56 protein-coding genes and 1 other RNA gene (2 of these 57 cut by a window edge) are annotated in these 55,798 nt (G+C 61.0%); 21 read left to right on the forward strand and 36 right to left on the reverse strand.

Annotation, left to right across the window (positions count from 1 at the left end; all coding sequences use genetic code 11):
• Positions 1-727, reverse strand: the 5' portion of a protein-coding gene (locus LCU97_RS13670) for a phospholipase BipL (protein WP_232776803.1). Its footprint begins 221 nt before the window's first position; the window shows 727 of its 948 coding nt (coding positions 1-727); the start codon lies at positions 725-727; its stop codon lies beyond the left edge, outside the window.
• 107 nt (positions 728-834) lie between these two features.
• Between LCU97_RS13670 and LCU97_RS13675 the strand changes: the two genes are divergently transcribed.
• From LCU97_RS13675 to LCU97_RS13685, 3 genes are all read left to right on the forward strand, one after another.
• The gene (locus LCU97_RS13675) at positions 835-1,422 is read left to right on the forward strand and encodes a DUF6436 domain-containing protein (RefSeq protein WP_232776804.1); all 588 of its coding nucleotides are present in this window, start codon (positions 835-837) and stop codon (positions 1,420-1,422) included.
• Positions 1,423-1,508: 86 nt separating this feature from the next.
• Entirely contained in the window at positions 1,509-3,914 is a 2,406-nt protein-coding gene (locus tag LCU97_RS13680; protein WP_232776805.1) for a penicillin acylase family protein, read from the forward strand.
• A gap of 101 nt (positions 3,915-4,015) precedes the next feature.
• Complete coding sequence (locus LCU97_RS13685; protein WP_003206631.1) at positions 4,016-4,357, forward strand: carboxymuconolactone decarboxylase family protein; 342 nt, start codon at positions 4,016-4,018, stop codon at positions 4,355-4,357.
• Between the two features lie 60 nt (positions 4,358-4,417).
• On the opposite strand, the gene LCU97_RS13690 is transcribed toward LCU97_RS13685, so the two are convergent.
• From LCU97_RS13690 to LCU97_RS13720, 7 genes are all read right to left on the reverse strand, one after another.
• Entirely contained in the window at positions 4,418-5,305 is an 888-nt protein-coding gene (locus LCU97_RS13690) for an ABC transporter permease subunit (protein WP_053148334.1), read from the reverse strand.
• Complete coding sequence (locus tag LCU97_RS13695; protein WP_053148336.1) at positions 5,302-6,222, reverse strand: ABC transporter permease subunit; 921 nt, start codon at positions 6,220-6,222, stop codon at positions 5,302-5,304. The genes LCU97_RS13690 and LCU97_RS13695 overlap by 4 nt, the downstream gene beginning before the upstream one ends.
• Positions 6,219-7,361 carry an ABC transporter ATP-binding protein gene (locus LCU97_RS13700; RefSeq protein ID WP_053148338.1) on the reverse strand — a complete coding sequence of 381 codons (1,143 nt, stop codon included), beginning with the start codon at positions 7,359-7,361 and terminating at the stop codon, positions 6,219-6,221. The genes LCU97_RS13695 and LCU97_RS13700 overlap by 4 nt, the downstream gene beginning before the upstream one ends.
• A 66-nt stretch (positions 7,362-7,427) precedes the next feature.
• The gene (locus LCU97_RS13705; protein ID WP_053148340.1) at positions 7,428-8,525 is read right to left on the reverse strand and encodes a polyamine ABC transporter substrate-binding protein; all 1,098 of its coding nucleotides are present in this window, start codon (positions 8,523-8,525) and stop codon (positions 7,428-7,430) included.
• Between the two features lie 184 nt (positions 8,526-8,709).
• Positions 8,710-9,807 carry a polyamine ABC transporter substrate-binding protein gene (locus LCU97_RS13710; protein WP_053148343.1) on the reverse strand — a complete coding sequence of 366 codons (1,098 nt, stop codon included), beginning with the start codon at positions 9,805-9,807 and terminating at the stop codon, positions 8,710-8,712.
• A gap of 180 nt (positions 9,808-9,987) precedes the next feature.
• Positions 9,988-11,352, reverse strand: a complete 1,365-nt coding sequence (locus tag LCU97_RS13715) for an aspartate aminotransferase family protein (RefSeq protein WP_053148345.1) — start codon at positions 11,350-11,352, stop codon at positions 9,988-9,990.
• Positions 11,353-11,408: 56 nt separating this feature from the next.
• The gene (locus tag LCU97_RS13720) at positions 11,409-12,767 is read right to left on the reverse strand and encodes a glutamine synthetase family protein (protein ID WP_053148347.1); all 1,359 of its coding nucleotides are present in this window, start codon (positions 12,765-12,767) and stop codon (positions 11,409-11,411) included.
• 604 nt (positions 12,768-13,371) lie between these two features.
• On the opposite strand from LCU97_RS13720, the gene LCU97_RS13725 reads away from it, so the two are divergent.
• Both LCU97_RS13725 and LCU97_RS13730 read left to right on the forward strand, forming a co-directional pair.
• Entirely contained in the window at positions 13,372-14,748 is a 1,377-nt protein-coding gene (locus LCU97_RS13725) for a glutamine synthetase family protein (RefSeq protein WP_053148350.1), read from the forward strand.
• A 227-nt stretch (positions 14,749-14,975) separates the two neighbouring features.
• Complete coding sequence (locus LCU97_RS13730; RefSeq protein WP_053148353.1) at positions 14,976-15,611, forward strand: TetR/AcrR family transcriptional regulator; 636 nt, start codon at positions 14,976-14,978, stop codon at positions 15,609-15,611.
• A gap of 85 nt (positions 15,612-15,696) precedes the next feature.
• Here LCU97_RS13730 and LCU97_RS13735 read toward each other — a convergent pair whose 3' ends face one another.
• From LCU97_RS13735 to argE, 11 genes are all read right to left on the reverse strand, one after another.
• The gene (locus tag LCU97_RS13735) at positions 15,697-15,912 is read right to left on the reverse strand and encodes a TOBE domain-containing protein (protein WP_053148357.1); all 216 of its coding nucleotides are present in this window, start codon (positions 15,910-15,912) and stop codon (positions 15,697-15,699) included.
• Between the two features lie 26 nt (positions 15,913-15,938).
• The gene (gene ssuB, locus LCU97_RS13740; RefSeq protein WP_053148360.1) at positions 15,939-16,745 is read right to left on the reverse strand and encodes an aliphatic sulfonates ABC transporter ATP-binding protein; all 807 of its coding nucleotides are present in this window, start codon (positions 16,743-16,745) and stop codon (positions 15,939-15,941) included.
• Positions 16,742-17,524, reverse strand: coding sequence for an aliphatic sulfonate ABC transporter permease SsuC (ssuC, locus tag LCU97_RS13745; RefSeq protein WP_232776807.1), 783 nt, complete (start codon positions 17,522-17,524; stop codon positions 16,742-16,744). The genes ssuB and ssuC overlap by 4 nt, the downstream gene beginning before the upstream one ends.
• Positions 17,525-17,531: 7 nt before the next feature.
• Complete coding sequence (gene ssuD, locus LCU97_RS13750) at positions 17,532-18,680, reverse strand: FMNH2-dependent alkanesulfonate monooxygenase (RefSeq protein WP_053148367.1); 1,149 nt, start codon at positions 18,678-18,680, stop codon at positions 17,532-17,534.
• A 26-nt stretch (positions 18,681-18,706) separates the two neighbouring features.
• Complete coding sequence (locus LCU97_RS13755) at positions 18,707-19,672, reverse strand: sulfonate ABC transporter substrate-binding protein (protein ID WP_232776808.1); 966 nt, start codon at positions 19,670-19,672, stop codon at positions 18,707-18,709.
• A 91-nt stretch (positions 19,673-19,763) separates the two neighbouring features.
• Positions 19,764-20,357 carry an NADPH-dependent FMN reductase gene (ssuE, locus tag LCU97_RS13760; RefSeq protein ID WP_053148372.1) on the reverse strand — a complete coding sequence of 198 codons (594 nt, stop codon included), beginning with the start codon at positions 20,355-20,357 and terminating at the stop codon, positions 19,764-19,766.
• Positions 20,358-20,584: 227 nt separating this feature from the next.
• On the reverse strand, positions 20,585-21,223 hold the full coding sequence (locus tag LCU97_RS13765; RefSeq protein ID WP_232776810.1) for a peroxiredoxin: 639 nt from the start codon (positions 21,221-21,223) through the stop codon (positions 20,585-20,587).
• A gap of 289 nt (positions 21,224-21,512) precedes the next feature.
• Positions 21,513-22,835, reverse strand: a complete 1,323-nt coding sequence (locus tag LCU97_RS13770) for an OprD family porin (protein ID WP_053148378.1) — start codon at positions 22,833-22,835, stop codon at positions 21,513-21,515.
• Positions 22,836-22,969: 134 nt separating this feature from the next.
• A complete protein-coding gene (locus tag LCU97_RS13775; RefSeq protein WP_232776811.1) occupies positions 22,970-23,269 on the reverse strand; it encodes a hypothetical protein in 300 nt (99 codons plus the stop codon).
• 40 nt (positions 23,270-23,309) lie between these two features.
• On the reverse strand, positions 23,310-24,608 hold the full coding sequence (argA, locus tag LCU97_RS13780) for an amino-acid N-acetyltransferase (protein ID WP_232776813.1): 1,299 nt from the start codon (positions 24,606-24,608) through the stop codon (positions 23,310-23,312).
• A gap of 132 nt (positions 24,609-24,740) precedes the next feature.
• Positions 24,741-25,898, reverse strand: coding sequence for an acetylornithine deacetylase (gene argE / locus LCU97_RS13785; protein ID WP_232776815.1), 1,158 nt, complete (start codon positions 25,896-25,898; stop codon positions 24,741-24,743).
• A 158-nt stretch (positions 25,899-26,056) separates the two neighbouring features.
• On the opposite strand from argE, the gene LCU97_RS13790 reads away from it, so the two are divergent.
• On the forward strand, positions 26,057-27,424 hold the full coding sequence (locus LCU97_RS13790) for a CYTH domain-containing protein (protein WP_232776817.1): 1,368 nt from the start codon (positions 26,057-26,059) through the stop codon (positions 27,422-27,424).
• 126 nt (positions 27,425-27,550) lie between these two features.
• On the opposite strand, the gene LCU97_RS13795 is transcribed toward LCU97_RS13790, so the two are convergent.
• The gene (locus LCU97_RS13795; RefSeq protein ID WP_232776819.1) at positions 27,551-28,021 is read right to left on the reverse strand and encodes an Lrp/AsnC family transcriptional regulator; all 471 of its coding nucleotides are present in this window, start codon (positions 28,019-28,021) and stop codon (positions 27,551-27,553) included.
• A gap of 126 nt (positions 28,022-28,147) precedes the next feature.
• Between LCU97_RS13795 and LCU97_RS13800 the strand changes: the two genes are divergently transcribed.
• From LCU97_RS13800 to LCU97_RS13810, 3 genes are all read left to right on the forward strand, one after another.
• Positions 28,148-28,486: a hypothetical protein gene (locus LCU97_RS13800; RefSeq protein ID WP_053148403.1), complete on the forward strand. Its 339-nt coding sequence runs from the start codon at positions 28,148-28,150 to the stop codon at positions 28,484-28,486.
• A gap of 144 nt (positions 28,487-28,630) precedes the next feature.
• Complete coding sequence (locus LCU97_RS13805; protein ID WP_053148406.1) at positions 28,631-30,415, forward strand: GspE/PulE family protein; 1,785 nt, start codon at positions 28,631-28,633, stop codon at positions 30,413-30,415.
• 85 nt (positions 30,416-30,500) lie between these two features.
• Positions 30,501-30,821: a DUF2388 domain-containing protein gene (locus tag LCU97_RS13810; protein ID WP_172679600.1), complete on the forward strand. Its 321-nt coding sequence runs from the start codon at positions 30,501-30,503 to the stop codon at positions 30,819-30,821.
• A gap of 161 nt (positions 30,822-30,982) precedes the next feature.
• On the opposite strand, the gene gcvH is transcribed toward LCU97_RS13810, so the two are convergent.
• The 8 genes from gcvH to LCU97_RS13850 form a co-directional block, all read right to left on the reverse strand.
• Positions 30,983-31,369, reverse strand: a complete 387-nt coding sequence (gene gcvH, locus LCU97_RS13815) for a glycine cleavage system protein GcvH (protein ID WP_053148414.1) — start codon at positions 31,367-31,369, stop codon at positions 30,983-30,985.
• Positions 31,370-31,417: 48 nt separating this feature from the next.
• On the reverse strand, positions 31,418-32,500 hold the full coding sequence (gene gcvT / locus LCU97_RS13820) for a glycine cleavage system aminomethyltransferase GcvT (RefSeq protein WP_053148416.1): 1,083 nt from the start codon (positions 32,498-32,500) through the stop codon (positions 31,418-31,420).
• 160 nt (positions 32,501-32,660) lie between these two features.
• Positions 32,661-34,268 (reverse strand): ABC transporter permease, encoded by a 1,608-nt coding sequence (locus LCU97_RS13825; RefSeq protein ID WP_232776822.1) that lies wholly within the window; start codon positions 34,266-34,268, stop codon positions 32,661-32,663.
• Positions 34,269-34,384: 116 nt separating this feature from the next.
• Positions 34,385-35,389 carry an extracellular solute-binding protein gene (locus LCU97_RS13830; RefSeq protein WP_232776825.1) on the reverse strand — a complete coding sequence of 335 codons (1,005 nt, stop codon included), beginning with the start codon at positions 35,387-35,389 and terminating at the stop codon, positions 34,385-34,387.
• Positions 35,390-35,512: 123 nt separating this feature from the next.
• A complete protein-coding gene (locus tag LCU97_RS13835) occupies positions 35,513-36,730 on the reverse strand; it encodes a 2-octaprenyl-3-methyl-6-methoxy-1,4-benzoquinol hydroxylase (protein WP_172679601.1) in 1,218 nt (405 codons plus the stop codon).
• A gap of 67 nt (positions 36,731-36,797) precedes the next feature.
• Entirely contained in the window at positions 36,798-37,985 is a 1,188-nt protein-coding gene (ubiH, locus tag LCU97_RS13840) for a 2-octaprenyl-6-methoxyphenyl hydroxylase (RefSeq protein ID WP_232776828.1), read from the reverse strand.
• A complete protein-coding gene (pepP, locus tag LCU97_RS13845) occupies positions 37,982-39,316 on the reverse strand; it encodes a Xaa-Pro aminopeptidase (RefSeq protein ID WP_232776831.1) in 1,335 nt (444 codons plus the stop codon). Before pepP ends, ubiH begins: the two co-directional genes overlap by 4 nt.
• Before the next feature lie 24 nt (positions 39,317-39,340).
• The gene (locus LCU97_RS13850) at positions 39,341-39,895 is read right to left on the reverse strand and encodes a YecA/YgfB family protein (protein ID WP_047702515.1); all 555 of its coding nucleotides are present in this window, start codon (positions 39,893-39,895) and stop codon (positions 39,341-39,343) included.
• A gap of 127 nt (positions 39,896-40,022) precedes the next feature.
• On the opposite strand from LCU97_RS13850, the gene LCU97_RS13855 reads away from it, so the two are divergent.
• The 4 genes from LCU97_RS13855 (at position 40,023) to LCU97_RS13870 (ending at position 41,475) form a co-directional block, all read left to right on the forward strand.
• Complete coding sequence (locus LCU97_RS13855; protein WP_017845111.1) at positions 40,023-40,232, forward strand: TIGR02449 family protein; 210 nt, start codon at positions 40,023-40,025, stop codon at positions 40,230-40,232.
• The gene (locus LCU97_RS13860) at positions 40,229-40,546 is read left to right on the forward strand and encodes a cell division protein ZapA (RefSeq protein WP_053148432.1); all 318 of its coding nucleotides are present in this window, start codon (positions 40,229-40,231) and stop codon (positions 40,544-40,546) included. The genes LCU97_RS13855 and LCU97_RS13860 overlap by 4 nt, the downstream gene beginning before the upstream one ends.
• Before the next feature lie 30 nt (positions 40,547-40,576).
• A non-coding RNA gene (ssrS, locus tag LCU97_RS13865) (6S RNA) lies at positions 40,577-40,756 on the forward strand.
• Positions 40,757-40,869: 113 nt separating this feature from the next.
• The gene (locus tag LCU97_RS13870) at positions 40,870-41,475 is read left to right on the forward strand and encodes a 5-formyltetrahydrofolate cyclo-ligase (protein ID WP_053149663.1); all 606 of its coding nucleotides are present in this window, start codon (positions 40,870-40,872) and stop codon (positions 41,473-41,475) included.
• 35 nt (positions 41,476-41,510) lie between these two features.
• On the opposite strand, the gene LCU97_RS13875 is transcribed toward LCU97_RS13870, so the two are convergent.
• On the reverse strand, positions 41,511-41,657 hold the full coding sequence (locus tag LCU97_RS13875) for a hypothetical protein (RefSeq protein WP_092179885.1): 147 nt from the start codon (positions 41,655-41,657) through the stop codon (positions 41,511-41,513).
• 194 nt (positions 41,658-41,851) lie between these two features.
• On the opposite strand from LCU97_RS13875, the gene LCU97_RS13880 reads away from it, so the two are divergent.
• Positions 41,852-42,304 (forward strand): EVE domain-containing protein, encoded by a 453-nt coding sequence (locus LCU97_RS13880; protein ID WP_053148435.1) that lies wholly within the window; start codon positions 41,852-41,854, stop codon positions 42,302-42,304.
• A gap of 124 nt (positions 42,305-42,428) precedes the next feature.
• On the opposite strand, the gene LCU97_RS13885 is transcribed toward LCU97_RS13880, so the two are convergent.
• Positions 42,429-42,845 carry a flagellar basal body-associated protein FliL gene (locus LCU97_RS13885; RefSeq protein WP_053149666.1) on the reverse strand — a complete coding sequence of 139 codons (417 nt, stop codon included), beginning with the start codon at positions 42,843-42,845 and terminating at the stop codon, positions 42,429-42,431.
• A 150-nt stretch (positions 42,846-42,995) separates the two neighbouring features.
• On the opposite strand from LCU97_RS13885, the gene LCU97_RS13890 reads away from it, so the two are divergent.
• Together LCU97_RS13890 and glpT are read left to right on the forward strand one after the other, a co-directional pair.
• Positions 42,996-43,973 carry an NADPH:quinone oxidoreductase family protein gene (locus LCU97_RS13890; protein ID WP_232776834.1) on the forward strand — a complete coding sequence of 326 codons (978 nt, stop codon included), beginning with the start codon at positions 42,996-42,998 and terminating at the stop codon, positions 43,971-43,973.
• Between the two features lie 201 nt (positions 43,974-44,174).
• Positions 44,175-45,524: a glycerol-3-phosphate transporter gene (gene glpT, locus LCU97_RS13895; protein WP_053148441.1), complete on the forward strand. Its 1,350-nt coding sequence runs from the start codon at positions 44,175-44,177 to the stop codon at positions 45,522-45,524.
• Here the strand turns inward: glpT and LCU97_RS13900 are convergent.
• The 6 genes from LCU97_RS13900 to LCU97_RS13925 form a co-directional block, all read right to left on the reverse strand.
• Positions 45,500-46,168 carry a gamma-glutamylcyclotransferase gene (locus tag LCU97_RS13900; RefSeq protein WP_053148444.1) on the reverse strand — a complete coding sequence of 223 codons (669 nt, stop codon included), beginning with the start codon at positions 46,166-46,168 and terminating at the stop codon, positions 45,500-45,502. The two genes, glpT and LCU97_RS13900, sit on opposite strands and share 25 nt — an antisense overlap.
• A gap of 218 nt (positions 46,169-46,386) precedes the next feature.
• Positions 46,387-47,355, reverse strand: a complete 969-nt coding sequence (locus LCU97_RS13905; RefSeq protein WP_053148447.1) for a CDP-6-deoxy-delta-3,4-glucoseen reductase — start codon at positions 47,353-47,355, stop codon at positions 46,387-46,389.
• Complete coding sequence (ubiD, locus tag LCU97_RS13910) at positions 47,355-48,821, reverse strand: 4-hydroxy-3-polyprenylbenzoate decarboxylase (protein WP_053148450.1); 1,467 nt, start codon at positions 48,819-48,821, stop codon at positions 47,355-47,357. The genes LCU97_RS13905 and ubiD overlap by 1 nt, the downstream gene beginning before the upstream one ends.
• Before the next feature lie 125 nt (positions 48,822-48,946).
• On the reverse strand, positions 48,947-50,206 hold the full coding sequence (rho, locus tag LCU97_RS13915; RefSeq protein WP_053148453.1) for a transcription termination factor Rho: 1,260 nt from the start codon (positions 50,204-50,206) through the stop codon (positions 48,947-48,949).
• A gap of 239 nt (positions 50,207-50,445) precedes the next feature.
• Positions 50,446-50,775, reverse strand: a complete 330-nt coding sequence (gene trxA, locus LCU97_RS13920; protein ID WP_232776836.1) for a thioredoxin TrxA — start codon at positions 50,773-50,775, stop codon at positions 50,446-50,448.
• Positions 50,776-50,897: 122 nt separating this feature from the next.
• Positions 50,898-51,605 carry a FadR/GntR family transcriptional regulator gene (locus tag LCU97_RS13925; protein ID WP_232776839.1) on the reverse strand — a complete coding sequence of 236 codons (708 nt, stop codon included), beginning with the start codon at positions 51,603-51,605 and terminating at the stop codon, positions 50,898-50,900.
• 254 nt (positions 51,606-51,859) lie between these two features.
• Between LCU97_RS13925 and LCU97_RS13930 the strand changes: the two genes are divergently transcribed.
• The 5 genes from LCU97_RS13930 to ppx all read left to right on the forward strand — a co-directional run.
• Positions 51,860-52,645: a transporter substrate-binding domain-containing protein gene (locus LCU97_RS13930; protein WP_053148459.1), complete on the forward strand. Its 786-nt coding sequence runs from the start codon at positions 51,860-51,862 to the stop codon at positions 52,643-52,645.
• A 21-nt stretch (positions 52,646-52,666) separates the two neighbouring features.
• Positions 52,667-53,335: an amino acid ABC transporter permease gene (locus LCU97_RS13935; RefSeq protein WP_053148462.1), complete on the forward strand. Its 669-nt coding sequence runs from the start codon at positions 52,667-52,669 to the stop codon at positions 53,333-53,335.
• Entirely contained in the window at positions 53,332-53,982 is a 651-nt protein-coding gene (locus LCU97_RS13940) for an amino acid ABC transporter permease (protein WP_053148465.1), read from the forward strand. The genes LCU97_RS13935 and LCU97_RS13940 overlap by 4 nt, the downstream gene beginning before the upstream one ends.
• Positions 53,969-54,706, forward strand: a complete 738-nt coding sequence (locus LCU97_RS13945) for an amino acid ABC transporter ATP-binding protein (protein WP_053148468.1) — start codon at positions 53,969-53,971, stop codon at positions 54,704-54,706. The genes LCU97_RS13940 and LCU97_RS13945 overlap by 14 nt, the downstream gene beginning before the upstream one ends.
• A gap of 89 nt (positions 54,707-54,795) precedes the next feature.
• A protein-coding gene (ppx, locus tag LCU97_RS13950; protein WP_053148471.1) for an exopolyphosphatase crosses the window boundary here: on the forward strand, positions 54,796-55,798 show its 5' portion. The gene runs 500 nt beyond the window's last position; 1,003 of the gene's 1,503 nt are visible here — the first part of the coding sequence; its start codon is at positions 54,796-54,798; its stop codon lies off the right edge, out of view.

Below are 55,798 nucleotides of genomic sequence, written 5' to 3' on the forward strand. Positions count from 1 at the left end.
CGATACGCTTGATCCATTGCGCCAGCGCTCCCACCCACGCGGTGGGCAAACGCAGCGGTTGCAACGGGTCGGCCTGCAGGAACGGCAGGAAACCGGGGTCGGTGGAGTTCTCGCTGAAGCGCCGGGCAATACCGTTCACGAAAGGCTTGAGCAGGTAGTAACTCAGGCGCGACCAACCCCATGCCCGTGGCCGCACCAGGGGTGACAGCAAAATGACCTGCCCCTGGGCCGGGCTCTGGGCGCCGTGGTTGAGCACATGATCGACCACAATCGCCCCGCCTGTACTTTGCCCACACAGGTGCCAGGGGTGCGGCAGCCCTAGCGTCACGGCCTCGGCCAACAGCCCCTGCAACGTAGCCTGGTATTCGGCGAAATCGCCGATACTGGCGCGTTCGCCGCTCGACAGCCCGTGCCCCGGCAAGTCGCATGCGATGACCGCGAATTTCTGTTCCAGGGCCCACTCGATCAAGTGCCGGTACAGTCCCATATGATCGTAGTAGCCATGAAATACAAATACCGTCGCCACGGCTTTTTCCGGCCACCAGACTTGCCCGACCAACTCATACCCGTCGACTTCAAAGCGCCCCAGCCCCTTGCGCACGCTGCGCTGGGGAAAATCCAATCCATAAAAATGCTGGTAGGCCTGCGCCTGCTCGGACAGCGGCTGCCACTGGGCCAGGGATGGCAGGCTGGTACGCAGGTGATCGGGGTCGAAAGTGGCAGGCATCAATATTTCCAGGCAGCGCGCATCGCGCAAAACGGACTTTGTCAGCCTGCGATATTCATCTGTCGCGCCAGCCATGGCAAGCTACCCGCCCCCAGAGGATCGACTCCATGCGCCCGTCCCACCGCACGACCCTATTTGCCAGCCTGCTCGTCCTCGGGTGCGCCGCCGTTTTATGGGTGGCCTATGACTGGTTCCAGGGTCGTTTCCTGCGCGCGTTCAGCCAACATACAGCGGTCTTCTCCGGCGATCCCTTGCGCCTGCCCGCGGAATTGGCCGGCCCGGGCGCGATCCGCCTGGTGCATTTCTGGGATCTGGCATGTCCGTGCAACGTCGGCAACCAGCAGCATCTTTCCGAACTGGTCGATAAATACGTACCGCAAGGTGTCGAGTTCTATGCGGTGCAAAAGACCGGCAGCCAAGGTCAGTTGCCCACCACCCTGAACCGCCTCAAGCCCCTCGCTGCGCTCCCCGGTTCAGACCGGATTCCCGCCAGCCCGGCCGTGGCAATCTGGGATCGCAGCGGCCAACTGGCGTACTTCGGCCCCTACAGTGAAGGGCTGACCTGCAACTCGAACAACAGCTTTATCGAGCCCATTCTCGAGGCGTTGAGCGTCGGCCGAGCGGTCAGCGCTACCCATACGCTGGCAGTGGGTTGTTATTGCCCGTGGGGAGAGGACACTTCCGCCAAACCCTAGACAATCCCTTGCGACGAACGATGCACCGACAGGCAGCGGCATGTTAAACAGGAAGAAAACAGCGCGTCATCGGCAAAGGAAGCTTCATGAAACGCAGCCTCATCGCACTTCTCTCGCTCGTCGTCACCGCCATCATCGTCGCGGGCGGCTACCTCTACAGCAAGCAACCGACCCGCCAGGGCACCGTGCAACTGGCAGGGTTGCACGGCACGGTCACGGTGCGCTACGACGAGCGGGGCGTGCCGCATATCCGTGCCGGGAACGAAACCGATATGTACCGCGCCCTTGGCTACGTCCATGCCCAGGACCGGCTGTTCCAGATGGAGATCATGCGCCGGCTCGCCCGTGGCGAACTGGCCGAGGTGCTGGGGCCGAAACTGCTCGATACCGACAAGCTGATGCGCAGCCTGCGCATTCGCGAGCGCGCCGCGACTTACGTGGCCGAACAGGATCGGCAAGCCCCGGCGTGGCTGGCAATGCAGGCTTACCTGGATGGTATCAACCTCTACCAGGACAGCCACACCCGGCCGTTGGAATTCGATGTATTGGGTATTCCCAAGCGTCCCTTCACGGCTGAAGACACCGTGAGCATCACCGGCTACATGGCCTACAGTTTTGCCGCGGCCTTTCGTACCGAACCGCTGTTGACCTACGTGCGCGATCAACTGGGCCCCGAATACCTGAACATCTTCGACCTTGAATGGCAGCCCCAAGGGGGGCTGACCGAGGCACGCAAGAGCGACCTGCCGTTGACCGCAAAAGACTGGAAAGACCTCAACGCCCTGGCGCACCTGAGCGAGCAGGCCTTCGCCGATAATGGCCTGCCGCAGTTCGAAGGCAGCAATGCCTGGGCGGTATCCGGTAGCCGCACTCATGGCGGCAAGCCGTTGCTGGCGGGCGACCCGCATATCCGCTTTTCGGCGCCCTCGGTGTGGTACGAGGCGCACCTGTCGGCGCCAGGTTTCGAGCTCTATGGGCATTACCAAGCGCTGATGCCCTTTGCAACGCTGGGCATGAACAAGGATTTCGGCTGGAGCGTCACCATGTTCCAGAACGACGATCTGGACCTGATCGCCGAGAAGGTCAACCCGGACAATCCCGAGCAGGTCTGGTATCACGGCCAATGGGTGGACATGACCCGCAGCGAACAGCAGATCGCGGTCAAAGGCCAGGCACCGGTGACGCTAGTGCTGCGCCAGTCGCCCCATGGCCCGATCGTCAACGACGCCCTTGGTGCGCATGCCGGCAAGACCCCGGTCGCCATGTGGTGGGGTTTGCTGGAAAGCCGCAATCCGATCCTCGAGGCGTTTTACCAGCTCAATCGCGCCGATACCCTCGCCAAGGCCCGTGGCGCCTCAGCCAAGATCCACGCGCCCGGGCTGAACGTCGTGTGGGCCAATGCCAAGGGCGACATCGGCTGGTGGGCCGCGGCGCAACTGCCCAAGCGACCGGCTGGCGTAAAGCCTGGCTTCATTCTCGATGGCAGCAGCCCCGAGGCGGACAAAGAGGGTTTCTACCCGTTCAGCAGCAACCCGCAGGAAGAGAACCCGGACCGGGGCTACATTGTCTCGGCGAATTTCCAACCAGTGACAGTCAGCGGCATGGAAATCCCCGGGTATTACAACCTCGCCGACCGCGGTCAGCAACTCAACCAGCAGCTGGGCGACAAGCAGGCAAAGTGGGACATCGAGACCACGCGCAAACTGCAATTGGGCACCACCACCGCCTACGGACCTCGGCTGCTCGCGCCGCTGCTGCCGGTATTGCGAGAGGTGGCCAGCGACCCGCGGGAACGCAAATTCGTCGAACAACTGGCTCAATGGCAGGGTGATTATCCGGTGGACTCCGTCAGCGCCACACTGTTCAACCAGTTCCTGTTCAACCTGGCCGACGCCGCCCTGCACGATGAACTGGGGGACGGGTTCTTCGACACCGCGCTGTCGACCCGGGTGATCGATGCCGCCCTTCCACGCCTGGCGGCTTCCCAGGATTCACCCTGGTGGGACGACCGCTCGACACTGGGCACGGAGACCCGCACCGACATCGTTAAAATCGCCTGGACCAGAAGCCTGGCGCACCTGAAGGCGACCCTCGGTGACGATCCCATGCAATGGCAGTGGGGCAAGGCCCACACCCTGACCCACGGCCATCCACTGGGCATGCAAAAACCGCTGGACCGGATTTTCAATGTCGGCCCCTTTGCCGCGCCGGGCACCCATGAGGTGCCCAACAACCTCTCGGCGAAAATCGGCCCCGCCCCGTGGCCGGTGACCTATGGCCCGTCAACCCGGCGCATTATCGACTTCGCCGACCCCAGCCACAGCGTCACCATCAACCCTGTCGGCCAGAGTGGTGTGCCGTTCGATAAGCATTACGAGGATCAGGCCGAGGCGTACATCGAAGGCGTGTATCACCAGGCGCACCTGGCCGAGGAAGAAGTGACGGCAAACACCCGCGAAACCTTGAAGCTACTGCCGGCCAGGACGCCATGAGTCGGGTGCCGTGCATTTCGTCATGAAAACGGCTTGATCGCCATGGATGGTCAAGACTACAAGGGCTCGATGCCCTGCCCCCAACTACAGGAGTCAACGCGATGTTCAACAACTGGTCCGAACTGCTGCCCACGATCAAAAGCGCCTTCGGCGCGCTGGGCAAAAGCAACCCGAAAATGGTCAAGGCCTACATGGCCCTGGATGAAGCTGCCGCCGAAAACGACGTGCTCGACGCCAAGACCCGCGAATTGATTTCCATCGCCGTGGCGATCACGACCCGCTGTGATGGCTGCATCGGTGTACACACCGACGCGGCCATCAAGGCCGGTGCTACCCGCGAGGAAATCGCCGCCACCCTGGCCACTGCGGTTTCGCTGAACGCTGGCGCGGCGTACATCTATTCGTTGCGGGCCCTCGAGGCTCATGACGCGTTGAAGAAATGAAACGGGCGATTCCCTTGCTATCGCGAGCAGGCTCGCTCCCGCAGGGGAGCTGCCTGGTCTCTAGGCCGATACGGTCTCCGGCCGGCGCACCTGCGGTTGTTTCCAGGAGTCGGCAGCGCTTTCCTCGATGGCTTGCTGAATGGCCCGCCGACGGTTTTCCTCAGCCCGACGGCTGAAGTACCAGACCAGGAACGTCACCAGCGACACGGCCAGCAGGATCAGGCTCGCCACGGCGTTGATCTCCGGCTTGACGCCCAGGCGCACCGCCGAGAACACCTCCATCGGCAACGTGGTGGAACCGGGGCCGGAGACGAAGCTTGCCAGTACCAGGTCATCCAGGGATAACGCGAAGGACATCATGCCCCCCGCCGCCAGCGACGGTGCGATCATCGGGATGGTGATCAGGATGAACACCTTCCATGGCCGCGCACCGAGATCCATGGCGGCCTCTTCAATGGACAGGTCCAACTCACGCAGGCGCGAGGAGACCACCACGGCCACGTAGGCGGCGCAAAACGTCGTGTGAGCGATCCAGATCGTGACGATGCCGCGCTCCTGGGGCCAGCCGATCATCTGCGCCATGGCGACGAACAGCAGCAATAGCGACAGACCGGTGATCACTTCCGGCATCACCAGCGGCGCGGTGACCAGGCCACCGAACAGCGTCCGCCCCTTGAAGCGGGTGATGCGGGTCAGCACGAAAGCCGCCAACGTGCCCAGAGCCACAGCCGCCACCGCCGTATAGCAGGCGATTTCCAGCGAACGCACCACCGACCCCATCAGTTGGGTGTTGTCCAGCAGGCCGACGTACCACTTGATCGACCAGCCGCCCCACACCGTCACTAGCTTCGAGGCGTTGAACGAGAAGATCACCAGGATCACCATCGGCGCGTAGATGAACAACAATCCCAACACCAGCATCAGGCTGGAAAAACGAAAGCGTTTCATTCCTTGCCCTCCATTTCCTTGGCCTGACTGCGGTTGAACAGGATGATGGGCACGATCAGGATCGCCAGCATCACCACCGCCAGGGCGGATGCCACCGGCCAGTCACGGTTGTTGAAGAATTCCTGCCACAGCACTTTGCCGATCATCAGGGTTTCCGGGCCGCCCAGCAGTTCCGGGATGACGAATTCGCCCACCACCGGGATGAACACCAGCATGCAGCCGGCGATGATGCCGTTCTTGGACAGCGGCACGGTGATTTTCCAGAAGCTGTTGAAGGTGCTGGAGCCCAGGTCGGACGCCGCCTCCAGCAAGCTGGGGTCGTGTTTGACCAGGTTGGCGTATAACGGCAGGATCATGAATGGCAGGTACGAATAGACCACGCCGATGTACACCGCCAGGTTGGTGTTGAGGATCTGCAAGGGCTCGCTGATCCACCCCATGCTCATCAGGAAGCCGTTGAGCAAACCGTTGTTGCTGAGGATGCCCATCCACGCATAGACGCGGATCAGGATCGCGGTCCAGGTCGGCATCATGATCAGCAGCACCAGCACCGTCTGCGTTTCCTTGCGGGCGTTGGCGATGCCGTAGGCCATCGGATAACCGATCAACAGGCACAGGGCGGTGCTGATCAGGGCCATTTTCAGCGACCCCAGGTAGGCGGCGATGTACAGCTCATCCTCGCTGAGCATCGCGTAGTTCGCGATGTTGAGCAGTATCTGCAGCTTCTGGTCGACGTAGCTATAGATCTCGGTGTACGGCGGAATCGCGACGTCGGCTTCAGCGAAGCTGATCTTCAGGACGATGAAGAACGGCAGCATGAAGAACAGGAACAGCCAGATGAAGGGCACCCCGATGACCAGTTGACGGCCACCGGGCGTTATTCGGGCGAGTCGACGCTTGAGTTTGCGCATGTTCATGAGCGAAGCACCACGCCGCTGTCGTCTTCCCACCAGACGAACACCTGGTCGCCCCAGGTCGGCCGCTGGCCGCGGCGTTCGGCGTTGGCGACGAAGGATTGCACCAGCTTGCCGCTCGGCAACTCGACGTAGAACACCGAATGACCGCCCAGGTAGGCGATGTCATGGACCTTGCCACTGGACCAGTTGTGCTCGCAGGTCGGTTGCTCGGCGGTCACCAGCAGTTTTTCCGGGCGGATGGCGTAGGTCACAGACTTGTCCTGCACCGACGTACTGATGCCGTGGCCCACGTAGATATTGCGATCCAGGTCCTTGCAGGTCAGCACCGCATGGCCCTCGGCGTCGTCCACCACTTCGGTCTCGAAGATGTTGACGTTGCCGATGAACTCGCAGACCAGCCGGCTGGTCGGGGTTTCGTAGATGTCGATCGGGCTACCGATCTGAGCGATCCAGCCCAGGTGCATGATCGCGATGCGTTCGGCCATGGTCATGGCCTCTTCCTGGTCGTGGGTCACCATGACGCAGGTCACGCCCACCCGCTCGATGATCTCGACCAGTTCGAGCTGCATCTGCGAGCGCAGCTTTTTGTCCAGGGCGCCCATCGGTTCATCGAGCAGCAGCAACTTGGGGCGCTTGGCCAGGGAACGGGCCAGGGCCACGCGCTGACGCTGGCCGCCGGAGAGCTGGTGAGGCTTGCGCTTGGCGTACTGGCTCATCTGCACCAGCTTGAGCATCTCGGCCACGCGGGCATCGATCTCGGGCTTGGGAATCTTGTCCTGCTGCAGGCCGAACGCGATGTTCTGCGCCACGGTCATGTGGGGGAACAAGGCATAGGACTGGAACATCATGTTGATCGGCCGCTCGTAGGGCGGCATGTCGGTGATGTCCACACCGTCGAGGAAAATGCGCCCTTCCGTGGGTCGCTCGAACCCGGCCAGCATGCGCAGCAAGGTGGATTTGCCCGATCCCGAACCGCCGAGCAGGGCGAAGATCTCACCCTTCTTGATTTCCAGGGACACATCGTCCACGGCAATCGTCTCGTCGAACTTTTTCGTGACCCGGTCGATCTTGACCAACACCTGCTTGGGTGCGTGGTCGCCCTCGAGGGCTTTCTTATAGGCGCCGGAGGCAACTGCCATTTACGAAACTCCCACAGAATTTACAGTTCGCCCCTCGCGGGCGAACCTTGAGTTAGAGCGTTTTTGCTATTTACCCGACTTGACCTTGGTCCAGCTTCGGGTCATGAGTCGTTGGATCTTGGGCGGCAACTCGGAGTTGACGTAGAGCTTGTCGACGATCGCCTGGGGCGGGTAGACCGCTTCGTCAGTGCGCACCTCCTGATTCATCAGTTCGCCAGCCTTGGGGTTCGGGTTGGCATATCCGACGTAATCGCTGACCTTGGCGATCACCTCAGGCTCGAGCAGGTAGTTGATGAACGCATGGGCCTGCTTGACGTTGGTGGCGTCACGTGGGATCGCCAGCATGTCGAACCAGAGGTTGCCGCCTTCTTTTGGGATCACATAGGCGATTTCGACGCCCTTGCCGGCCTCGCTGGCACGTTCGCGGGCCTGGAAAATATCCCCGGAGAAACCGGCGGCCACGCAGATCTCGCCATTGGCCAGATCGGAGATGTACTTGGAGGAATTGAAGTAGGTCACGTAGGGCCGGATCTTGAGGAGCTGGGCCTCGGCCTTCTTGTAGTCTTCAGGATTTTCGCTGTTGGGGTCCAGGCCCAGGTAATTCAACATGGCCGGGATCATCTCGTCACCGGAATCGAGGAACGAGACGCCGCAACTGGACAGTTTCTTGATGTTTTCCGGCTCGAACAGCATGGCCCACGAGTCGATCTTGTCGACGCCCAGCACCGCCTTGATCTTCTCGACGTTATAGCCGATGCCGTTGGTCCCCCACAGATAAGGCACGGCGTACTGGTTGCCCGGATCGTTCTTGTCCAGGCGCTTGAGCAGCGAAGGGTCGAGGTTCGCATAGTTGGGCAATTGCGCCTTGTCGAGCTTCTGGAACGCCCCGGCCTTGATCTGCTTGCCCAGGAAATGGTTGGACGGCACGACCACGTCATAGCCGGTACGACCCGCCAGCAATTTGCCTTCCAGGGTTTCATTGGAATCGAATACGTCATACACCGGCTTGATCCCGGTGGCTTTTTCGAAATCCGCCAGCGTGGACTCGCCGATGTAGTCCGACCAGTTATAAATATGCACGGTGGAGGCAGCCTGGACGCTGACCGCGAGCGTCAGGCCTGCACTGACCAGCAAGGCGTTGCGTAACAAAGAAAAGACTGGCACGTGGAGGTCCTCTATATAGTTGGGCCCAAGTTGCCCCCTGTTACCGGCCACGAGGGGCCCTGCAACAAAACCGGCGCGCAACTTACCCTCGATAAACCGATCCAGCAAAACTTTTAATTATTTAATTGCTCCTGTTGCCAACCGCCGCGATGGCGGCGACAACAGGAAGGTGCCTCAGGCCGGCTTATTTACCGGATTTGATCTTGGTCCAGCTGCGGGTCAGGATCCGCTGGGTAGCGGGCGGCAAGTCGCTGATTGCATACAGATGGGCTTTCACTTCATCCGATGGATAGATGTTCGGATCTCCGGAGATTTCCTTGTCCACCAGCGGGGTAGCAGCCTTGTTGCCGTTCGGGAAACGCACGTTGTCAGTGATTTCCGCCATGATTTCCGGCTTCATCAGGAAGTTCATGTACTTGTAGGCAGCCTCGACGTTTTCGGCATCCTTTGGAATGGCGACCATGTCGTAGAACGAACCAGCGCCTTCTTTCGGAATGCTGTAGGCCACCTTGACCTTGCCACCGGCTTCGGCGGCACGGGACTTGGACTGTTCGATATCACCCGAATAACCCACGGCGACACAGATGTTGCCGTTGGCCAGGTCGGAGATGTACTTGGAGGAGTGGAAATAGCTGATCGATGGACGGATCTTGAGGAACAGCGCCTCGGCATCGGCCAGTTGCTTCTTGTCCTGGCTGTCGGTCGGATAGCCCAGGTAATGCAACGCCACCGGGATCATTTCGGTCGGCGAGTCGAGGAAGCTCACGCCGCAGCTCTTGAGCTTGGCGATGTTTTCCGGCTTGAGCAGAACATCCCAGGAATCGATCTTGTCGACACCCAGTGCTGCCTTGACCTTCTCGGGGTTATAGCCGATACCGATGGTGCCCCACATGTAAGGGAAGGCATGCTGGTTACCTTTGTCGCTGGCATCGCCTACTGCCTTGAGCAGGTCGGTGTCGAGGTTCTTCCAGTTTGGCAGCTTGGACTTGTCCAGCGGCTGATAGACCCCCGCCTTGATCTGCTTGGCCAGGAAGTTGTTCGACGGCACCACGATGTCATAACCGGACTTGCCGGCCAGCAACTTGGCTTCCAGGGTTTCGTTGCTGTCGAATACGTCGTACACCACCTTGATCCCCGTCTCTTTTTCAAACTTGGCGACGGTGTCCGGGGCGATGTAGTCGGACCAGTTATAGACATGCAGCACTTTGTCGTCCGCCTGGACGGCACCTGCCATCACGCCCATCAGGGACATGGCGAGGAGGGTCTTGCCAGCTATCTTCATACCTAATGCCTTCATGGATGATGCTCCAGTTATTCTTCTTAGCCACAGTTCAGTAGCCGGCTCGCGGGCAACTTGAACAGGCGGTAGTCTGGCAAGTTACAGGGCAGGCTTTCAACACATATACCCAGCCTTTTCGCACCGGGCGAAGCCCTTCAAGGCGCCTCGCTCAGAGCCTAGCACTCAGCCTTGCAACGCACCCAGAGTCAGGTCCAGGCAGCGCCGTGCCTTGGTCACCAACTCGTCGATCTCGGACTCGCTGATTACCAGCGGCGGCGCAATGATCATGGTGTCGCCCACCGCCCGCATGATCAGCCCGTTATCGAAGCAGAACTGCCGGCAAATCATGCCCACGCCCTTGCCTTCATAACGTTGGCGCGTGGCCTTGTCCCGGACCAGTTCGATCGCCCCCAGCAAACCGACCCCGCGCACTTCACCCACCAACGGGTGATCGTTCAGTTCCCGCAGGCGCTTCTGCAAATAAGGTGCCGTTTGGCCGTGGACCCGCTCGATGATTTTCTCTTCGCGCAGAATGCGGATGTTCTCCAGGGCCACCGCAGCCGCCACCGGGTGACCGGAATAGGTGAACCCGTGGTTGAAGTCGCCACCCTCGTTGAGCACCGCGACCACATCGTCGCGCACGATCAGGCCGCCCATGGGGATATAGCCGGAAGTCAGCCCCTTGGCGATGGTCATCATGTGGGGTTTCAGACCGTAATAGTCGGTACCGAACCACTCGCCGGTACGGCCGAAACCACAGATCACTTCGTCGGCCACGAACAGGATGTCGTACTTGGCGAGGATCTCCTTTACTCGCGGCCAGTAGCTGTCCGGCGGCACGATCACGCCACCCGCACCCTGGATCGGCTCGGCAATGAACGCACCGACGTTGTCCACGCCGATTTCGAGAATCTTCTCTTCCAGTTGGTTGGCGGCCCACAGGCCGAACTCCTCGGGGCTCATGTCGCCGCCTTCACCGAACCAGTACGGCTGGGCGATATGGACGATGCCCGGGATCGGCAGGTCGCCCTGCTCGTGCATATAAGTCATGCCACCCAGGCTCGCGCCGGCCACGGTCGAACCGTGATAGCCGTTCTTGCGGCTGATGATGACCTTCTTGTTCGGCTGGCCCTTGATCGCCCAGTAGTGGCGGACCATCCGCAGCATGGTGTCGTTGCCTTCGGAACCGGACCCGGTGAAGAACACATGACTCATGCCTGGCGGAGCGACCTCGGCGATGGCCTTGGACAATTCCAGCGCCGGCGGGTGGGCCGTCTGGAAGAACAGGTTGTAGTAAGGCAGCTCGCGCATCTGCTGGCTGGCGGCATCGGCCAGTTCATCGCGGCCGTAACCGACCGCCACGCACCAGAGCCCGGCCATGCCGTCGAGGATCTTGTTGCCTTCGCTATCCCAGAGGTAGACACCCTTGGCGCGGGTGATGATGCGCGGACCTTTTTCCTTGAGCTGCTTGAAATCGCTGAACGGCGCCAGGTGATGATCGCTACTCAAGGCTTGCCATTCACGGGTCTGCGGATTGTTGCGGGTCATGCGGATTCTCCTTTATCGGTGGGGGCGAAGCGGCCTTGGCCGCCCCGCCCGGCGCATCAGACGGCAAAGAGCAGGAATTCCCGCTCCCACGAACTGATGACGCGCTTGAAGTTTTCATGCTCGGCCCGCTTGACCGCGACGTAGCCCGTGATGAACTTCTTGCCCAGGTATTTCTCGATGGTCTTGCTGTTTTCCATGCGCTCAAGAGCGTCCTCGATGGTCAGCGGCAAGCGCAGGTTGCGCCGCTCATAACCACGGCCCACTACCGGGGCGCTCGGGTTGAGGCCTTCTACCATGCCGATGAAGCCACACAGCAGGCTGGCGGCGATGGCCAGGTACGGGTTGGCATCGGCACCCGGCAGACGGTTTTCCACCCTGCGGTTCTGCGGCCCGGCATCCGGTACCCGCAGACCAACCGTACGGTTCTCCTCACCCCACTCCACGTTCACCGGCGCCGAGGTATCCGGCAAAAAGCGGCGGAACGAATTGACGTTGGGCGCGAACAGCGGCAACAGCTCGGGGATGAGCTTCTGCAACCCGCCGATGTGATGCAGGAACAACTCGCTCATGGTCCCGTCTTCATTGGAGAAAACGTTCTTGCCGGTTTCCTTGTCGATGATGCTCTGATGCAGGTGCATCGCGCTGCCCGGCTCGCCGGTCATGGGCTTGGCCATGAACGTGGCAGCCACATTGTGCTTGAGCGCGGCCTCACGCATGGTGCGCTTGAAGACCAGGATCTGATCGGCCAGGGACAGGGCGTCGCCATGACGGAAATTGATTTCCATCTGCGCCGTGCCGTCCTCGTGGATCAAGGTATCGAGGTCCAGCTCCTGCAACTCGCACCAGTCGTAGACGTCTTCGAACAGAGGATCGAATTCGTTGGCCGCTTCAATGGAGAAAGACTGGCGACCGGTTTCCGGGCGGCCGGAGCGGCCGACAGGCGGTTGCAGCGGGAAGTCCGGGTCGTCGCTGCGCTTGGTCAGGTAGAACTCCATCTCCGGCGCGACGATCGGCTGCCACCCCTTGTCGGCGTAGAGCTTGAGTACCTTCTTGAGTACGTTGCGCGGCGACAACTCGATGGGGTTGCCCTGCTTGTCATAAGTGTCGTGGATCACCTGGGCGGTGGGTTCGATGGCCCAGGGCACCAGGAACACCGCGTTTTCGTCCGGACGGCACACCATATCGATGTCCGCCGGGTCCAGCAGTTCGTAATAGATGTCGTCTTCGACATAGTCGCCCGTAACGGTCTGGAGCAGAACGCTCTCGGGCAGGCGCATGCCTTTTTCGGCAATGAATTTGTTGGTCGGCGAGATCTTGCCCCGTGTGATACCGGTCAGATCGCCAATCATGCATTCGACTTCTGTGATCTTATGGTCTTTCAACCAATCGGTGAGCTGGTCGAGGTTGTTACTCATAAATGCCTCTAGGCGTGATTTTCCTGGCTGCCAAGGGTAGTCAGGGGTTGTTTGACGCATCGGCGTCGCGTTGTGTTGCCTCTGCCCGACAAATGCCCGGGAAAAGGTTCTACATTGAAAGGAGAGCCGCTAAAGAGAGTTTCGTCCAGAGCGTCCAGAATATTGGACGATGATGACGGCCGGTACACCAGGGGCGAAATCGACATGGAGAAGTGCCCGATGACCTTCATCATGGCCTGGCGGCGCTTATCGCCACGGATGCGACGAGCATGCCAACCAATTTGCCGGGACAGCGGGTGACGCCGTTGGGACGGCAGGCGAGACATGAAACACCCCGGTATTATTGCTGTTATGGGTTTGAATCGAGCTTAGCCTTGTTCATTTTTTTACACAACACCCCCGTAAAAAATACAACACGGCCCGCTCAAGCCTGCGGGCGCCACGACCTTTAAAGGGATAAAAACGCCCCAAATTGCCTCAAAAAAGCCCCCCAGGTGCTTTTTTAGGGCAAAAAAGGCCCTGCTTGACTTCGGCATGCCGTTCGGGTTGACTGGGTTTCAAAGAGATCAATGATTGATATTTTTAACAACAAAGGTGTTGCATCATGTCGGTACCCCCGCGTGCCGTTCAGCTTAACGAAGCGAACGCGTTCCTTAAGGAACATCCTGAGGTTCTGTACGTTGACCTTCTGATTGCGGATATGAATGGTGTGGTGCGTGGCAAGCGCATCGAACGCACCAGCCTCCACAAGGTTTACGAGAAAGGCATCAACCTGCCGGCCTCCCTGTTTGCCCTGGATATCAATGGTTCGACGGTGGAAAGCACCGGCCTGGGCCTGGACATCGGCGATGCCGACCGCATCTGCTACCCGATCCCCGGCACTCTTTCCAACGAACCCTGGCAAAAGCGCCCGACCGCGCAACTGCTGATGACCATGCACGAGCTCGAAGGCGAGCCTTTCTTCGCTGACCCTCGCGAAGTCCTGCGCCAGGTCGTGACCAAGTTCGACGAGCTGGGCCTGACCATCTGCGCGGCCTTCGAACTTGAGTTCTACCTGATCGACCAGGAGAACGTGAACGGCCGTCCACAACCGCCCCGTTCACCGATTTCCGGCAAACGCCCCCATTCCACACAGGTCTACCTGATCGACGACCTCGACGAGTATGTCGATTGCCTCCAGGATATCCTGGAAGGCGCCAAGGAGCAGGGCATCCCCGCCGACGCCATCGTCAAGGAAAGTGCCCCGGCGCAGTTCGAAGTGAACCTGCACCATGTGGCCGACCCGATGAGAGCCTGCGACTACGCCGTTCTGCTCAAGCGTCTGATCAAGAACATCGCCTATGACCATGAAATGGACACCACCTTCATGGCCAAGCCGTATCCGGGCCAGGCGGGCAACGGCCTGCATGTCCACATTTCGATTCTGGACAAAGATGGCAACAATATCTTTGCCAGTGAGGATCCCGAGCAGAACGCCGCGCTTCGTCACGCAATCGGCGGTGTGCTCGAGACCCTGCCCGCGCAGATGGCGTTCCTCTGCCCCAACGTCAACTCCTACCGTCGTTTCGGCGCACAGTTCTACGTGCCGAACTCCCCGACCTGGGGCCTGGACAACCGCACCGTGGCCTTACGCGTACCGACCGGCTCGGCCGATGCCGTGCGCCTGGAACACCGCGTCGCCGGCGCCGATGCCAACCCGTACCTGCTGATGGCCTCCGTACTGGCGGGCGTGCACCATGGCCTGGTCAACAAGATCGAGCCGGGCGCACCGGTGGAAGGCAACAGCTACGAGCAGAACGAACAGAGCCTGCCGAACAACCTGCGCGACGCCCTCCGGGAACTGGACGACAGCGAGGTCATGGCCAAGTACATCGACCCGAAATACATCGATATCTTCGTGGCCTGCAAAGAGAGTGAGCTGGAGGAATTCGAACACTCCATCTCCGACCTCGAGTACAACTGGTATCTGCATACCGTTTAAGCGGTTGCGGTAGAGAAAACGCCGCAGGCCTTCACGGCCTGCGGCGTTTTTTTATGGCCGCCTTCGGCGGATCGCGAGCAGGCTCGCTCCCACAGGATATTGAGTGCCTCCAATTGTGGCCTCCCCCGCAGATCCCATGTGGGAGCGAGCCTGCTCGCGATGGCGGCCGAGCAGACAACCTATCTCCCGGCTCGTACAATGCCCGGCAGCCCCCGCAGGAGACCTCCATGACGCGCATCGCCAGCCCTCGCAAACCTCGCGCACGCAGCCAGGCTCGGATCGACTCGATTCTCGATGCTGCCCGCACGCTGCTGGCGAGCGAAGGTGTGGGCAACCTGTCCATCTACAGCGTTGCCGAACGCGCCGGCATTCCGCCTTCTTCCGTGTATCACTTCTTCGCCAGCGTCCCGGCCCTGCTCGAAGCCCTGACCGCCGACGTCCACGCGGCCTTCCGTGCTTGCCTGCAAGCGCCGATCAATCATGGATCTCTGAGCGGTTGGCGCGACCTGTCGCGACTGGTGGAGCAGCGCATGCTGACGATCTACGACCAGGACGCCGCCGCCCGCCAGCTGATCCTGGCCCAACATGGCCTGACCGAAGTCACCCAGGCCGATCGTCAGCACGACCTGGAGCTGGGCGACTTGATGCACAAGCTCTTCGCCCACCATTTCGAACTGCCGACACTGCCCGATGACGTCGATGTATTCGCCCTCGCCATGGAACTGGGCGACCGCGTCTATGCCCGCTCGGTGCAACAACACGGCCAGATCACCCCGCGCATGGCCGAGGAAGGCATGCGGGTGTTCGATGCGTACCTGGGGTTGTATCTGCCGCCGTATCTGCCCAAGCGACAAGTCATCTGACGGTCTCAGCCACTCGCACCTCTCATCCGTCACTAAAAAAACCCCGAAGGGCTCACGCCATCCGGGGCTGTGGATGGAACATTGTTCACAACTTGGCGATAGATACCTCTGTCGATTTGACGAAAGCAATCACTTCACTGCCGATCGTCAACTCCAACTCTTTTACGGAGCGGGTGGTGATCACGGAAGTGACGATGCCGGAAGCGGTCTGGACGTCGATTTCCGACAGCACGTCGCCTTCGACGATTTCCTTGATGATGCCTTTGAACTGGTTACGCACGTTGATGGCTTTGATGGTCATGGTGTCGATTCCTTTTCTGGATGAGGTTATTGCGCCCACCGCAACTGCGTGGGCAAGGGTGAAACGGGTTCGGGTTCCGGCGGTTGGCCGGGCAAGGACAGCACGCGGTTGAGGACTTCGGTTTCCAGGGCAGCCAGCCGATGAGAGCCGCGTGCCCGTGGGCGTGGCAGGTCGACGGCCAGATCGAGGCCAATCTGGCCGTCCTCGATCAGGATCACCCGGTCGGCAATGGCCACTGCTTCGCTGACATCGTGAGTCACCAGCAGCACGGTAAAACCGTGTTGCTGCCACAGGCGTTCGATCAACTGCTGCATTTCGATACGTGTCAGCGCGTCGAGCGCTCCCAGGGGTTCGTCGAGCAACAGCAGCCGTGGCTGATGAATCAGGGCCCGGGCCAGGGCCACCCGTTGCTTCTGTCCACCGGACAATGTCGCCGGCCATTCATGGGCACGATCGGCCAGGCCCACGGATTCCAACGCCTGTAGCGCTTGTGGCCGCCAGTTGCCCTTGAGCCCGATGCCAACGTTGTCGATGATTTTTTTCCAGGGCAGCAAGCGCGCCTCCTGGAACATCAGCCGCGTGTCCTGTTGTGCAGCGCTCAACGGTGCAGAACCGGCCAGCAACTGGCCGTCGGAAGGCTGATCGAGGCCGGCCAGCAGACGCAGCAAGGTGCTTTTGCCACAACCGCTGCGCCCGACCACTGCCACGAATTGCCCGGCGGGAATGTGCAGGTCGATGTCCCGCAGCACCTGGCGCGAGCCAAAGGTCTTTTGCAGGTTGCGCACCGCCAGCGGAATGCCTTGCAACAGGCGCGGAGGTTGTTGCGCAGTCATGCGACACCTCCCTTGTTGACCTGGTACGCCGGATGCCAGCGCAACCAGACCCGCTCGAGCCCACGGGCGGCAAGGTCGGCAAGCTTGCCGAGCACGGCGTACAGCAGAATCGCCAGTACTACCACGTCGGTCTGCAGGAACTCTCGGGCATTCATCGCCAAGTAGCCGATGCCGGAACTGGCAGAGATGGTCTCCGCCACGATGAGCGTCAGCCACATGAATCCCAGGGCAAAGCGCACGCCCACCAGGATCGAAGGCAAGGCGCCCGGCAGGATCACTTGGTGAAACAGGCTGAAGCCGGACAAACCATAGCTGCGGGCCATTTCCACCAACGCCGGGTCGACGTTACGGATGCCGTGATAGGTGTTGAGGTAAATCGGAAACAGCGTGCCGAGGGCCACCAGGAAAATCTTCGCCGACTCGTCGATACCAAACCACAGGATCACCAACGGAATCAGCGCCAGGTGCGGGATGTTCCGGAGCATTTGCACGGAACTGTCCAGCAGACGCTCGCCCCATTTCGACAAACCAGTGATGAAACCCAGGGCCAGGCCGATGCCGCCGCCAATCAGGAAACCCACCACCGCACGCCAGCCACTGATAGCCAGGTGCGTCCAGATCTCGCCGCTGCGCACCAGGTTCACCCCGGCCTCGATCACCGCCACCGGAGCCGGCAGGATCCGCGTGGATAACCAGCCCCCCGACACCGACAGTTGCCATATCGCCAGCAACAGCAGCGGCACCGCCCAGGGCGCCAGGTTGTGGATAACTTTCTTCATGGCCGCCTCAGCTCTGGGACGCGGCTTTGGGAAGAATGTCGTTGGCGACCATTTCACCAAACGGGCTCACATAACCGCCGCTCTTCGGCAATTCCGGGCGTTCCACATCCAGGTGCGGGAACAGCAGTTCCGCCACGCGGTAGGACTCTTCCAGGTGTGGATAACCCGAGAAGATGAACGTATCGATCCCCAGGTCGGCATATTCCTTGACCCGCGCCGCCACGGTCGGGCCATCGCCCACCAGCGCCGTACCAGCACCGCCGCGAACCAGCCCCACGCCGGCCCAAAGGTTGGGGCTGACTTCCAGCTTGTCGCGCCGCCCTCCATGCAACGCGGCCATGCGCTGCTGGCCCACCGAATCGAAACGGGCCAGGGACGCCTGGGCACGGGCGATGGTGTCGTCGTCCAAGTGGGAGATCAATCGGTCGGCCGCCTGCCAGGCCTCGGCATTGGTTTCCCGCACGATCACGTGCAGGCGGATGCCAAATCGCACGGTACGGCCGAGCTTCTCGGCCTTGGCCCGAACCTGGGCGATTTTTTCCGCCACGGCTTCCGGCGGCTCGCCCCAGGTCAGGACCATTTCCACCTGTTCGGCCGCCAGATCCTGGGCCGCTTCGGAAGATCCACCAAAGTACAGCGGTGGACGCGGCTGCTGGATCGGTGGATAGAGCAGCTTGGCACCCTTCACGCTGATGTGCTCGCCGTCGTAATCCACCGTCTCGCCTTCCAGCACACGACGCCAGATGCGGGTGAATTCAACCGAAGCCTGGTAGCGCGCCTCATGATCGAGGAACAGGCCATCGCCCGCCAGCTCATCCGGATCGCCACCGGTCACCAGATTGAACAACGCCCGGCCGCCGGACAACCGGTCCAGGGTCGCAGCCTGGCGCGCCGCCACCGTCGGGGAAATGATCCCGGGGCGCAAGGCAACGAGGAATTTCAGGCGCTGGGTCACGGGAATCAACGAAGCGGCCACCAGCCAGGAGTCCTCGCAGGAACGTCCGGTGGGAATCAGCACCCCACCGAAACCCAGTCGATCCGCCGCCTGGGCGATCTGTTGCAGGTAGCCGTGGTCGACGGCGCGAGCGCCTTCGGCGGTGCCAAGGTAATGGCCGTCGCCGTGGGTGGGCAGGAACCAGAAAATATTGAGGCTCATTGGAGTGGTCTCCTAAGGAAATCGGATTACTGCGCGTTCGCAACGGCCGCCGGCGGCGTCCAGATCACGTCCCTGATACTCAAGGGCTTGGGGATCAATTTGAGCTGATAGAAGCTGTCGGCGATTTTCTGCTGTGCCGCGACCACTTCCGGCGTCAGGAACAACGCACCGTAACCCTGGCGTTTCACCGACGTCAGAGTGATGTCGGCAGGCAGGCCTAGCAGTGGCGATACCTGTTTGGTCACGTCTTCGGGGTTGGCCTTGGACCACTCCCCTACCGCCCGCACCTCTTCCACCAGGGTGGTGATGACCTGGGGGTTCTTTTGCGCATAGGGTTTGGTGGCGAGGTAGAACTGGTGGTTGTCGACGATTCCCTTGCCGTCACGCAAGGTGCGCGCTTGCAACTGTTGTTCGGCGGCCGCCTGGTACGGATCCCAGATCACCCAGGCGTCGACACTGCCACGCTCGAATGCGGCACGGGCATCGGCCGGAGGCAGGAACACGGTCTGGATGTCGGAATATTTCAGGCCGGCATCTTCAAGGGCTCGTACCAGCAGGTAATGGACGTTGGAGCCTTTGTTCAGCGCGATCTTCTTGCCCTTGAGGTCTTGCACCGACTGGATCGGCGAGCTCTTGGGCACCAGGATCGCCTCGCTGTTGGGTGCCGGCGGTTCGTAGGCGACGTAAAGCAGATCGGCACCCGCCGCCTGGGCAAACACCGGCGGGGTTTCACCGGTCACGCCGAAGTCGATGGAGCCGACGTTGAGGCCTTCGAGCAATTGCGGGCCGCCGGGGAATTCAGTCCATTGCACATCCACGCCCTGGGCGGCGAGGCGTTTTTCCAAGGTGCCCTTGGCCTTGAGCAGCACCAGGGTGCCGTACTTCTGATAACCGATCCGCAACGTCTCGGCTTGAGCCTGGATAGTAGCGCCGAAGGACACAGCCGCAGCAAACAGAGCGACCAGCCCGCGACGCAAAATGACAGTGCGCATGGCGCCTCTCCTTTTTGCTGTGGGGTTTTGGCTGCACCTGCTTGGCCGTTGGCGGCTGAGTAAGGTGAGTTGAATCAGGGTGTATCGGGATTCAAATGCTCCAGCGAGCACTCAACAAACGTTCATTCAACAGACTTGGGTCCAGTGGCCTGGGTCGACGGGCCATGGCGCTGAGAAACTGCTCCAGCGCTTCGTGCAGGCGTTGCTGCAAGGCGGGCGTCAATTGCGCCTGGGCACTGCCTTCGCCATAGGCGATCTGGCTATCCTCGGCAAAGATCCCCTGCAGCATTTCCTGAGCCTTGAGCGCCGACAGCACCGGCTTGAGAGCGTAATCCACGGCCAGCATGTGGGCGATGCTGCCGCCGGTGGCCATGGGCAATACCACCTTATGGCTCAGGGCGCGTTCTGGCAGGAGGTCCAACAATGTTTTCAGCGCACCGGAAAAAGACGCCTTGTACACCGGTGTGGCAATCAACAGGCCGTCGGCGTTATCGATCTGCTGGAGCAGGTCGACGATTTTCGGACTGTCGAAGCGGGCATGGAGCAGGTCCTCGGCGGGAAAGTCACGCACCTGATAACTCACCACCTCCACCCCTTGCTGCTGCAACCAACGCTGCGCGCGCTCCAACAGCACCCCGGAACGGGAGCGCTGACTGGGACTGCCACCAAGTGAGACGACCAACATGCCAACCATTCCTTAAACGTTCTGCGCGATTCGCGGTGGGCGATCTCGCTGTCTGATGCAAACGATAACAGCGGATTCATATATCTTTAAATCATATTTATTCATTTGGTTATTCTATAAATAAATATCAGTTCATTTTTTGAAGGCAATAAAAAAGGCCGTCGAAACGGCCAAAACCCTGTTGCACATAGATTCCCTGTGAAATGAGGGTTTGGTTGATCCTCTCTTCAGCGATTCGGTTGCGGTGTCAGGCGCAAATAAGGTTTCACGGCCCGATAGCCTTTAGGGAAGCGCCGCTTGATTTCGTCCTCATCCTTGAGCGATGGCACGATTACCACTTCATCGCCGTCCTGCCAGTTGGCCGGGGTGGCGACCTTGTGGCTGTCGGTCAGTTGCAAGGAGTCGATCACTCGCAGGATCTCGTTGAAATTGCGTCCGGTGCTGGCCGGGTAGGTAATGGTCAGGCGAATCTTCTTGTTCGGGTCGATCACGAACAGAGAACGCACGGTCAGGGTATCGCTGGCATTGGGGTGGATCAGGTCGTAGAGGTCCGACACCTTGCGGTCGGCGTCGGCCAGGATCGGGAAATTGACGACGGTATTCTGGGTTTCGTTGATGTCTTCGATCCACTTGTGGTGCGAATCCACCGGGTCGACCGAGAGGGCAATCGCCTTCACGCCGCGTTGGGCAAACTCATCCTTGAGCTTGGCCGTCAGACCCAATTCAGTGGTGCAGACCGGCGTGAAATCCGCCGGGTGGGAAAAAAGCACACCCCAGCTGTCGCCAAGCCATTCATGGAAGCGGATCTTGCCGGCGCTGGAATCCTGTTCGAAGTCGGGGGCGATGTCGCCGAGTCTGAGGCTCATGTTGGGGCTCCTGGATGAGATCTTGTAGAGCCTGACTGTGCCTCGTTCCAGGCGGTTTGAAAAAGAATGAATGCTGATCTTTATAGATCTTTTGGAAATATAAAAAAGTGTTCACTGGCGCCGACACCTCTATAAGCCCAACATCCTCAACGAGGTTCGAGAAGGCCTCGAGTTGCCGAAAGAGGAGTAGTTTCGGGAAAGGCTACAGGGGTGGGCCTGACTCGAAAACGTAAAGCCCCGCCGGGCGTGTTGCCGGGCGGGGCTTTTTTTCGTTACGCGAGCGCGTTACTTACAGCAACGGGATCGAGTAGCTGACGATCAGGCGGTTTTCATCCTGGTCGCGCTGACCTGGGATGTCGTTGCGCCAGGTAGCGTTTTTCCACATCACGCCTACGTTCTTCAGAGCGCCTTCCGGTACAACGTAGCCAACGGTGATGTCACGCTCCCACTCGGTCTTGTCACCGGTGGCGTGATCGATATTGTCGCCACGCAGGTAGATGACGCCAGCGGTCAGGCCAGGCACACCGAGCTTGGCGAAGTCGTACGAGTAGCGACCCTGCCAGGTACGTTCACCGGCACGGGCGAACTTGGCGATCTGCATGTCGGTAGTCAGGTAAGCCGACGAGCCGTCACCCTGGTTCAGCCAAGGGAAATCGCTGTCGCCGTTGCTGGCCTGATAGCCACCACCAAAGGTGTGACCTGCGACGGTGTAGAGGAACAAGCCGCTGTACAGGTTGTTGTCGACCTTGCCCTTGGTGACGCTGCCGCCATAGTAGCCAGTGGTGTAGTAGTTGGAGTCATGGCCATTGGCGCCGTCGCTGCGGCTGTTGAAATAGCGCAGATCAGATTTCAGTACGCCCGGACCGATGGCCCAGTTGTGCACCAGACCCAGGAAGTGCTGCTTGTAGAAGTCTTCCAGGTTGCCGTAGTAATACTGGGCAGTCAGGTCCTTGGTGATTTTGTAGTCACCGCCACCGTAAATGAATTTGTTGCTATCGCGGCCGCTTGCGGTACGACCGTTCGCACCGGCAATGGACAACTCCTCGTTGTTGCTGGAGTTACGACCTTTAGCGTGCTCGATCTGACCACCGATGAGGGTCAGGTCCTTGATTTCGTTCGAGGTGATCTGACCGCCCTGGAAGGTTTGCGGCAGCAGACGACCGTCGTTGGTCACGATTACGGGCAGTTTTGGCTGCAAGGTGCCCAGCTTCAGCTCGGTCTGGGAAACCTTGGCTTTGGCAGTCAGGCCCAGGCTGGAAAAGTTATCCACCGCCTCGCCGTTGGAGTTGCTCGGGAAGACCGTACCACCGTAGCTGTTGTTGGAGGCGCCGTTGGTACCGCCGCCCGAATCCAGCTTGATACCCAGCAGGCCAATGGCATCGATACCAAAGCCAACGGTGCCTTGGGTGTAACCGGAGGTGAAGCGCAGGTCGAAACCTTGGCCCCATTCCTCAGACTTGTTCGTTGTAGCAGCAGAATCACGGTTATCCGTGTTGATGTAGAAGTTACGCAGACCCAAGGTAGCCTTGCTGTCTTCAATAAAACCGGCGGCGCCTGCCTGCTGCGCCAGAACCCCAACGGCCACGGCCAGGGCCAAGGTGGACTTGTTCATGCTTCGCTCCTCTCGTTTTCTAATTCTTGTGTATCTGTGGTTCCGGATCGAACGCCCGGAATCCGCGGATGCGCGATTAGCGCCAGACCGTGACTGACAAGTCAATCGTAACCATTTGTGATTACGACCATGGTCTAACGTCGCGATGCCGGCCCGCAGAATAATGGATTCTTGATACTTCCAAAAAGAATTGTTTCAGCAGTTTTCAGATTATTTTGAAATATGGCTGCCATCAAAGCGTCGTCAAACTGACGATATGCAATATCGGCCAGCCTGCTGATTACTGGATATTTTTTCGTCCGCACCTTTTCAGGGGGCCGATCCGTCTGGATCAAGGCTGCGATCCCATTCAGCAGCCCCACGCCAAAGCGTTCGGCTGCCGTAGGTCGCAATCTTGGAGGCATTCCTTCGGACAAATCATTGTCTGAAGTCAAAAAGCGTACAGCCTGGCTGCACAGGTTGGGGGCGCTGCGCCTACAACGCTTTTTCGAAGATTTTCGAATTGCGTTGATAGTTGTAGAGCGACGCTCGGGCGGCCGGCAGGCGTTCGACACTGCTGGGCTCAAAGCCACGCTCGCGGAACCAATGGGCGGTACGGGTAGTGAGCACGAACAATGTTTTGAGCCCTTGGGCACGGGCCCGGGTTTCGATTCGCTCCAGCAGTTCGTCGCCACGACCGCCGTGACGATATTCGGGATTCACCGCCAGGCAGGCCAGCTCGCCGGCATCCGAATCGGCGATCTGGTAGAGCGCCGCGCAGGCGATGATCATGCCTTCGCGCTCGACCACACTGAACTGTTCGATTTCCCGCTCCAATACTTCGCGGGAACGACGTACAAGAATCCCCTGCTCTTCCAACGGACTGATCAGGTCCAGCAAGCCACCGACATCTTCGATAGCCGCTTCACGCACCACTTCGAACTGTTCTTGAGCCACCAGCGTGCCGCTGCCGTCGCGGGTGAACAGCTCGGCCAGCAGCGCACCGTCCTCGGCGTAACTGACGATGTGACTGCGGGCCACGCCGCCCCGGCAGGCCTGGGCCGCCGCATCCAGCAATTCGGCCTGATAATCGCTGCCCAAGCGCTGCATATGGGCGGGGACCTGTTGCGGGCGCAATTCGCGCACCAGTCGGCCGTCCTCGCCGATCAGTCCTGGCTCGGAGCCGAACAGCAGCAGCTTGTCGGCCGCCAGGTCGATGGCCGCGCGGGTGGCAACGTCCTCGCAGGCAAGGTTGAAGATTTCCCCGGTGGGTGAATAGCCCAACGGCGACAGCAGCACGATGGAGCGCTCGTCCAGCAGGCGATTGATACCCTTGCGGTCGACCCGGCGCACTTCACCGGTGTGGTGGTAATCCACGCCCTCCAACACGCCGATCGGCCGCGCCGTGACCAGGTTGCCGCTCGCCACCCGCAACCGCGACCCCTGCATCGGCGAAGAGGCCATGTCCATCGACAGGCGCGCCTCAATGGCGATGCGCAACTGCCCGACCGCGTCGATCACGCATTCCAGGGTCGCGGCATCGGTGATGCGCATGCCACGGTGGTAATGAGGGGTCAGCCCCCGCGCCGCGAGCCGGGTTTCGATCTGCGGGCGCGAACCATGGACCAGGACCAGGCGCACGCCGAGGCTGTGCAACAGCACCAGGTCATGGACGATGTTGCCGAAGTTCGGATGTTCCACCCCATCGCCGGGCAGCATGACGATGAACGTGCAATCACGGTGGGCATTGATGTAGGGCGAAGCGTGGCGAAGCCAATTGACGTATTCGGGCATGAACCTGGACCTGTAATAAATAACAGCCAAAAAAAGACGAAACAGAACGCACAGCAGGCTGATGGTTATCGTCGGAACAGGCTTGGCGACACGCGCGCTCTCCTCATGAATACGGGCCCGAATGCGGGCGATTTAGCCGGCCGTGGCCGGCGTCAGGCAGTAATGTCCGATCAACTGCCGCAGCAGTTGCACGGTAGGCTGCAAACGTGACATTTCAAGGTACTCGCCCGGCTGGTGGGCACAGGCGATATCGCCAGGCCCCAGCACCAGGGTTTCGCAGCCAAGGCGCTGAAGATAAGGCGCTTCGGTGCCAAACGCCACTGCTTCGGCACGATGACCGGTGAGCCGTTCGGCCAGACGCACCAGTTCGGCATCCTCGGCCTGCTCGAACGGCGGCACTTCGGGGAACAGCGGCGCATAGTCGATCTTGACCTGATGCCGTTCGGCAATCGGGTTGAGCTTCTGTTGGATTGCCGCCCGCAGCACTTGCGGATCCATGCCCGGCAGCGGGCGCAGGTCGAACTCCATGGAGCATTGGCCGCAGATTCGGTTAGGGTTGTCGCCACCGTGGATGCAGCCGAAGTTCAGGGTGGGCTGGGGCACGCTGAATTGCGGATTCCGAAATTCACGCTGCCATTGCAGGCGCAGGCCGCGCAGTTCCCCCATGGCATCGTGCATGGCTTCGAGGGCGCTACGACCCAGGCTTGGGTCGGAGGAATGGCCGCTGCGCCCGAGGATGTCGATACGCTCCATCATCACGCCTTTGTGCAGGCGAATCGGCCTGAGCCCGGTCGGCTCCCCGATGATGGCGGCACGTCCCAATGGACGCCCGGCCTCGGCCAGGGCCCGGGCCCCCGCCATGGAGCTTTCCTCGTCAGAAGTGGCGAGAATCAGCAGCGGCTGCTTGAACGGCTGGTCCAGCAGCGGCTTGAGCGCCTCGATGGCGAGGGCGAAAAAGCCTTTCATGTCGCAGCTGCCCAGACCGACCCAGCGGCCATCGACCTCGGTGAGTTTCAGCGGGTCGGTCTGCCACAATGCGCCATCGAAGGGCACCGTGTCGCTATGCCCGGCCAGTACCAGGCCTCCCGGGCCGCTGCCGAAACTGGCCAGCAGGTTGAACTTGCCGGGGCTGACCTGCTGGATATCACAGGAAAATCCGAGGTCACTGAGCCAACCCGCCAGCAGTTCGATCACGGCACTGTTGGATTGGTCCAGCGTGGGTTGCGTACAGCTGACCGAAGGCGCGGCGATCAGGGCAGCGAACTGATCTTTCATGGATGGCAAAGGCATCGCTGTCTCCGGGCTTACAAATTGACGTCCATCATAGAACCATCCGACGCCAGTAATAAACCGTCGCGGCACGCAAGGCGGATGACTCCTGTACACTGCACGACCTTGGCAGCCACACCTCTCCCCGGCTGCGCACCCGATCCCTGGATTTTCCGGCCATGCAGAAAGAAACCGAAATCAAACTCCGCGTCAGCCGCGAGACCCTGGCAGCCCTGCGCGAGCACCCGCTGCTGAAAAAACGCAACAAAGGCGGCTGGGAACGCCGCGAACTGATGAATCAGTATTTCGACACCCCCGAACGTGACCTGGCCCGCGCCAAAGTCGCCCTGCGCCTGCGTCGCGACGGCGAAGAGGTGATTCAGACCCTCAAGACCCGCGGCCAGAGCATCGCCGGTCTGTCCGAGCGTAACGAGTACGACTGGCACCTGCCCAAGGCCAAGCTCGACCTGAAGAAACTCGACGGCGAATGCTGGCCCGAATCACTGGCCGAACTGGATAAGAAAACCCTGAAAGCCATCTTCACCACCGATTTCGTCCGCGAACGCGCTGAAATCGCTTGGGGCCGTGGCAAAAATAAAGTGGTCATCGAAGCCGCGCTGGACCTGGGCCATGTGGTGGTAGGCAAGCAGAAAGAAGAAATCTGCGAACTGGAGCTGGAACTGCGCGAAGGCGAACCCGCCGCCCTGCTGGAGTTGGCCGCCGAGCTGGCCGAGACCCTACCCTTGATGCCGTGTGACATCAGCAAGGCCGAGCGTGGCTATCGCCTGCACGATGCAAGCAGCTACGCCCTGAGCCTGCCGCCTCCACAGCTGACCGCCGAGATGTCGCTGGACGACGCCTTTGCCGCGCTGAGCTGGCATTTGCTGGGCAGCAGCCAGCGCCTGGCCGAGCAATATCGCTTCAACGGCCACTGGCGCCTGCTGCAGGACTGGGTGGATAACCTGGCCGAACTGCGGGCCCTGCTCAGCAGCCTCGGCCAAGCCGCGCCACGCCAGTCAACTCACGACCTGCGGGTTGCCCTGGATGCATTGCTGGAAGACTGGCGCCCGGTGGTCCAGGCTGGCCTGGACGACGAAGACGTGCGCAAGGCCGCGCCCGAACAGTTCCTGGAAGAACTGCAGGACCCGCGCTGGGGCCTGTTCTCCCTCAACACCTCTCGCTGGCTGCTGGCCCGTAGCTGGACGGCCGAGCGCAATACCCGTGGCAATCGCCAGGGGGCCGCACAACTGGACAGCTGGCTGCCGCGCTTGCTGGGGGAAGAGTCTTCGTCCCTGCAACTGCAACGTTATCAGCAGCAGCCGGAAGACCTGGCCGAACAGTTGCCACGCATCGAGCGCATCCAGGTCTGGTTGCACCATGCCCGGCAGGTACTCGATATCCCGGAAATGGACCGCCTCTACGGCGAGCTGAACAAGCTGGCGCAACTGGCCAACGAGCCGATCACCGACGAAGCCCTGGAAGCGCGCAAACAACAGGCGATCGCGGTGTATCAGAATCGGGCATGGAAAACCTTGTTGCGCCTGTAACATCGCCATCGCGAGCAGGGCTCGCTTCCACATTTCGATCCGGGTTGGGCACAATATCCGCAACAACCCCGACCTTTTGTAGGAGCGAGCCTGCTCGCGATGGGGTCAGAACATTCCCCCCGCCAATCATCGCATCACCGGCAAACTCGTCGTGGACTTGATCTCCGACAGCGCCACGATCGAGTTCACCTCCTGAATCCCCGGCACCAGCGACAGTTTCTCGAAGAAGAAACGCTCATACGCCTCGATGTCCGCCGTGACGATGCGCAGCAGAAAATCCACCGACCCCATCAGTACGTAGCATTCAAGCACCTCGGGGAAACCGCGAATCGCTTCGGTGAACTCGGTGAAATTCGATCGGCCGTGGGCGTTGAGCTTGATTTCAGCGAAGATCTGCGTGTTAAGGCCGATTTTCTTCCGATCGAGCAAAGTCACCTGGCCGCGGATGATGCCCTCCTCCTTCATCCGCTGGATTCGACGCCAACAGGGCGATTGGGACAAACCCACGCGCTCGGCGACCTGGGCGCTGGAGAGCGAAGCGTCTTCTTGCAGCAGTGCCAGTATCCGCCGGTCGTAGCTGTCCAGCTCGCTTTGCATAAATAAACCCTTAAAAATCCGTTAATAAACTTGAATTATTCACCAAACCGCGAATATCTCTGATATTAGATAAGAAATACCCGTTCCGGCATGCAAATATTTCTCCCGAATCCCAGGAGATCAATCATGCCCTTAATCGAATCCGTCAGCACGGTGCCCACCCGTGCCGACGTCTGGCACACCGCCAACGCCCATTGCCTTGCGCAATATCGGTTGCAGGCCGAGGCCGAGGCCGACGTGCTGTGCCGTGCATTGAACTTGTTTGCCCTGCAGGGCCTGACGCCGCAGCTAGTTCACGTCGAACGTGAGGGCGATCTGCTGACCATGGAAATCCTCATGGACGGGCTCAGCTGGCACCGTGCCCAGGTCATCGCTGAAAAATTACGTAACCTGATCAGCGTCTGTTCGGTAACCCTGCGCAACGCTGAAAAAACGTGGCTCGAGCCGGCCCAGGCCGTGGGTTGAGGCCGGCCGGAGCAAGAATTCGAAACGCATTGGTCGGGTAGTGGCCCAACGGTCCATAGGGTCGGGACTATTCTTTTGCAGACCGAGAGGACGCCGAAGCGTCTGTATCGCGGCTTTGCTGCAATTGTTCAATAGGAATCCCGCATGTCCACCAAACACGCCACACAGGACCGCTGGCTGGACCTCAACGATCTGTTGCGCCAGCTGGTCGCCCAGGGCCTCATCAGCCAGGACTCGGCAGAAACCGCGCTCAACGCCCGGCGACGCCACAGCGCCAGTTCTCAGTTGCATCCCCTGGAGTTCATCGCCAACCAGCATCTGGACGATCTCAGCCGCCCCGGCAAGCGCCTGGACCTGGAAAACCTGACACTGTGGTTGTCCCAGCAGGCCGGCCAACCCTACCTGCGCATCGATCCGTTGAAGATCAACGTCGCGGCCGTCACGCCCCTGATGTCATACGCCTTTGCCCAGCGCCACAAGATCCTGGCGGTGGCGGTCGACCGCGACGCCGTCACCGTTGCCAGCGCCCAACCTTACGTCAGCAGTTGGGAATCGGATCTGACCCACGTGCTGAAGCTGCCAATCAAGCGGGTGGTCGCCAACCCGGTGGACATCCAACGCCTGAGTGTGGAGTTCTATCGCCTCGCCAAATCGGTCAGCGGCGCGACCGCTGTCGACCAGCAACCGAGCAATCTGAGCAACTTCGAACAACTGCTCAACCTGGGTGCCAGTGATCAGGAACCGGATGCCAACGACGCACACATCGTCAACATCGTCGACTGGCTGTTCCAGTACGCCTTCCAGCAGCGCGCCAGCGATATCCACATCGAGCCACGGCGCGAACAAGGCACGGTGCGATTTCGAATCGACGGGGTGCTGCACACCGTCTATCAGTTCCCGCCACAGGTCACGATGGCGATCATCAGTCGCCTGAAGAACCTGGGGCGAATGAACGTCGCGGAAAAGCGCAAACCCCAGGACGGCCGGGTCAAGACCAAGACACCTGATGGCGGCGAGGTGGAATTGCGCCTGTCGACGCTGCCCACGGCATTCGGCGAAAAAATGGTCATGCGGATCTTCGACCCCGAAGTACTGCTCAAGGATTTCGACCAGCTCGGCTTTTCCGCCGATGACCTGCGTCGCTGGCAGGACATGACCCGCCAGCCCAACGGCATCGTCCTGGTGACCGGCCCCACCGGTTCCGGCAAAACAACCACTCTCTACACCACCCTCAAGAAACTGGCGACGCCGGAGGTGAACCTCTGCACCATCGAGGACCCGATCGAGATGGTCGAGACGTCCTTCAACCAGATGCAGGTGCAACACAACATCGACCTGAGCTTCGCCGCCGGCGTTCGAGCACTGATGCGGCAGGATCCGGACATCATCATGATCGGCGAGATCCGCGACCTGGAAACCGCCGAAATGGCCATCCAGGCAGCGCTCACCGGGCACCTGGTGCTCTCGACGCTACATACCAACGACGCACCGAGCGCCATCAGCCGCCTGCTGGAGCTCGGCGTGCCCCATTACCTGATCAAGGCGACAGTGCTGGGGGTCATGGCCCAGCGCCTGGTGCGCACGCTGTGCCCTCATTGCAAGGCGCCCCTGACCCTGGACGAGGATGACTGGCAAACCCTGACGCGCCCGTGGCAGGCCCCGCTGCCTGGCAACGCCCAACAGGCTGTCGGCTGCCTGGAATGTCGTGACACCGGCTATCGCGGGCGCGCCGGGGTGTACGAAATCCTGCAGTTGAGCGACAACATCAAGGGACTCATCCACGCCGACACTGACCTGCTGGCGGTACGTCGCCAGGCATTCAAGGAGGGCATGCGCAGCTTGCGACTATCCGGCGCCCAGAAGGTCGCCGCCGGGCTGACCACCGTTGAGGAAGTGCTCCGGGTAACGCCGCAAAGCGAACAGAAATGAGTTCGGCGACGCCTGACCAGGCAGTCACGGAACTGAATCGAGGCGCAGGTAATCCAAAGTCATAGTTAACCCTGTGGAGTCACCTATCATGCGTCTCAAACTTGCTGTCGCGACCCTGGCCTTGCTGTCTCTTCCTGTTGGCTCGGCGATGGCCGACACGTTTTGGCGTAACGTCATTTCATCCGGTGCGACCACCGGTTCCACCTACCTGACGTTCAAGGACAACAAGCTGATCGTCGCCGCCCAGGACGACGCCGGCAGCTTCGTCGCCAGTGACGGCAACATCCGTGGCCCCTACCTGGAAGCAGCCATGCAGAAAGTCCGTGCCGACAACCCCGGCTTGCAAGCTTCCGACATGGAGCTGGCCAACGCGATCCTGGCGAAAAACGCCGTCGCCCAGGACTGATTCAACACGATGAAAAATGCCGCTCGATCGAGCGGCATTTTCTTTGGAAGTCTCCAGTCCGCCCTGTGAGAGCGAGCCTGCTCGCGATAACGTGGATCAGCAATACAAAGGGTGACTGACACACCGCATTCGCGGGCAAGCCCACTCCAACAGGTTCCTGGTTACTCGCCGATCAAATCTTTGTAACCCGCCGCATCCAGCAATTTGCCCAGGTCGGCATCTGCATTGGAAGGCTTGATCTTGAAGATCCAGGACTCGTAGGGCGTATTGTTCAACGCTTCCGGCTCGTCACCCAGGGCTTCGTTGATTGCAACGACTTCACCCGACACGGGCGAATAGATATCCGAAGCTGCCTTCACGGATTCCACCACCCCTGCCGCATCACCGGCCGCCAATTCTTTGCCAAGCTCCGGCAGCTCGATGAACACGACATCACCCAGTGCTTCCTGAGCGTGATCGGAAATACCCACGGTGACGCTACCGTCAGCCTCCAGGCGCGCCCACTCATGACTTTCGGCAAAACGTAGTTCGGCAGGGATGTCGCTCATATTCTGTGTCCTCTAGAGAAGTGTCAGCGGCCAACGGCCAGCCAAAAGTTAGATCAGGGTTCTGCCATGGCGGACAAAGGTCGGCTTGACCACCCGTACCGGGTACCACTTACCACGAATTTCCACCTCGGCGCGGTCGGCCGTAGCCATCGGAACACGAGCCAGGGCGATCGACTTGCTAAGCGTAGGAGAAAAACTACCACTGGTGATCTCCCCTTCGCCAATATCGGCGATGCGGACCACCTGATGGGCACGCAAGACCCCTCGCTCTTCGAGCACCAGGCCGACCAGTTTGTGCTGCACGCCTGCGGCGAGTTCGGCCTCCAGCGCCGTACGCCCGATGAACTGGCGGCTAGCCGGCTCCCAGGCGATGCTCCAGGCCATGTTCGAGGCCAGCGGGGAAACGTCTTGATGAATATCCTGGCCGTAGAGGTTCATGCCAGCCTCCAGGCGCAGGGTATCGCGGGCGCCGAGGCCGATTGGAGAAATGCCGGCGCCGACCAGATCGTTGAAGAAACTCAGGGCCTCATGGGCAGGCAGGACGATCTCCAGGCCATCCTCTCCGGTGTAGCCGGTGCGGGCGATGAACCATTCGCCGTCGGAACGACCTTCGAAGGGTTTGAGTTGTTGGATCAACTGACCACGGGATTGCGTGACCAGCTCGGCAATCTTGTGTCGGGCTTGAGGTCCCTGGATAGCCAGCATTGCCAACTCGGGGCGCTCGCGCAGTTGCACGTCATAGGCGCCGAGCTGCGCCTGCATCCAGGCCAGGTCCTGATCGCGGGTCGAGGCATTGAAGACCAGACGGTAACCGTCCTCGATCCGATAGACGATCATGTCGTCGACGATGCCGCCGTGCTCGTTGAGCATGGCGCTGTAGAGGGCGTGGCCCGTGTCCTGCAAGCGATTGACATCGTTGGCGAGCAAGCGCTGCAACCAGGCCTTCGCCTGGGAACCGGCGACATCGATCACCGTCATGTGGGACACATCGAACACACCGCAGTCGCGACGCACCTGATGATGCTCTTCGACTTGCGAGCCGTAATGCAGAGGCATATCCCAACCGCCAAAATCGACCATCTTCGCGCCGAGGGCGAGATGAAGGTCATACAGAGGCGTACGCTGTCCCATGGGTTTCTCCTTCCGGGCTTGGCGAAGGTGCGGACGGGCACTGCACGGCGCGAATGCCGAAAGGCATTTCAAGCCGCTCTCAGTTACCCGGTCTGACAGACAGACCGCACCGAATGCGGCGCATTGTAGCCGCATGACAGGAGACTGGCACCTGTGACCGCTAGCGTGCCGAACGACGTATCAATCCGATCACCGGCAACAACCCCACCAATACCAGGGTCAACGCCGGCAGGGCGGCCCGTGCCCACTCCCCTTCGCTGGTCATTTCGAAGATGCGCACAGCCAGCGTGTCCCAGCCGAACGGGCGCATCAGCAGGGTCGCGGGCATTTCCTTGAGGACATCCACGAACACCAGCAACGCCGCGCTCAAGGTGCCGGGTAGCAGCAACGGCAGATACACTTTGAAAAACAGTCGTGGCCCACTGACTCCCAGACTGCGTGCCGCTTCAGGCAATGACGGACGGATTCGTCCCAGGCTGCTCTCCAACGGGCCGTAGGCTACCGCCAGGAAACGCACCAGGTACGCCAGCAACAGAGCCGACAGACTGCCCAGCAACAGGGGCTTGCTCGCGCCGCCGACCAAGGTCGACAGCGGAATGACCAACTCGCGATCCAGGTAGCTGAACGCAAGCATGATCGACACCGCCAGTACTGAGCCGGGCAAGGCATATCCCAGGTTCGCCACGCCTACGCCGGCGCGGATCGTACGGGTCGGCGCCAGACGGCGGGCGAAAGCCAGCAGCAAGGCAACGCAAACGGTGATCAATGCCGCCATGCTACCCAGGTAAAGCGTGTGGACGATCAACCCCGCATAACGTTCATCGAGATCGAAACGCCCCCGCTGCCAGAACCACACCACCAATTGCAGGACCGGAATGACAAAGGCGCAGGCGAACACCAGCAGGCACCAACCGCTGGCTGCGACCGCCTTGAGCCCACGCAAGTGATACAACGCCTTGACTCGGGGTCGCTCGTTGCCAACTCGCTGGGCACCTCGGGCACGACGCTCTCCGTAGAGTACCAGCATCACCGCCAGCAGCAGAAGACTGGCCAACTGGGCAGCACTGGAGAGGCTGAAGAAGCCGTACCAGGTCTTGTAGATGGCGGTGGTGAACGTGTCGAAGTTGAACACGGACACCGCACCGAAATCCGCCAGCGTCTCCATCAGCGCCAACGCAACACCCGCGCCGATGGCTGGTCGGGCCATCGGCAGCGCCACCCGCCAGAACGCCTGCCAGGGTGATTGGCCCAACACCCGGGCCGCCTCCATCAAGCCCTTGCCCTGGGCCAGGAACGCACTTCGCGCCAGCAGGTAGACGTAAGGATAGAAAACCAGGATCAACACCAGGATCACCCCGCCGGTGGAACGGACCCGGGGCAGACGCAGGCCGCTGCCGAACCCCTCGCGCAGCAAGGTCTGCACCGGGCCGGCAAAATCCAGCAAGCCGACGAAGACGAATGCCAGCACGTAGGCAGGGATGGCGAACGGCAACATCAGCGCCCAGTCGAGCCACCGACGACCGGGAAACTCACAGAGACTGGTGAGCCAGGCGAGGCTGACGCCCAGTAATGTGACACCTGCGCCGACGCCGATGATCAACTTCAGCGTGTTGCCCAGCAGACGTGGCATCTGGGTATCCCAGAGATGGGACCAGATCTGTGCGTCGATGCTCTGCCAGGACAGCAGCAGGACACTCAAGGGCAACAGGACCAACGCAGCGATGGCGAAGACCAAGGGGTACCAGCGGCGTTGGACGGGGTGTGCCAATGAGAATACTCGGACGATCAGTGGAGGCGTATTAAACCGCAAAAGATCGCAGCCTGCGGCGCTCCTGGCAGTTAGCTATCCGCCAGGAACCCCACAGGCTGCGATCCATGAAGCGCTTAATTCCAGCCGGCACGATCCATCATGCGAATCGCCTCGGCCTGGCGTTTACCCGCCACTTCCACCGGCAACGTGTCGGCCTTGAACTCGCCCCAGGCTGCGACTTCCTTGGACGGCTCCACCTTCGGGTTGGCCGGGAATTCCTGGTTGATGTCGGCGAAGATGCTTTGCGCCTCGGGCGTGGTCATCCACTCCACCAGTTTTTTCGCCGCTTCCGGATGCGGAGCATGGCGGGTCAGGCCAATGCCCGAAAGATTGATGTGCACGCCACGGTCAGCCTGGTTCGGCCAGAACAGCTTCACTTTCAGGTCTGGCTTCTGCTGGTGCAGGCGGCCGTAGTAGTAGGTGTTGACGATGCCGACATCGCACTGCCCGGCGTTGATGGCCTCAAGCAGCGCGGTGTCGTCGGAGAAGACATCCGTGGACAAGTTCTTGACCCATCCCTTTAGGATCGCCTCGGTTTTCTCCGCGCCGTGGGTTTCGATCAGGGTGGCGGTCAGGGACTGGTTGTAGACTTTCTTCGAGGTGCGCAGGCACAGGCGGCCTTCCCACTCGTTGCCCGCCAGGGCTTCATAAGTGCTCAACTCACTTGGTTTGACCCGGTCGGTGGAATAGACAATCGTCCGCGCCCGCAGGCTCAAGCCGGTCCAGGCATGAGAGGAAGCACGATATTGAGGCGGGATGTTGGCATCGATAACGGGGGACGTGAACGGCTGGAGGATGCCCATCTGCTCGGCCTGCCAGAGGTTGCCGGCGTCGACGGTCAGCAGCAGGTCGGCCGTGGCGTTTTCACCTTCGGCCTTGATGCGCTGCATCAGCGGCGCTTCCTTGTCGGTGATGAATTTCACCGAGACGCCCGTCTTCTTCGTGTAGGCGTCGAAGACCGGCTTGATCAGTTCGTCGATGCGCGAAGAGTAAACCACCACCTCATCGGCGGCCTGGACGGTCGTAGTGCCGATCAGGGTCAGGGCGAGGGCGGACAGCAGGCGCTTGGGTGCCAACATGGGGGCGGTCTCTCGGTGGTGAACGAGCGTAAATGATAAGGACTCACATTTGGCATCACAATCGAACCGTGGGTCGAGACGTTTCCAAATGTTGCGATGAGGCCAGGAACCGCACCCCGGTTCTCAGGCCCTGGCCAGATCCGGCAAATCTCCGGTCAACCCCAGCGCTTCGCGCACGAACAGCGCCTTGGCTTCCGGCAAGCGGTCCACCAGTTTCAAACCGGTATTGCGCAACCAGCGCACCGGTAACGGATCGGCCTGGAACAGCCGCTCGAAACCCTCCATCGCCGCCATCAGCGCCAGGTTATGGGGCATGCGCCGGCGTTCGTAGCGGCTCAGCACCTTGACGTCTGCCAGCCGCTCGCCCCGTCCGGCTGCCTGTAACACCACTTCGGCCAGCACGGCAGCGTCGAGGAACCCCAGGTTCACCCCCTGCCCGGCCAAAGGATGGATGGTGTGGGCTGCGTCGCCGATCAGCGCCAGTCCTTCGGACACGTAGCGCTTGGCGTGCCGCTGACGCAACGGCACACACAGGCGCGGATCGGCGCTGATGACATGGCCGAGCTGGCCTTCGAAGGCCCGCTCCAGCTCGCCGCAGAAGCCAGCCTCATCGAGCGCCATCAGTCGCTGTGCTTCACCTGGGGTGGTGGACCAGACAATCGAGCACCAGTCGTGCCGGCCATCTCGCTCCAGGGGCAGGAACGCCAGAGGACCGTCGTCGGTGAAACGCTGCCAGGCCGTCATCCGGTGCGGCCGGGCGCTGCGCACGCTGGTAACGATGGCATGGTGCATGTAATCCCACTCGCGGGTGGCAACCCCGGTCAGGCGCCGCACGGCGGAATTTGCGCCGTCCGCAGCAATGACCAGCGGCGCGCGCAAGGTGCGGCCATCCGCCAGGGTCAGCAGCCAGTCGTCGCCGGAACGGCGCATCTGCTCCAATCGGGCGTTGGCCAGCAGGCCCAGGTCGCAGTCATGCAACCGGTCCAGCAAAGCGTCCTGCACGACACGGTTTTCCACGATGTGACCCAACACGTCGGCATGCAGGCTGGCGGCCGAAAAATGGATCTGCCCGGTACCGCTGCCGTCCCAGACGTGCATGTCGGTATACGGGCTGGCGCGGCGGGCGGTGATGCCCTCCCACACACCCAGGCGCTCGAGGATCCGCTGGCTGGCTGCCGACAGGGCACTGACCCGGGGCTCGAACGCCGCTTGGGGATCGTAGGGTTTGACGCTCATCGGGCTGCCGTCCAGCAGCAGCACTTGTAAGCCACTGCCCTGCAACGCCAACGCCAGGGCGCTGCCGACCATACCGGCACCGACAATCAGCAGATCTGCACGCAATTCCATGCTTCAAGCCTGTGTTGCGGGCGGCACGGGCCGCCCATGAAAAGAAAGTCCGGCACCCTGACTACACATCGGGCCGGGTCCCCAGGCCCATGGCCTGGCGAGCGAACCAGCGCTTGGCTGGCGGCAGCAGGTCGAGGCCCAGCAAACCGAGGTTGCGCCCCAGGGACACCAGCGGCAGGCTGCTGCTGAACAGACGCGTGACCTGGTCGGAGAAGCCTACCGTCAAGGTCTGGTCCAGCCGCTGGCGTTCGCGATAGGCCTGCAATACGGCAAAGTCGCCCGGCGCGCTGTCGCTGCCGAGCAGCGCATCGGCCAAGGCCTGGGCATCGCGCAGGGATAGGTTGAACCCTTGCCCTGCAATCGGATGCAAACTATGGGCGGCATTGCCCAGGATCGCCAGATGGGGGCGCACCTGCTCTTCGGCCTCCACCAGCGCCAGTGGATAGAGATGCCGCGCGCCCACCTGCTTCAAGGTACCCAGGCGATAGCCGAACACCCCCTGCAATTCGCTGAGGAAACTGTGCTCGTCGAGGGCTGCGAGCCGTTGCGCATCCATGCCCTGGCGGGTCCAGACCAGCGCGCAACGGTTCTCCGGCAGCGGCAACAAGGCCATCGGGCCATCATCGGTGAAGCGCTCGAAGGCCATGCCGTTGTGGGCTTCGCCGGGGGTAATGTTGGCAATCAGTGCGCTCTGGTCATAGGGCCGGTTCCGCACTCCGATACCCAACTGCTCTCGCAGATTGGAGCGGCCACCATCGGCCAGCACCGCAAGGTCGCATTCCAGGAGGGTTTCGTCGTCCAATGTCAGGCGATACCCGTCCACCATCGGTTCCATCCGGGTGACCTGCGCCGGGCACCGCCAGCTGACCACTTCCGGGTCGAGAGCCTGCCACAGGCACTGGCCGAGCCAGGCGTTTTCCACCACATAGCCCAGGGCTGGCACGCCCTCTTCCATGGCCGACAGCCGCGCCGTGGAAAACCGTCCGCGATCGGACACATGGATCTGCTTGATCGGCTCGGCCCGACGGGAAACTTCCTGCCATAGCCCCAGGCGCTGATAGATCTGCCGGGAACCGAACGACAGCGCCGACGACCGGGCATCGTAGCTCGGCTGCCAGGCATGACCAGGTGCGAAAGGCTCGATCAGTGTGATCGTCCAGCCTCGGGACTTGGCGCCGACCTGCAGCGCCAGTGCCAGGCTCGCCCCCACCAGCCCGCCGCCGATGATCGCAAGGTTGACCCGGCTCATGCCGCCTGGGTCCGTGCGGCGGCCATCAAGGCCTCGATTTCGGCCACCGTCTTCGGCACGCCACGGCTCAGGATTTCACAACCGGTTCTGGTCACTATCACGTCATCCTCGATGCGCACGCCAATGCCGCGCCATTTTTTTGCGACGCTACGGTTGTCCGGGCTGATATAAATACCCGGCTCTACCGTCAGCGTCATGCCGACTTCCAATACCCGCCATTCGCCGCCGACCCGGTACTCGCCCACGTCATGCACGTCCATGCCCAGCCAATGACCGGCACGATGCATGTAGAACGCCCGGTAGGCCTCGCTGACGATCAATTCGTCCACGTCGCCTACCAGCAGCCCCAAGCGTACCAGCCCCTCGGTAATGACCCGGACCGTCGCTTCATGGGCCTGGTTCCAGTGCTTGTCCGGCGCGATCTCGGCAAACGCCGCTTCCTGGGCCGCCAGTACCAGCTCGTAGATCGCCTTCTGCTCGGGCGAGAATTTGCCGTTGATCGGCCAGGTACGCGTGATGTCACTGGCGTAGCAGTCGATTTCACAACCGGCGTCGATCAACACCAGGTCGCCATCCTTGAGCAACGCGTCGTTCTGCTGGTAGTGCAGGATGCAACCGTTACGGCCTGCCGCAACGATCGAGCCATAGGCCGGCATCTTCGCCCCGCCCTTGCGGAACTCATAATCGAGTTCGGCTTCCAGGCTGTATTCGTACAGGCCCGGACGCGCCGCCTGCATCGCACGAATATGCGCCTGGGCGGAGATCCGCGCGGCCTCGCGCATGACCTTCACTTCCGCCGCCGATTTATACAGGCGCATGTCGTGCAGCAGATGATCCAGGGCAACGAATTCGTTCGGCGGCTGGGCACCGAGGTTGGCCTTGGAGCGGATCACGTTGATCCACTCCATCAGGTGCCGGTCGAATTCCGGGTTGCTGCCCATGGCCGAATACACCCGGTCGCGGCCCTCGATCAGGCCCGGGAGGATGTCATCGATGTCGGTGATGGGGAACGCGTCGTCCGCGCCATAGTCGCGAATCGCGCCTTCCTGGCCGGCCCGCAGGCCATCCCATAATTCACGTTCGGCGTTGCGCTCGCGACAGAACAGGATGTACTCGCCATGAGCCCGGCCGGGGATCAGCACGATGACCGCCTGCGGCTCGGGGAAGCCGCTGAGGTACTGGAAGTCACTGTCCTGGCGGTAGACATGCTCGACGTCGCGGTTGCGGATCGCAACGGCGGCGGCGGGCAGGATTGCGATGCTGTTGGGTTCCATCTGCGCCATCAAGGCCTTGCGGCGACGGCTGTATTCCGATTTCGGGATATGGATCATGGGCAGACGGGGTCCCTCTGAAATTTAATGCAAGGACGGCTTGGGGGCCGCTGCATCGGTTTTCTTGGTCTCGGTGAACAGCAACAGGGGCGCGACCCGCAGGTATTCCATCACTTCCATGTAGTCGCTTTCGCCGTCGTCGGATTCCTCCAGGGCATCCTGGACCTGGGAGATCGCAGCCAGGTCCTGCAGCACTTCCTTGGCCTCTTCGCTCAGCGCGTATTCGCGGCGGGTCAGGCCGAAGCCGGCGAGAAAGCCCTGGCACCACTGGCCCAGGGCAGCAGCGCGCTCGGCCAGCGGCGCGTCGTCGGTGGGCAGCAGCAGGACGACGGTCATGTCGTCGCTGGTCAATTCGCCCTTGACCATTTCCTGCAGGCCGATAAGGGCGTTGCGGACGTTGTCCGCCGGCTCGCCTTCAAGCAGCTCGGCGGCGTCGGCCAACCAACCTTCGGCGTCGAAGCCGGCACCGGCACAACTGCGCCCGAGCAACAGGCCATGCAGTTCGGCAGGCGAAACGGGATGACCGCTGGTGCTCAGCAGGGTGGCGAAAGCTTGATACGGGGAATTCTGAATGGGCATGGGCAGCTAGGCGCCAGACGGCGCTATGTCTAGAATGGAGGCCTTGTATCCTACATCGACAGACTCGCCAAGACTATCAGAGGCTGTACGACCCAATCCCCATCAGACACCTTCTTCAGTGGACACAATGGAAGACACCGACCTGCAAGCGCTGATGGCCAGACTCGAATTGCTAATTGACCGGGTCGAGCAACTTAAGCGTCAAAACGGACTCCTATTAGCTCAGGAAAAAACCTGGCGCGAGGAACGCGCGCACCTCATTGAAAAAAACGAAATCGCCCGGCGTAAGGTCGAATCGATGATTTCGCGCCTCAAGGCCCTGGAGCAAGACTCATGAGTTCAAGCAATAGCGTTACCGTGCAGATCCTCGACAAAGAGTATTCCATCATCTGCCCCCAGGAAGAGCGCAGCAACCTGGTGAGCGCCGCCCGTTACCTGGATGGCAAGATGCGCGAGATCCGCAGCAGCGGCAAAGTCATCGGTGCCGACCGCATCGCCGTGATGGCCGCCTTGAACATTACCCACGACCTCTTGCATCGCCAGGATACGCCGCAGGCGCAGGTCAGCGGTTCGACCCGTGAGCAGGTGCGCGACCTGCTCGAACGGGTGGATCTGGTGCTGGCTACCGATCCAGACGTCAGCAAGGGCTGATTCGCGAGGCATCCTGAGGTATACTCGCATCACTCCCTGGGGTGCTTGCCAGTTGGTGATGTCCCTGAGCCGATACGCACAACCACGGGGGTTGCACGTTGGGGCCGGTGTGCATGTCCGCTTGACGGAAAGCCTTAACGCCCCCTGCAACTTCCACCTTGAACTCTCGGGTTCAAGGGCTAAGCCGACAGCGGTTCATCCGGGGAGCCTGATCCCAGACAATGCCAGTCAACAAGACTGGCATTGTTGTGTCTGGCGCGGGCATTTCTGGCCACGGCGTTTGCGGTTACCCTGTCGCCACGACCCTTGCCGAAGCATCGATCATGACCGAGCCAGCGCTGCTGCCCCGCCCACAATTGCGACGCCTGCTGCGCCAGGCCCGGCGTGCCCTGACGCCGGCCCAGCAACGCGAAGCGGCCCACGGACTCTACCGGCAACTGGCCCAGCATCCGCTGTTTCGCCGCGCCAGGCACATCGCCCTGTACTTGCCCAACGATGGCGAAATCGATCCGCGCCTGCTGCTACGGGCCGCCCAGCGTCGGGGCAAGTCCACTTATCTACCGGTGCTCAGCCCGTGGCCCCGGACCAAGATGGTTTTCCAGCGCATCCGCCCTGGCGAAAAGTTGCGGCCCAATCGTTTTCGCATCCTGGAACCCCACGTCAGCATTGCCCGGCAACGCAAGGTGTGGGCATTGGACCTGGTGCTGCTGCCGCTGGTGGGATTCGATGATGCCGGAGGTCGGCTGGGGATGGGGGGCGGTTTTTATGACCGCAGCCTGGCCTATCTGGCGCGACGCAAGCAATGGCGCAAGCCGACGCTGCTGGGACTGGCCCATGAATGTCAGAAGGTCGAACGGCTGGCGCAAGCAAGCTGGGACGTGCCGTTGCAAGGAACGGTCAGTGACAAGCGCTGGTATGTCGCACGATAGACGCCGCGATACCTGGCGGCGTCTGCAAGGCAGCTTCAGCGTTTAAGCGAGGGCGCGGGCTGGGTGATGTCCATTGGCGCTTCGGTCTTGCTGGCCCATAGACTTTGGGCGTAACCGGTGGTCACGACACCCAGACCGAACAGAATGACCAGAATCCACAACAAATCCGGTTTGCGTTTCATCGATTGCCCCCCTCAAGGCATATCACACACGATGACAGCAGCGGTTTTCTTATTTGGCCGTGCAGCAGCGTCAAGCTTGGAAGGCCGGCATTTTGCGGCAAGCTGAACCGGCACGCAAACGCTGGCGTCAACCGACCGTCGGTTTGTCATAGAATCGGCGAACTTTTCTCGACACCGCCACCGGAGTATAAAACATGGCCTATTGGCTGATGAAATCCGAGCCCGACGAACTGTCCATCCAAGGCCTGGAGAAACTCGGCCTGGCACGCTGGGACGGCGTCCGTAACTATCAGGCGCGCAACTTCCTGCGGGCCATGGCCGAGGGCGATACCTTCTTTTTCTACCACTCCAGCTGCCCTGAACCCGGAATCGCCGGGATCGGCCGAATCGTTCGTACCGGATACCCGGATCCGACGGCCCTGGAGCCCGACAGCCCCTATTTCGACCCCAAGGCCAGCCCCGAAAAAAATCCGTGGACGGCCATCGATGTGGCCCACGTCGAGACGTTTCCCCGTGTGTTGAAGCTCGACTACCTCAAGCAGCAGACCGCTCTGGCTGAAATGCCACTGGTGCGCAAGGGCTCACGGTTGTCGGTGATGCCGGTGACAGCCGAGCAGTGGGCGGCGGTGATTGCGTTGCGACCCTAGGTTTCTATCACTGTCCAGGCCGCCATCGTGAGCAGGGTTCCGGTATAGACACATGATCTGTGCCCACCTCGGATACTGTGGGAGCGAGCCTGCTCGCGATAGGTCGACCCGAACAACACAAGACTCACTGGATGATCAGGTTGTTGAACAACAGATCGTCCACCATCGGCTTGCCGGTCTCGTCGTTCATCACCTGCTGGGTCTGTTTCAACGCTTCCTGACGCAGTTTTTCCTTGGCTTCGAGGTTGTTCATCGTCTCGCTGGTCTGCTGCGCAAACAGTGCGACCAGCTGGTTACGGATCAGCGGCTCGTTGGCCTTGACCGCTGCAGCGGCAGCATCGCCGGTGACGCGCAGGGCCACGTCAGCCTTGTAGACCTTCAGCTTCGCCGTGCCATCGAGACCATAATTACCCACGAACGGCGGGCTCAGGGTGATGTAACTGACCTTCGGCGCCTCGCCTTCCTTCGCTTCCTTGGCCTCTTCGGCCATCACTGCCACAGGCAGCGACAGGGCCAGCATCAACATGATCCACGCTTTCACATTCGACTCCTCATCCGGTTTGCGGCCCAGCATACCGCCCCGCCGCTCAAGCACAAGCTTATGGCTGGCTATCAGGGCAGGGCATGCTCGTTGACCCATTGACTCTCACACCTACACTTATCGGCCAACACTCCCAAAGGAATAGCCCTGATGAAAGCCGTGCTGTGCAAAGAATTCGGCCCCGCCGAATCGCTGGTGCTGGAAGACGTCGCCAGCCCCATCACGAAAAAGAACGAAGTGCTGCTGGACGTGCATGCTGCCGGGGTGAATTTCCCCGACACGCTGATCATCGAGGGCAAATACCAATTCAAACCGCCCTTCCCTTTTTCTCCCGGCGGCGAAGCGGCGGGCGTTGTCAGTGAAGTGGGCGAAAAGGTCAGCCACCTGAAAGTCGGTGACCGGGTCATGGCGCTGACCGGTTGGGGCAGCTTTGCCGAGCAAGTGGCGGTGCCGGGCTACAATGTCCTGCCCATTCCTCCGACCATGGATTTCAACACCGCCGCGGCCTTCAGCATGACCTACGGCACTTCGATGCACGCCCTCAAGCAGCGGGCCAATCTGCAACCTGGCGAAACCCTGCTGGTACTCGGTGCATCCGGCGGCGTCGGCCTGGCAGCGGTGGAGATCGGCAAGACCATGGGCGCGCGGGTCATTGCCGCCGCCAGCAGCCCGGAGAAGCTCGCCGTCGCCAAGGCGGCCGGCGCCGATGAATTGGTCGACTACAGCGCAACCAGTCTCAAGGATGAAATCAAGCGCCTCACCGACGGCCAGGGCGCCGACGTGATCTACGACCCGGTGGGCGGTGACCTGTTCGACCAGGCCATCCGTGCCATTGCCTGGAACGGCCGATTGCTGGTGGTGGGGTTTGCCAGCGGACGCATCCCCGAACTGCCGGTAAACCTGGCCCTTCTCAAGGGCGCCGCCGTACTCGGCGTTTTCTGGGGCTCCTTCGCCCAACGCCAGCCCCAGGACAACGCCGCCAACTTCCAGCAGCTGTTCGGCTGGTTCGCCGAGGGGAAACTCAAGCCGCTGGTTTCTCAGGTGTATCCATTGAGCAATGCCGCCCAGGCGATCAATGACCTTGGGCAGCGCAAGGCCGTGGGGAAGGTGGTGGTGCAGGTGCGCTGAAACATCTCGATGTGAAACCGAGTTGCCGCCCTCGCGAGGGCGGTGACACAAATAATCGTCCGCGCCTGAAAAGCCATGTTCACTTAAGAACATTCAATAACGAAAATTTCCCCTATTTAAATGACGATAGGCAATGCTATTTTCGGTAACGAAACTGTAACATTCATATCCGCAGTCATAACAAGAATCTGGAGCCCTTGAATGTTTGCTTTCTTTCGTCCTGCCGCTCATCAGGCGTCCCTGCCTGAAGAAAAAATAGACAGCACCTATCGACGCCTTCGCTGGCAAATTTTTGCCGGGATCTTCATCGGGTATGCAGGCTACTACCTGCTGCGCAAGAACTTTTCCCTGGCCATGCCCTACCTGATCGACGAAGGCTACTCCCGCGGCCAGCTGGGCCTCGCCATGTCGGCCATCGCCATTGCCTATGGGCTCTCGAAATTCCTGATGGGCCTGGTGTCCGACCGTTCCAACCCACGCTACTTCCTGCCATTCGGCCTGCTGGTTTCTGCGGGGGTGATGTTTATCTTCGGTTTCGCACCTTGGGCGACGTCCAGTGTGACCATGATGTTCATCTTGCTGTTCATCAACGGCTGGGCCCAGGGCATGGGTTGGCCACCCAGTGGTCGGACCATGGTGCACTGGTGGTCACAGAAGGAACGCGGCGGCGTGGTGTCGGTCTGGAACGTGGCACATAACGTCGGCGGCGGCCTGATCGGCCCGCTGTTCCTGCTGGGAATGGGTTGGTTCAACGACTGGCATGCGGCGTTCTATGTACCGGCCGCCGTAGCGCTGATGGTCGCGTTGTTCGCCTTCGTGACGATGCGTGACACCCCGCAATCGGTGGGCCTGCCGCCGATCGAGAAATACAAGAACGATTACCCGGAAGGCTACGACGCCAGCCACGAGAAGGAATTCAGCGCCAAGGAAATCTTCGTCAAATACGTGCTGCGCAACAAGATGCTCTGGTACATCGCCATGGCGAACGTGTTCGTCTATCTGCTGCGCTATGGGGTACTGGACTGGGCGCCGACCTATCTCAAGGAAGCCAAGGGCTTCACGGTGGACAAGAGTTCCTGGGCCTATTTCTTCTATGAGTGGGCGGGCATTCCCGGCACGCTGCTGTGCGGCTGGATGTCGGACAAGATCTTCCGGGGCAACCGTGGCCTGACAGGCATGGTGTTCATGGCGCTGGTGACGGTGGCGACCTTGGTCTACTGGCTGAACCCGGCCGGCAACCCGACCGTCGACATGATCGCCCTGGTGTCCATTGGCTTCCTGATCTACGGCCCGGTGATGCTGATCGGCCTACAGGCGCTCGAGTTGGCACCGAAGAAAGCCGCAGGTACCGCCGCCGGCTTCACCGGTCTGTTTGGTTATCTCGGCGGCTCCGTCGCAGCCAGCGCCGCTATGGGCTACACCGTGGACCATTTCGGCTGGAACGGTGGCTTCGTGTTGCTCGTGGGCGCCTGCCTGCTGGCAATGGCCTTCCTTGCGCCAACCCTGTGGCACAAACAAGTTGCCAGTCAGAGCCGCGAGGCGGTGGCCTGATCCTGGGCTGATCTGCAACGCCTGAGTCGCGCCTCCAGATTCCGGTCTGGCATGGCGTGGCTGCGCAGGGCGAGGATGGTCTGCTCGACGTAATCACGAGTCGTGCCATAACGCCCACAGGCGCTTTCGAACACTTGGCTCAGCACATGATCCGGCAGGTTGCCGGCATAGCTGGGCAGGTGTCGCTCCAGCACGAACCCCAGGGCCTGCACCCGACGCCCATTTTCCAGACGGCAACTGAGCCAGTGCGGGCGATAGGACGGAAACGGCATCTCGCGCTGCCACAAGGCAAACAGCGAGTCTTCAAGGTTCTCTTCCGGCAATCGGTAGGCAAAACCGCTGCAAGAACCACCCCGGTCCAACCCAAACACCAACCCCGGCCATTCGGGCGTGCCGCGATGTTCGTGGGACCACAGGTACAACCCTCGATGATACCCATGAACCCGACCGCGCACCCGCTCCACCGCCGTGCACTCTGGCCGCCAGATCAACGAACCGTAGGCAAATAACCAGACGGGGCCGCCTTGGTGCAGGCGCATGGTCGAGTGCATCGAAGCGAGCAATTGTTCACGGGTCAGCTGCGGCCCCAGGTCGAGGCGTGGCGGATACAGGGCACAGGTAATGGCGGTTTCGATAGCGGTCATGGCCGGTAGCGTTTGGCTCGCGGTTCGAAGTGACTTGGCGCGTCAGGCTGCTGACGTTTGGCACAAACGAGGCAAGTTAAATGCCATCGCGCGCCTATATACGTTATCGGTATTGAGCCCCGAACCTAAATACCGATACGAAATATAGGGAGTTATAACCCGCTGTGGTGGGCAAGCTTGCTTCTCGCCACAGCCTCATGGTTGCCGGGTTCAGTTCGTCATGCCCGCGGAGCGTAGGCAAACACGTCGGCCCGCATCTGGTGGGCGTCCATTCCGGCTTCCACCAGCGCATCGAGCGTGGCATAGATCATCGCCGGCGAACCGCTGGCATAAACGTGGACGCCAGAGAGGTCGCTGATGTCCTCGCACACAGCCTCGTGGAGCATTCCACAGCGCCCTTCCCAACCACACAGATCGCTGACGACCTTATGCAGGAAGAGATTGGGCAGCTTCTTCCACTCGTCCCAATGCTCGATCTCATAGAAATCGTCCGGACGTCGCACGCCCCAGTACAGGTGTACCGGGTGTTTGAAGCCTTCGGCGCGGCAATACTCGATCAGGCTGTGCATCTGCGCCATGCCGGTGCCAGCAGCAATCAGCACCAGCGGGCCATCAGGCAGTTCGGACAGGTGGGTGTCGCCAAACGGCATCTCTACGTGCACGTTAGGATTACGGCGCAATTGCTCAAGAAGGGTCTTGGCACTGTTTTCGCGCACCAGCACGTGCAACTGTAGATTGCGCCCCGAGTGCGGGGCCGAGGCCAGGGAAAAGGCCGATTTCTCGCCATTTTCCCGCTCGACCATCAGGTATTGTCCCGCGTGATAACGTGGCGGCTTACCCGCCGGCGCACGCAGATTTACCCGCCAGACATCGCCCCCCACGTCGACGCACTCCACGACCTGGCAGGCCAGGCGGCGAACCGGCAACTCACCCGGTGCCAGCACGCCGTCCCACAGCACGACGCAATCTTCCAGGGGTTGGGCGATGCAGGTGAAAATTTCACCGTGATCGCGTACTTCGCCCGCCTGCTCAACGCGTCCCTCCACCAGCAACGCGCCACAGACATGGCAGTTGCCGTTGCGGCAGCTTTGCGGGCACTCGTAGCCCAGGCGCCGCGCACCGTCGAGAATCCGCTCTGCGGGCTGTATTTCCAGCACCGCGCCGGAAGGCTGCAGGGTTACACGCATCAATCTATTCCTAACTGATTCCATATGGCATCGATCCGTTGGGTAACGGCTTCATCCTTGACGATAACCCGGCCCCACTCACGGGTGGTTTCACCGGGCCATTTGTGCGTGGCATCGAGTCCCATCTTCGATCCCAGGCCGGACACCGGCGAGGCGAAGTCGAGGTAATCGATCGGCGTGTTGTCGATCATCACCGTGTCGCGCTTGGGGTCCATGCGCGTGGTGACGGCCCAGATCACGTCGTTCCAGTCCCGTGCGTTGATATCGTCGTCAGTGACGATAACGAACTTGGTGTACATGAACTGTCGCAGAAACGACCAGACCCCCAGCATCACGCGCTTGGCGTGCCCTGGATACGACTTCTTCATGGTCACCACGGCCATGCGGTACGAACAGCCCTCAGGCGGCAGGTAGAAATCGGTGATCTCCGGAAATTGCTTCTGCAGGATCGGCACGAAGACTTCGTTCAGCGCCACGCCGAGAATGGCCGGCTCGTCCGGCGGCCGTCCCGTGTAGGTGCTGTGGTAGATCGGCTTGGTCCGGTGGGTGATGCGCTCGACGGTGAACACGGGGAAGCTGTCGACTTCATTGTAATAGCCGGTGTGGTCACCATAGGGACCTTCGTCCGCCATTTCGCCGGGGTGGATCACGCCTTCGAGGATGATCTCGGCGGTGGCCGGGACTTGCAGATCGTTGCCGCGGCATTTCACCAGCTCGGTGCGGTTGCCGCGCAGCAGGCCGGCGAATGCATATTCGGAAAGTGTGTCCGGCACGGGCGTGACGGCCCCAAGGATGGTCGCCGGGTCCGCGCCCAGGGCCACGGACACCGGGAATGGCTGGCCGGGATGTTTTTCACACCATTCGCGGTAATCCAGCGCGCCGCCACGGTGGCTGAGCCAACGCATGATGACCTTGTTGCGGCCGATCACCTGCTGTCGATAGATCCCGAGATTCTGGCGATCCTTGTTCGGGCCTTTGGTGACCGTCAGCCCCCAGGTGATCAACGGCCCCACATCGCCCGGCCAGCAGGTCTGCACCGGCAGCATGGCCAGGTCGACATCGTCGCCCTCGATCACCACTTCCTGGCAGATCGCGTCCTTGACGACTTTCGGTGCCATGGAAATGATCTTGCGGAAGATCGGCAGCTTGGACCAGGCATCCTTCAGCCCCTTCGGCGGCTCGGGCTCCTTGAGAAACGCCAGCAGCTTGCCGATTTCCCGCAACTCGCTGACGGCCTCGGCCCCCATGCCCAGGGCCACTCGCTCCGGTGTGCCGAACAGGTTGCCCAAGACCGGGATGTCAAAACCGGTGGGGTTTTCAAACAGCAGCGCCGGGCCCTTGGCTCGCAGGGTGCGGTCGCAGACCTCGGTCATTTCCAGCACGGGGGATACCGGCACCTGGATGCGCTTGAGTTCGCCGCGCTGTTCCAGACCGCTGATAAAGTCGCGCAAATCGCGATACTGCATGCAAAAGCCTCATGGTAGCCGTGGCGTTCGGGGGCCCGAGTTTAACGCCGCCCGTTCCGAATAGTGAATGCACAGATAGCAAAAAGCCGGGTTTCCCCGGCTCTAGCTGGTCTATCCCGCCCGATTTACTTACGCTTCATCGACAGGAAGAACTCATCGTTGGTCTTGGTGGTTTTCAACTTGTCCACCAGGAACTCGATAGCCGCCACTTCATCCATCGGGTGCAACAGCTTGCGCAGGATCCACATGCGCTGCAGCTCGTCGTCGGCGGTCAACAACTCTTCGCGGCGCGTGCCGGAACGGTTGATGTTGATGGCCGGGAACACACGCTTTTCGGCGATGCGACGGTCAAGAGGCAACTCCATGTTGCCGGTGCCCTTGAATTCTTCGTAGATCACTTCGTCCATCTTCGAGCCGGTTTCAACCAGCGCGGTGGCGATGATGGTCAACGAACCGCCTTCCTCGATGTTGCGCGCCGCACCGAAGAAACGCTTCGGTTTTTCCAGGGCGTGGGCGTCGACACCACCGGTCAGCACCTTGCCGGAGCTCGGGATCACGGTGTTGTAGGCACGGGCCAGACGGGTGATGGAGTCCAACAGGATGACCACGTCCTTCTTGTGCTCGACCAGGCGCTTGGCCTTCTCGATCACCATTTCGGCAACCTGCACGTGGCGGGTTGGCGGCTCGTCGAACGTCGAGGCGACCACTTCGCCGCGCACGGTGCGCTGCATCTCGGTCACTTCTTCCGGACGTTCGTCGATCAGCAGCACGATCAGATGAACTTCAGGGTTGTTACGGGCGATGTTGGCCGCGATGTTCTGCAGCATGATCGTCTTGCCCGCCTTCGGCGGCGCCACGATCAGACCACGCTGGCCTTTGCCGATGGGTGCGCACAGGTCGATGACACGACCGGTGAGGTCTTCGGTGGAGCCGTTGCCGGCTTCCATCTTCATGCGCACGGTCGGGAACAGCGGGGTCAGGTTTTCGAAAAGAATCTTGTTCTTCGCGTTTTCCGGACGGTCGAAGTTGATGGTGTCGACCTTGAGCAACGCGAAGTAACGCTCGCCTTCCTTCGGAGGGCGGATCTTGCCAACGATGGTGTCACCGGTGCGCAAGTTGAAACGGCGGATCTGGCTCGGCGAGACGTAGATATCATCCGGGCCGGCCAGGTAGGAAGCGTCCGCGGAACGGAGAAAGCCGAAGCCGTCCTGGAGAATCTCCAGCACGCCATCACCGGAGATTTCCTCGCCGCTCTTCGCGTGTTTCTTGAGCAGGGAGAAAATCACGTCCTGCTTGCGCGAACGGGCCATATTTTCTAGGCCCATCTGTTCGGCCAATTCGAGCAGTTCGGTAATCGGCTTTTGCTTGAGTTCAGTCAGATTCATATAGGAATGACGTAATCATTTATGGAGGGGAAATTAAGCTTTTGGCTTAATGAGGCCGCGCCGCGGAGAAGGCGACAGGATCGCGTACTTATTCGAAAGGAGAGCGTCGGCGACGGCTTGCAGGGGGCGCTGGAGAAACCAGTGCGGGGCCGAATGTAACACCTGGATTTACGAGCGTCTAGCCCCGCAGAACGAAAAAGCCCCGCGATTGGCGGGGCTTTTACAACGGCATTCAGCGCTTAGAGGTTGGCGTCGATGAAGGCCGCCAGCTGCGACTTCGACAGTGCGCCGACCTTGGTGGCTTCGACGTTGCCGTTCTTGAACAGCATCAGGGTCGGGATACCACGCACGCCGTGCTTGGCCGGAGTCTCCTGGTTTTCGTCAATGTTCAGCTTGGCAACGGTCAGCTTGCCCTTGTAGGTCTCGGCAATTTCGTCCAGGACCGGCGCGATCATCTTGCACGGACCGCACCACTCAGCCCAATAGTCGACCAGTACCGCGCCTTCGGCATTGATTACGTCAGCCTCGAAGCTAGCGTCGCTAACGTGTTTGATCAGATCGCTGCTCATGGAATTCTCCGGGGTTGTCAGCAAAAAAAACGTGGCCCATCATAGCGGCCCTTCCCGGGTTCAGGAAGCCGCAGTTGATTGAGTCTCGCTATGACGGAGCATGCAACCGTGTATCGCCCGGCTCAAGAAGCAGCGGGGGCGACAAAGGCGATTCCGGTGCGCAGCGCAGCGTTACGTACATGTTCCTGCATGGCTTTTTGCGCGGGGCCCGATGCACGGCGGGCCAGTGCGCGGAGGATCTTGCGGTGCTCCTGCCAGGTTTCCATGGCCCGCTCGGCCCTGATGAACGGTAGCTTCTGGCTCTCCAGGAAGATCTCGGCGCTGGCAGAGAGGATGCTCAGCATTGCCTGGTTGCCGCTGGCCAGCAGGATTCGTCGATGGAATTCGAAATCCAGTCGTGCCGCCGCGTCAAAATGCCCTGACTTCAACTCCCGGCGCATGGCTTCGACATTGTCCTCCAGCACGTCGAGCTCCCCGGGAGTCAGCGTCACCGCCGCCAACCCGGCCGCGAAGCCTTCCAGCGCATAACGCAACTGGAAAATGTCCATTGGCGAGGCCTGGGCTGCGAACGGCCAGGCCGGGGTCGACTCGTTGCGCGAAACGTCCACCTGGGACTGCACGAACACCCCTTTGCCCGGCTGCACGCTGATCATGCCCAAGGCGCTCAACGACGAAAGCGCCTCGCGCAGCGATGCCCGACTCACGCCCAATCGCACGGCCAGATCGCGTTGCGACGGCAGCGCATCGCCCGGACCGAAGCCCTGTTCGACGATCAGTTTGCGGATGGCTTGCAACGCCACTTCAGGGACGGCGCGAGGGGTGGAATTCATGTTCTTTTCGACAGACCGGACCAGTGAGCGGCTAGTTGTAAAGCTATTCGGCGCGCCCGGCAAGTCGTGCCCCAGCGGGGTTCGGCGGCCAATACCAACGCTCGATAACGGTGCGAAATGCGGCGCAACTGTTCAGACCAGTAAGACCGCCTCTCACCAGTAAAACCGAGGCTTTCACCACCGGAAAATCGCCTTGGCACGCACCGTGCTCTGTCGCAATGCAGAAACCACATCACCGATCCCGGAGATACGCCATGACCCCGCGTTTCAGCGCCCTGCTCACTGCCCTGTTTGCCAGCTTGATGCTTTGTCAGATTCCCGCACACGCCGATGGCCTTGAAGATGTGGTCAAGCGCGGCACCCTGAAAGTCGCGGTGCCCCAGGACTTTCCACCCTTTGGCTCGGTAGGCCCGGACATGAAACCCCGGGGCCTGGACATCGATACGGCGAAGCTGCTGGCCGATCAGCTCAAGGTCAAGCTTGAACTGACGCCGGTCAACAGCACCAACCGCATTCCCTTCCTGACCACCGGCAAGGTTGATCTGGTGATCTCCAGCCTGGGCAAGAACCCGGAACGTGAGAAGGTCATCGACTTTTCCAGCGCCTATGCGCCGTTCTACCTCGCCGTGTTCGGCCCGCCCGAGGCGACTATCAATGGCCTGGATGATCTCAAGGGCAAGACCATCAGTGTCACCCGTGGCGCCATTGAAGACATCGAGCTGACCAAGGTTGCGCCGCAAGACGCCACCATCAAACGCTTCGAAGACAACAACTCGACCATCGCCGCCTATCTCGCCGGCCAGGTGGACCTGATCGCCAGCGGCAACGTGGTGATGGTGGCCATCAGCGAACGCAACCCCAAGCGTGTGCCGGCCTTGAAAGTGAAGCTCAAGGACTCGCCGGTGTATGTCGGCGTGAACAAGAACGAGCCGGCGCTGCTGGACAAGGTCAACCAGATCCTCGCCACGGCCAAGGCAGACGGCAGCCTGGAGAAAAATTCGCAGACCTGGCTGAAACAGCCACTGCCGGCCGACCTCTGAACGACGTTTAAGGGGCTGAGCATGGCTTATCAGTTCGATTTCCTGCCGGTGGTGCAAAACACCGAGCTGCTGGTGCGCGGCGCGCTGTTCACTCTGGAGTTGACGGCCATAGGCGCACTCTTCGGGGTCGGCCTGGGTATCGTGGGCGCCGTAGTGCGAGCGTGGGATATCCGGCCATTCGCCGCGATTTTCGGCGTGTACGTGGAGTTGATCCGCAACACGCCATTCCTGGTGCAGCTGTTCTTCATCTTCTTCGGCTTGCCGTCCCTGGGCCTGCAGATTTCCGAATGGCAGGCGGCGGTGTTGGCGATGGTGATCAACCTGGGGGCCTATTCCACCGAAATTATCCGCGCCGGCATCCAGGCCATCCCTCGAGGACAGCTGGAAGCCGCTGCGGCCTTGGCGATGAGCCGCTTCGAGGCCTTTCGTCACGTGGTGCTGCTACCAGCGCTGGGCAAGGTCTGGCCGGCCCTGAGCAGTCAGATCATCATCGTGATGCTGGGCTCGGCGGTCTGTTCCCAGATCGCCACCGAAGAGTTGAGTTTCGCCGCCAACTTCATCCAATCGCGCAATTTCCGCGCCTTTGAAACTTATGCGCTGACGACCCTGATCTATTTGTGCATGGCGCTGCTGATCCGCCAGTTCCTGAACTGGCTGGGCCGCCGCTGCCTGTACCGGAGCGCCCAATGAGCGATTTCACTTTCTGGGACGTGGTGCGCAACCTGCTCACGGGCCTGCAATGGACCCTGGCGTTGTCCCTGGTGGCGTTTATCGGTGGGGGCGTGATCGGTTTGCTGGTCCTGGTGCTGCGCATCGCCAAGGGCACCCTGACCCGCCATGTCGCCCGTACCTATATCGAGCTGTTCCAGGGCACACCCTTGCTGATGCAACTGTTCCTGGTGTTCTTCGGCGTAGCCCTGGCCGGGGTGGAGATTTCGCCCTGGATGGCAGCGGCAATTGCCCTCACGCTGTTTACCAGCGCCTACCTGGCGGAGATCTGGCGCGGTTGCGTCGAGGCCATCCCCCATGGCCAATGGGAAGCCTCTTCCAGCCTGGCACTGAACCGGCTGGAGCAGTTGCGCTACGTGATCCTGCCCCAGGCACTGCGCATCGCCGTGGCACCGACCGTCGGGTTCTCGGTGCAAGTGATCAAAGGCACGGCAGTCACCTCGATCATTGGCTTCACCGAACTGACCAAGACCGGCGGCATGCTCGCCAACGCCACGTTCGAGCCCTTTATGGTGTATGGCCTGGTGGCCCTCGGTTACTTCCTGCTCTGCTACCCCTTGTCCCTCAGTGCGCGCTACCTGGAAAGGAGACTGCATGCCTCTGCTTAGAATTTCCGCCCTGCATAAATACTATGGCGACCATCACGTACTCAAAGGCATCGACCTGAGCATCGAGGAAGGCCAGGTGGTCGCGATCATCGGCCGCAGCGGTTCGGGCAAATCCACCTTGCTGCGCACCCTCAATGGCCTGGAATCGATCAACGACGGTGTGATCGAAGTGGACGGCGAATACCTCGACGCCGCCCGCGCCGATCTGCGCAGTCTGCGCCAGAAAGTCGGAATGGTGTTCCAACAGTTCAACCTGTTCCCGCACCTGACCGTTGGCGAAAACGTCATGCTCGCCCCTCAGGTCGTACAGAAAGTATCCAAGGCCAAGGCCGCCGAACTGGCGCGACAGATGCTGGAGCGGGTCGGGCTCGGCGAGAAATTCGATGCATTCCCGGAGCGTCTCTCCGGTGGCCAGCAGCAGCGGGTAGCCATTGCCCGGGCGCTGGCGATGTCCCCCAAGGTCTTGCTGTGCGATGAAATCACCTCGGCCCTGGACCCCGAACTGGTCAATGAAGTGCTCAATGTGGTCCGACAGTTGGCCAAAGAAGGCATGACATTGATCATGGTCACCCACGAAATGCGGTTCGCCCGTGAGGTGGGGGACAAGCTTGTATTCATGCACCAGGGCAAGGTGCATGAAGCGGGGGATCCCAAGGTGCTGTTCGCCCATCCACAGACAGCAGAGCTGGCAAACTTCATCGGGACGGTCGAGTCCGTGGCCTGAAGCATTGTGGCGCCGGTCCTGGCTCCATCATTGGCGTAAGCGGTCGATCGTGGCAGGATGGCAAGGTTATCGACCGAGACTTCCTGACCATGCCGCCATCCCAAGCCAAGAATCTGTCCCTGATCGCCGCCATAGACCTGGGCTCCAACAGTTTCCACATGGTCGTCGCCAAGGCCCAGAACGGGGAAATACGGATTCTCGAACGGCTCGGTGACAAGGTCCAGCTGGCTGCCGGCATCGACGAAGAGCGCCGCCTGAGCGAAGAATCCATCCAGCGTGGGCTCGACTGTCTCAAGCGGTTTGCACAATTGATCAACGGCATGCCCCTGGGCGCAGTGCGGATCGTGGGCACCAACGCCCTGCGCGAGGCGCGCAACCGTGGCGAATTCATCCGCCGCGCCGAGGAAATCCTCGGTCACCCGGTGGAAGTCATCTCCGGCCGTGAAGAAGCCCGCCTGATCTACCTGGGCGTCTCCCACACCCTGGCCGACACCCCCGGCAAGCGCCTGGTGGCGGACATTGGTGGCGGCAGTACGGAGTTCATCATCGGCCAGCGCTTCGAGCCCCTGCTGCGCGAAAGCCTGCAAATGGGCTGCGTCAGCTACACCCAGCGTTATTTCCGCGACGGCAAGATCACCCCGGCCCGCTACGCCCAGGCCTACACGGCGGCACGGCTGGAAATCATGAGTATCGAACACGCCCTGCACCGCCTGACCTGGGACGAAGCCATCGGTTCCTCGGGCACCATTCGCGCCATCGGCCTGGCGCTCAAGGCCGGCGGCCATGGCAACGGCGAAGTCAACGCCGAGGGCCTGGCCTGGCTCAAGCGCAGGCTGTTCAAGCTCGGTGAATCGGACAAGATCGACTTCGAAGGCATCAAGCCCGACCGCCGGGCAATTTTCCCGGCCGGCCTGGCGATTCTCGAGGCCATTTTCGACGCCCTCGAACTGCAACGCATGGACCATTGCGAAGGCGCCCTGCGCGAAGGCGTGCTCTACGACCTGTTGGGACGCCATCACCACGAAGACGTCCGCGAGCGCACTCTGGGTTCGCTCATGGAGCGTTACCACGTCGATCTGGAGCAGGCCGTGC

This window comes from Pseudomonas uvaldensis (assembly GCF_021271205.1).
Taxonomy (GTDB): domain Bacteria; phylum Pseudomonadota; class Gammaproteobacteria; order Pseudomonadales; family Pseudomonadaceae; genus Aquipseudomonas; species Aquipseudomonas uvaldensis.

Excerpts from the sequence above, each read along its gene's own strand:
- LCU97_RS13725 (WP_053148350.1), top strand. The coding sequence starts at position 13,372 with ATGTCGGTACCCCCGCGTGCCGTTCAGCTTAACGAAGCGAACGCGTTC.
- gcvH (WP_053148414.1), bottom strand. The coding sequence starts at position 31,369 with ATGAGCGACATCCCTGCCGAACTACGTTTTGCCGAAAGTCATGAGTGG.
- LCU97_RS13930 (WP_053148459.1), top strand. The coding sequence starts at position 51,860 with ATGACCCCGCGTTTCAGCGCCCTGCTCACTGCCCTGTTTGCCAGCTTG.
- LCU97_RS13900 (WP_053148444.1), bottom strand. The coding sequence starts at position 46,168 with ATGACCGCTATCGAAACCGCCATTACCTGTGCCCTGTATCCGCCACGC.
- ssuD (WP_053148367.1), bottom strand. The coding sequence starts at position 18,680 with ATGAGCCTCAATATTTTCTGGTTCCTGCCCACCCACGGCGACGGCCAT.
- LCU97_RS13755 (WP_232776808.1), bottom strand. The coding sequence starts at position 19,672 with ATGCGCACTGTCATTTTGCGTCGCGGGCTGGTCGCTCTGTTTGCTGCG.
- ubiD (WP_053148450.1), bottom strand. The coding sequence starts at position 48,821 with ATGCAGTATCGCGATTTGCGCGACTTTATCAGCGGTCTGGAACAGCGC.
- argE (WP_232776815.1), bottom strand. The coding sequence starts at position 25,898 with ATGCCTTTGCCATCCATGAAAGATCAGTTCGCTGCCCTGATCGCCGCG.
- LCU97_RS13795 (WP_232776819.1), bottom strand. The coding sequence starts at position 28,021 with ATGCAAAGCGAGCTGGACAGCTACGACCGGCGGATACTGGCACTGCTG.
- LCU97_RS13765 (WP_232776810.1), bottom strand. The coding sequence starts at position 21,223 with ATGAGCCTCAGACTCGGCGACATCGCCCCCGACTTCGAACAGGATTCC.
- LCU97_RS13735 (WP_053148357.1), bottom strand. The coding sequence starts at position 15,912 with ATGACCATCAAAGCCATCAACGTGCGTAACCAGTTCAAAGGCATCATC.
- LCU97_RS13860 (WP_053148432.1), top strand. The coding sequence starts at position 40,229 with ATGAGTTCAAGCAATAGCGTTACCGTGCAGATCCTCGACAAAGAGTAT.
- LCU97_RS13730 (WP_053148353.1), top strand. The coding sequence starts at position 14,976 with ATGACGCGCATCGCCAGCCCTCGCAAACCTCGCGCACGCAGCCAGGCT.
- LCU97_RS13770 (WP_053148378.1), bottom strand. The coding sequence starts at position 22,835 with ATGAACAAGTCCACCTTGGCCCTGGCCGTGGCCGTTGGGGTTCTGGCG.
- LCU97_RS13870 (WP_053149663.1), top strand. The coding sequence starts at position 40,870 with ATGACCGAGCCAGCGCTGCTGCCCCGCCCACAATTGCGACGCCTGCTG.
- LCU97_RS13685 (WP_003206631.1), top strand. The coding sequence starts at position 4,016 with ATGTTCAACAACTGGTCCGAACTGCTGCCCACGATCAAAAGCGCCTTC.
- argA (WP_232776813.1), bottom strand. The coding sequence starts at position 24,608 with ATGCCCGAATACGTCAATTGGCTTCGCCACGCTTCGCCCTACATCAAT.
- LCU97_RS13695 (WP_053148336.1), bottom strand. The coding sequence starts at position 6,222 with ATGAACATGCGCAAACTCAAGCGTCGACTCGCCCGAATAACGCCCGGT.
- trxA (WP_232776836.1), bottom strand. The coding sequence starts at position 50,775 with ATGAGCAGCGATCTGATCAAACACGTTAGCGACGCTAGCTTCGAGGCT.
- ubiH (WP_232776828.1), bottom strand. The coding sequence starts at position 37,985 with ATGAGCCGGGTCAACCTTGCGATCATCGGCGGCGGGCTGGTGGGGGCG.
- ssuC (WP_232776807.1), bottom strand. The coding sequence starts at position 17,524 with ATGAAGAAAGTTATCCACAACCTGGCGCCCTGGGCGGTGCCGCTGCTG.
- rho (WP_053148453.1), bottom strand. The coding sequence starts at position 50,206 with ATGAATCTGACTGAACTCAAGCAAAAGCCGATTACCGAACTGCTCGAA.
- LCU97_RS13800 (WP_053148403.1), top strand. The coding sequence starts at position 28,148 with ATGCCCTTAATCGAATCCGTCAGCACGGTGCCCACCCGTGCCGACGTC.
- LCU97_RS13715 (WP_053148345.1), bottom strand. The coding sequence starts at position 11,352 with ATGACCCGCAACAATCCGCAGACCCGTGAATGGCAAGCCTTGAGTAGC.
- ssuB (WP_053148360.1), bottom strand. The coding sequence starts at position 16,745 with ATGACTGCGCAACAACCTCCGCGCCTGTTGCAAGGCATTCCGCTGGCG.
- LCU97_RS13850 (WP_047702515.1), bottom strand. The coding sequence starts at position 39,895 with ATGCCCATTCAGAATTCCCCGTATCAAGCTTTCGCCACCCTGCTGAGC.
- LCU97_RS13925 (WP_232776839.1), bottom strand. The coding sequence starts at position 51,605 with ATGAATTCCACCCCTCGCGCCGTCCCTGAAGTGGCGTTGCAAGCCATC.
- pepP (WP_232776831.1), bottom strand. The coding sequence starts at position 39,316 with ATGATCCATATCCCGAAATCGGAATACAGCCGTCGCCGCAAGGCCTTG.
- LCU97_RS13935 (WP_053148462.1), top strand. The coding sequence starts at position 52,667 with ATGGCTTATCAGTTCGATTTCCTGCCGGTGGTGCAAAACACCGAGCTG.
- LCU97_RS13830 (WP_232776825.1), bottom strand. The coding sequence starts at position 35,389 with ATGTTGGCACCCAAGCGCCTGCTGTCCGCCCTCGCCCTGACCCTGATC.
- LCU97_RS13675 (WP_232776804.1), top strand. The coding sequence starts at position 835 with ATGCGCCCGTCCCACCGCACGACCCTATTTGCCAGCCTGCTCGTCCTC.
- LCU97_RS13680 (WP_232776805.1), top strand. The coding sequence starts at position 1,509 with ATGAAACGCAGCCTCATCGCACTTCTCTCGCTCGTCGTCACCGCCATC.
- LCU97_RS13805 (WP_053148406.1), top strand. The coding sequence starts at position 28,631 with ATGTCCACCAAACACGCCACACAGGACCGCTGGCTGGACCTCAACGAT.
- LCU97_RS13855 (WP_017845111.1), top strand. The coding sequence starts at position 40,023 with ATGGAAGACACCGACCTGCAAGCGCTGATGGCCAGACTCGAATTGCTA.
- LCU97_RS13690 (WP_053148334.1), bottom strand. The coding sequence starts at position 5,305 with ATGAAACGCTTTCGTTTTTCCAGCCTGATGCTGGTGTTGGGATTGTTG.
- LCU97_RS13875 (WP_092179885.1), bottom strand. The coding sequence starts at position 41,657 with ATGAAACGCAAACCGGATTTGTTGTGGATTCTGGTCATTCTGTTCGGT.
- gcvT (WP_053148416.1), bottom strand. The coding sequence starts at position 32,500 with ATGGGACAGCGTACGCCTCTGTATGACCTTCATCTCGCCCTCGGCGCG.
- LCU97_RS13710 (WP_053148343.1), bottom strand. The coding sequence starts at position 9,807 with ATGAAGATAGCTGGCAAGACCCTCCTCGCCATGTCCCTGATGGGCGTG.
- LCU97_RS13890 (WP_232776834.1), top strand. The coding sequence starts at position 42,996 with ATGAAAGCCGTGCTGTGCAAAGAATTCGGCCCCGCCGAATCGCTGGTG.
- glpT (WP_053148441.1), top strand. The coding sequence starts at position 44,175 with ATGTTTGCTTTCTTTCGTCCTGCCGCTCATCAGGCGTCCCTGCCTGAA.
- LCU97_RS13880 (WP_053148435.1), top strand. The coding sequence starts at position 41,852 with ATGGCCTATTGGCTGATGAAATCCGAGCCCGACGAACTGTCCATCCAA.
- LCU97_RS13790 (WP_232776817.1), top strand. The coding sequence starts at position 26,057 with ATGCAGAAAGAAACCGAAATCAAACTCCGCGTCAGCCGCGAGACCCTG.
- LCU97_RS13905 (WP_053148447.1), bottom strand. The coding sequence starts at position 47,355 with ATGCGTGTAACCCTGCAGCCTTCCGGCGCGGTGCTGGAAATACAGCCC.
- LCU97_RS13700 (WP_053148338.1), bottom strand. The coding sequence starts at position 7,361 with ATGGCAGTTGCCTCCGGCGCCTATAAGAAAGCCCTCGAGGGCGACCAC.
- LCU97_RS13720 (WP_053148347.1), bottom strand. The coding sequence starts at position 12,767 with ATGAGTAACAACCTCGACCAGCTCACCGATTGGTTGAAAGACCATAAG.
- LCU97_RS13940 (WP_053148465.1), top strand. The coding sequence starts at position 53,332 with ATGAGCGATTTCACTTTCTGGGACGTGGTGCGCAACCTGCTCACGGGC.
- ssuE (WP_053148372.1), bottom strand. The coding sequence starts at position 20,357 with ATGTTGGTCGTCTCACTTGGTGGCAGTCCCAGTCAGCGCTCCCGTTCC.
- LCU97_RS13945 (WP_053148468.1), top strand. The coding sequence starts at position 53,969 with ATGCCTCTGCTTAGAATTTCCGCCCTGCATAAATACTATGGCGACCAT.